The following is a 57671-nucleotide window of genomic DNA, read 5'->3' as shown; positions in this document are numbered from 1 at the left end:
CGTGCCGGATGTTGAGCGACACGAGCAGGCGCCAGAGCGGCTTCGTCTTCGCCTTCTCGAGCTCTGCGAGGAACGTCTCGGCGTCCTTCGAGGGCCTCACCACCCGGTGATCCTTCTTCACCTTCGCCGCGCGCCGCTCGGCCGGCGTCGCGTCCTCCCAGCCGGGCGGGTACGTGAGCTCGACCTTCTGGAACGGCGTGCGCCGCACGAACTCGCCCGTCTCCGGGTCGACGCGCTCCTCGCCCGTCTCCGCGTCTCGCACGATGACCTCGATCGGGACGAGCTCCTCGAGCGTGAGGTCGAAGAGGCCCGCCTCGGTCTCGAGCGGCGGGGCCGAGGGGACCTCGGGCTGCGTGAGCGCTGCCGCCGTGATCTCGCCGAGCACCTCGACGTCGAGCGCGCCGCGCGAGCCGATGTGCTCGACGCGCCCGCGCACCTGCGCAGGGCACGCCCGCGCGTTCGGGCACCGGAGGTCGATGTCGCCCTCCTTCATGGCGCGAAGCTCGGTGCCGCACTCGGGGCACTCCGTCGGCATGAACCACTCGACCTCGGTGCCGTCGCGCAGCTCGACGACCGCGCCCAGCACCTCCGGGATCACGTCGCCGGCCTTCCGGAGCACGACCATGTCCCCGATCAGCACGCCCTTCGCCTTCACGACCTGCTGGTTGTGCAGCGTCGCCTGGCGCACGGTGGAGCCCGCGACCTTGACGGGTTCCATCACGGCGTACGGCGTGGCCCGGCCGGTGCGCCCCACCCCGACCCTGATGTCGATGAGCCGGGTGTGCACCTCCTCGGGCGGGTACTTGTAGGCGATCGCCCAGCGTGGCGCGCGGCTCGTCTCGCCGAGCTCGGCGTGCAGCTCCAGCTCGTCGATCTTCACGACGATCCCGTCGATCTCGTGCTCGACGTCGTGCCGGTGCTCGCCCTGCTCCTCGATGAAGTCGACGACCTCCTCGACGCGCTCGAGCACCCGCGAGTGCGGCGAGACGGGCAGCCCCCAGGAGCCGAGCAGGCGGTACGCGTCGGACTGGTTCGCGAAGTCCGGGTGCTCCCACGCGCCGATGCCGTGTACGTAGAGCGAGAGCCTCGCGAGCCGGTCGCGCATGAGCGCGAGCTCCGCCTCGGTCTTGTTCTCGGTGCGCTGCCGCAGGCTGCCCGCGGCCGCGTTGCGCGCGTTCGCGAATTCCGGATACCGGACCGGGATCTGGTCCTCCGCCTTGCCGCGGGCGAGCTGCTCGGCGACGAATTCCGCCTGCAGCGCGTGCTGGCGCTCGTTCAGCGCCTCGAAGTTCTCGCCCGTGAGGAAGACCTCGCCCCGCGCCTCGAAGAACTCGGGGATACCCTCACCCGAGAGCACGCGCGGGATCACGGGGATGAGCTCGACGTTCTCCGTGATGTCCTCGCCGACCCGGCCGTCGCCTCGCGTGGTCGCCGTCTCGAGCACGCCGTCTCGGTAGGCGAGGCTGATCGCGAGGCCGTCGATCTTCAGCTCCGTGAGCCACTGGACCCTGCGGCCGGCCGCGCGCTCGGCCTTCTCGGCCCACTCGCGGAACTCCTCGATCGAGAAGACGTTGTCGAGGCTCAGCATCCGCTCCGCGTGCTCGTGCTCGGGGAACCCGGCCGAGACGACCGCGGCGCCGACCTCGCGCGTGGGGCTGTCCTGCCCCGCGAGCTCGGGAAACTCCCGCTCAATCGCCTCGAGCCTGTGGAACATCTCGTCGTACTGCGCGTCCGAGACGAGGCTCGTGCCCTCCGAGTAGTAGGCGAGGCGCAGCCGTTCGATCTCGGCGGCGAGCCGCTCCGCCTCGGCGCGCGCCTCATCGAAATCTGCGGGGATCTCCGAGCTGTTCGTGTTCACACAACCAGTCTATGGAGTGCCACCGACATTGATCCCGGATCGGGATCGACCCGCGTGTGTCAGCCGGTCACGCCCTCCGCGACGGGCACGGCGCGGTCGATCGTGAACTGGCCGAGCACGCGCGTGCCGACATAGAGAACGGCGGTCTGACCGGGCGCAACCCCGAGCAGCGGCTCCGCGATCTCGAGGTCGATGTCGACGACGACCTCGTGCGTCGCGCCCTCGCGGTGGAGCTCGGTGCGCTCCTCCTCGCGGATCTCCACGAGGCTCGCGCGCGCCGGCACGGGGTCGGCGTGGGCCCGGATCTGTACCTCGCAGTCGAAGGGTTCCGCGAGGTCAAAGCCGGGCTCCCCCGCCCAGCTGAAGCGCCCGCCCGCGATCCGGGAGATGGCGAGCCGCTCCTTCGGGCCGACGACGACCTGGTTCGAGACCGGCCGGATCGAGAGCACGTAGCGGGGCTTGCCGTCGGCGGCAGGCCTGCCGAGCTGCAGCCCGCGGCGCTGGCCCACGGTGTAGCCGTGAGCGCCGTCGTGCACGCCCACGACCTCGCCCTCCTCGTCGAGGATCTCCCCCGGCGTGCGGTCGACGTGGCCCGAGAGCCAGCCGCGTGTATCCCCATCGGGGATGAAGCAGATGTCATGGCTGTCCGGCTTCTGCGCGACCTGGATGCCGCGATCCGCGGCCTCCGCCCGGATCAGGTCCTTCGAGGGGGTGTCCCCGAGCGGGAAGTAGCAGTGCGCGAGCTGGTGCTCCGTGAGCACCCCGAGCACGTAGGACTGATCCTTCGCCCACGCGCTCGCGCGGTGCAGCTCCCGGCCGCCCGGCCCGTCCGTGAGCGTCGCGTAGTGGCCCGTGGCCACGGCATCGAAGCCGAGGGCGATCGCCTTGTCGAGCAGCGCCGCGAACTTGATCTTCTCGTTGCAGCGCATGCACGGGTTCGGCGTGCGGCCGGCCGCGTACTCGGCGATGAAGTCGTCGACGACGTCCTCCTTGAACCGCTCGCTCAGGTCCCAGACGTAGAACGGGATCCCGAGCAGATTCGCGGCCCGGCGCGCGTCCATGGCGTCCTCGATCGTGCAGCAGCCGCGGGAGCCTGTGCGGAGCGTCCCCGGCATCCGGCTGAGCGCGAGGTGCACGCCGACGACGTCGTGCCCGGCCTCGACCGCGCGCGCCGCGGCGACCGCCGAGTCGACGCCGCCGCTCATCGCCGCAAGGATTCTCATCCGCCCCATTCTACGCGAGCCCAGCCGCTCGGGCGCGGGCCACCGCGGCCGGGAGCGCGTCGATCAGCGCAGCAATCTCGCGGGGCTCCGTGTCGATGCCGAGCGTGAAGCGGAGCGCCCCCGCGGCTTCCTCCTCGGGCACGCCCATCGCGAGCAGCACGTGCGAGGTTTCGGCGACGCCCGCCTGGCACGCGGAGCCGACGGAGGCCGAGATCCCCGCGGCGTCCAGCAGGAAGAGCAGTGAGTCCCCCTGGCAGCCGGGAAACGTGAAGTGGGCGTTGCCAGGGAGCCGCGACGCCGGATCGGCCGGGCCGCGCAGCACGGCCTCGGGTACGGCGGCGCGCACGCCGTCGACGAGGGCGTCTCGGAGCCCCTGCAATGTCGCAACGAGCAGCGGATCCGGATCCGGACCCGCGCCGGAACCCAGCTGGCGGTCGAGCGCGGCCGCAAACGCGACGGCCCCGGCGACGTCCTGCGTGCCGGACCTGGCCCGCTGCTGCGATCCGCCGTGGATCAGGGAGTCCGCGGTGCTGTGGCGGCCGAGCACGAGGGCGCCCACCCCGACCGGTCCGCCGATCTTGTGGGCCGAGACGCTGAGCGCGGCGGCCCCGCTCCCCGCGAAGTCCACCGGGAGCTGGCCGAGGGCAGACACCGCGTCGACGTGGCTCGGGATCCCGAACGACGCCGCGATCCCGCACAGCTCCGCGGCGGGCTGCACGCTGCCGACCTCGTTGTTCGCCCAGAGGAAGGTCGCGAGCGCGATGCGCTCGGCGCCGATGCGCTCGATCACGGCGCGCAGGGCGTCCGGCCGGATACGTCCCTCGCCGTCGATCGGGATCGCGGCGAGGGTCGCTCTCTGCGCGTCGCGGAGCCACTCCGCCGCCTCGATCGTGGCGTGGTGCTCGCCGTCCGCGACGAGGATCACGTCGCCGGATCCCGCGCGCCTGCGCGCCCAGAACATCCCCTTGATCGCGAGGTTCACCGACTCCGTGCCGCCGCTCGTGAGCGTCACCTCCGCGCGGTCGGCGCCGAGCGCCGCCGCGATCCGGTCTCGCGCCGTCTCGAGCAGCTCGCTCGCGCGCTGCCCGTCGCCGTGCATCGACGCGGGGTTGCCGACCGCGCGGAGCGCCTCGGCGTACGCCGCGATGACCTCCTCCGGCATCGGGGAGGTCGCGGCATGGTCTAGATAGGCTCGCCGCTCGGTCATGCGGCCCCGATCAGTACAGCAGGTTCGCGAGGCGGCCGCGGGCCGCGATCACGCGGGGATCGGCGACGCCCACGACCTCGAAGAGCTCGAGCAGGCGCTCGCGGATCTTCGCGCGGCCGTCCTCGTCGGCCTCGGGGAACAGCTCGAGCAGACGGAGGAACGCGTCCTCGACGTGTCCGCCCGAAACATCGAGATCCGCGACCCTGAGCTGCGCATCCACGTCGGCGGGCGCGTTGCCCGCGGCGCTCCGGATCTCGTCGACCGTGAGGCCGTCGAGTCGCTGGAGCAGTTTGACCTGCACGAGCGCGGCGCGCGCCTCGTGATCCGCCGGGGCCTTCTGCAGCACGGCCTCCCACTCGGCGACCGCCTTCGCGTAGTCCCCGCTCTCGGCGGCCTCGACGGCCGCGAGGTGCGCAGCCGGGATCTGCGGCTCCGCGGGCTCGGCCGGCGCGTCGGACGACTCACCCATGTCGGGGGCGTTCACGCGGCCGGTCACGCCGTGCTGCTCGGCGAGCTGCAGCAGCTGCCCGAACACCTCGCGCACCTGCGCCTCCGGCACGGCCCCCTGGAAGAGCGGCACCGGGCGGCCGCCGACGAGGGCGACGACGGTCGGGATCGACTGCGCCTGGAAGGCCTGCGCGAGACCCGGGTTCGCGTCGACGTCGACCTTCGCGAGCAGCACTTGGCCGCCGAACTCGGCGGTGACCTTCTCGAGCACGGGGCCGAGCGTCTTGCACGGCTGGCACCACTCGGCCCACAGGTCGATGACGACGGGGACGATCGCCGAGAGCTGCGCGGCCTGCTCGAAGGTGTCGTCAGTGACGTCGATCACGAGCGAGGGCACGTCGACCACCTGGCCGGGCGCCGGCGCTCCCCCTGCCGAGGGCTGACCGGGCTGGCCCTGCTGGCCCGCCTGCGCCGCGGCCTGCCTGCTGGCGGCGAGGTGGCTGAGGTCGATGCCTCCGCCGGGGATACGATCCGGGATCTGCTGGTTCATCGAGATTAGTTCCTCACTCCGACGAGCTCGCTCGTGACACCGAGGAGCTGGATCTTCGCGTTCTCACTCTTACTGGGGACGTAGAAAAGCATCTGGTGGGCGACCTCCTGGACGAGCTTGTCCTGCTCCCCCTCGAGTCCGGAGAGCGCCGTGACCGCGTCCTTCGCCTGCGGCTTGTAGCGTCCGCCGGCCGAATCGACGACCTGCTCCTCGATCACGGTCGTGGCGACGAGCGCACCGCCCGCGCCGGTCGACAGCGCGATGGGCGCCGTGTCGCCCTGCTTGGTCGCGACCGAGAACTTCATGGTCTGACCCTTCTCGTCCGACTGCTTCTGCGCGGCGGCCGCGCGGGCCTTGCCGTAGTTCTGGAGCAGCGAGTCGGCCGTGAGGTCGAAGGCCTCGGCCTCCGGGATCTCGGTGCCGTCCTGGAGCAGCTTCGCGTAGGCGGCCCCGACCTCACCGGGCGCCATCGCGAGCGTCGCTGCCTCGTTGGAGAGCACCGCCGTACCCTCCTCCGCGGGAGCCGCGTCGGGCATCGAGATTCCTCCACGCAGCGAGATCACACGGGAGACCAGGTAGTTCTCATGGGGATTCTGCTGCGTGAGCACGAGTGCGAGCGAGGGAGACGACTCCTCAGCCGGGGTGTCGGCGCCCTCGGCTGGCGCGTCGCCCGCCGTCGCGTCGCCCGCCGTCGCATCGCCCGCGGCCTGGTCGCCCGCGGCCTTGTCGCCGCCGGGCTTCGAGGCGACCGTCACGAAGATGGTGCGCGGCCAGGACTCGGTGCTCTGCACGAGCTCGTAGTCGAGTTCCTGGTCGGTGATTCGGGGCGGGACCACGGCGTAGTCCGGCATCGCCTCGCGGATCTTGAAGTTCGCGGTGCGCTGCGCCAGCGCGTCGCCGGAGAAGCGCTCCTCGAGCTTCGTGGCGTCGAGCTCGTCGTCCGAGGTATTCGCAACGGCCGCGACGCGCTTGACGATGTTGCTCAGCTGGCCGTCGGTGACGGGCACGGGGGCAACCGACGACGGCTGCTCGGTGGGCGTCGCCTGAGTTTCGGTCGGGCCGGTCTGCGGCCAGTAGTTCGCCGAGCAGCCGCTCAGGCCGAGGCCGACCGCGAGGCCGATCGCGGGAAGCGCCAGCCTGCGCGCGCGGCGCACCGTGCTCGCCTCGAAGGCAGATCCGGAGCCCGATTCCTGCACCTTCGCGCCGTTCCCTTCCGAGCGACCGGTCTTCCCGCCGCTCCGTCGTCCTCCGAACATATTCCTGATGCCCTGCAGCGGGCCCCTGCGTCCGCGGCGCGGCCCGAGGCCGCGTCGGTCGTGGTCGACGGCGAGCAGGTAGAGCACGCCGCCCACGAGTGCGAGAACCGCTCCCGCAACGAGCAGCGGCCCCGCCCACGGCGTCTGGCGATCCTGCGCCCACACGAGGGAAACCTTCTCGGGCACCGGATCCGCGCCGTTGGAGGCGATCAGGACCGACTGATCCTTCGCGAGCGCGACGGGGAATCGCAGCGTTTCCGCTTCGACGCCGGTCCCCGAGTCATCGATCGAGCGCTCTTCGAGCCACAGGTCGCTTCCGCGCGGATCCTCGCCAAGGACGGCGTCCTTCTCATCGCTCGCCTGTGCGGCGCCGTCCGTCGTGCCCTCGGCTGTGGCGTCACCCTCGTCCGTCACCGACGGGGCCACGAGCGCCGAGAGCAGCCGCTTGCCCGTCGGGTCGACCGTGAGCTGCGAGTGCGAGTACGGCTCGACCCAGGCGTGGACATCGCGGGTCATTCCGGTGGCGACAAAGGCCTGTGCTCCCTGGACGACGACGTTCGCCTGCCCGGGCACCTTCGCGAACTCCGCACCATCGACAACGGCGTATCCCGTCTCCGTCTGGGTGTCCACGGGAAAGCTGATCTCAGCCGGCCCGGCGAGAAAGGTGCGCTGTCCGAGTCCCAGTAGCAGCAGGACGCCGGAGAGCACGAGCGTTGCGATCGCAAGGAAAAATCGCACAGGAGCTCCTCTACATATGCAGTGGTCCGTGCCGCCCCGAGAGCCTCTAGGGCGCGCGGACACGAAACCTCAGCGTTCTACGCTACCCGACCTTCCCTGAATTGCGCTCGGAACTCCCGCTCCCAGGCACACTCGGGGAACGGACCATAGCGAATTGAACTATCATGTTCCAAGATATGCCCGCGCGGGTTTCGCCGGCGCGGAACCCGCAGCCTCGTCGAATGTCCGGAGGGCCATTGTCCGAATCAGCCCAGCAGTTCTCCCCCGCCTTCCGCGGCTACAACCGCGAGGAAGTCGACGAAAGAATCGGCTCGCTCACCGGCCACATCGCTACGCTGCAGTCGCACCTCGAGTCGATCGAGGCGGCCCACAAGCAGTCGGTGCAGGCCGGCCAGGAGCAGCAGCAGCTGATCGCGGAACTGCAGGAGCAGGTCGCCGAGCTGGGGGCGACCGGTTACTCCGGCCTCGGCCTGCGGGTCGAAAAGAGCCTCAAGGTGGCCGAGGATCACGCGCAGCGGCTCATGGCGCAGGCCGACCTCGACGCCGACAAGATCCGGCGCGCCAGTGAGAACGAGTGCGCCCGGGTGCTCTCGCAGGCGCAGCGCACGGCAGACGAGCTCCTCGCCTCCGCCAACGAGCAGGCCGAGATCATCATCTCGGGCGCGCGCAATGACATCGCCGAGCAGTCGGCCGCAGCGAACGCCGAGCGCGAGCGGCTGCTCGATGAGGCTCGCCGCACGGCAGAGCTCGAGCGCAGCTCAGCCGAGCGTGAGGCGATCGCTGCGCGGGAAACCGCGCACCGCGAGGCAGAGGCTGCGCTCGCCGAGGCCAAGGCAGAGGCCGAGCGCCTCTCGAGCGCCGCGCGCGCAGAGGCCGCCGAACTGCAGGCCAAGTCCGAGATCCACGCCGAGTCGCTCGCCCGACAGCAGGCGGAAAGCGAGCGCGAGGCGGAGCTCGAGCGCGCGCGGCTCGTGCGCGAGGGCGAGCGCGCCCGCGCGGAATTCGCGGCGAAGCGGCAGCGCGAGGAGGCTGAACTCGAAGAGCGCTACACGGAGCGCGAGCGCACGCTCGCCGCAGAGATCGACGCACAGCGCCGCGAGCTCACCGCCGAGATCGAGACGCTCCGCGGGCGCATTGCGCAGGAGCGCAGCGAACACGACGCCGCCATCGCGAGCGAGCGCGAGGCGCATGACAAGCGCATCGCCGCGGAGGCGAAGGCGCACGCGGAGCGACTCGCGCAGGAACGGGCCGAGCACGACGCCGAGCTCGCCCGGGCGCGCGAAAGCAGCGCCGCGGAGCTCCTCACCCTCGCCGAGCAGGGGGCACGTGAGCGCGAGCGGGCCGACGCGACCGCGCTCGAGGATCGCACGCTCGCGCGCGAGCGCTTCGATGCCGAGCTCGCTGCCGAACGCGAGGCCCAGACCGCCGAACTCACCTCGGCCCGAGAGGCACACGACGAGCGCATCGCCGAGGAACTGGCATCGCACACGCACCGGATCGCAATGGAGCGCGAGGAGCACGAGGGTGCCCTGCGGGCCGAGCTCGCTGCCCACAAGGGCAAGCTGCACGACGAGGCCGAGGCACAGACGGCACGCCTTGCTGCCGAGCTTGCCGAGCACAGCGATCGGATCGCCGCAGAGCGGGAGACGCACGACGCGACGCTCGCGCTTGAGCGGGAAGAGCACGACAAGCGGCTCGCCAATGAGCTCGCGGCGCACGAATCACGCCTCGCTTCTGAGCGGGAGGTGCACGACGCAGCGCTGCAGGAGGAGCGGGAGGCGCAGGAGCAGGAACTCCTCGACGCTCGTTCCGCGCAGGAGCAGGAACTCGCGAGCGCGCTCGCAAGCCACCAGGCGCGCATCGAATCGGAGCGCTCTGGCCACGAGGCGCGCATCGGTGAGGAACTGGCCGCCCACCAGGATCGTCTCATTGCGGAGTGGGATGACCACCGCGCACGGATCGAGGCGGAGGCCTCCGCACAGGAGACCGAGCTCGCGGAGGCCCGTCGCGCCCAGGAGCACGAGCTCAGCCGGAGCCGCGCTGAGCACGAGGCCCGCATCGCCGACGAGGCGACGATCCACGAGGAGCGGCTCGCAGCGTCGCTCGCCGAGCACGTCCAGCGCATCAAGGACGAGCAGTCCGCCGAGAGCGAGCGGCTCAGGATCCAGCGAGAAGAGGCGGCGGAGTCGCTCGGCATCCAGCGCGAGGAGCTCGAGCTGCGCATGGAGCGCGAGCGCGCGAAGCTGGAGGCCGACACCGCACGGGAGCGCGAGGAACACGATCGCGAGCTCGCCGCGGCGCGCGCCCAGCACGAGGAGGATCTCGCCCGCGAGCGCGCTGAGCACGAGGCAGCGATCGCGCGCGAGGTCGAGGCCAAGCGCGCCGAGGTCACCGAGGAGACCGACCTCCTGCGGGCGGACACCGTGGCGGAGCTTGCCGAGTACCGGGCCGCCGAGGAGGGCAAGATCCACGCGCTCCGCACCGAGACTGAGGACGCTGTGCGCGCCATGCAGGAGCGCATCGAGACCGAGTCGCGTGAGTTCTCAACCTCGACGGCGGAACAGCGAGAGCAGCTCGAGAAGGAGCTCGCGGAGCGCCAGCGCACTGCCGCCGAGACCGCGCAGCAGGAGATCGCAGCGACGAAGGCGGAGCTCGAGGAACTCCGCACGCAGCTCGCGGGCGCGCGCGAGGAGTACGAGCGGATCACCGCTGAGGCGACGCACGACGCCCGCAACGTGCGAGTCGAGGCCGAGCGCCGCGCCGCGGAGATCGTGCTCGAAGCGGAGCGCCGCGCCCACACCACGTTCACCGCCGCCGAGGATCGGGCCACGAAGGTGCTCGCCGCAGCGGAGGACCGCATGACCCAGCTGAAGGTGGAGCGCGGCGCGGTCGCACGCTACTTCGAGAGCCTCGGCGAGGTCATCACCAACGCCCAGAAGATGAGCACCACCGCCGGGCGCCTCGTGGACCAGCCGGTCGCCGCGGCACTCTCGGGCGAGCGCGACGAGGAAGAGGCTGGCCCCGCTCCGGATCCGGATCCGGATCAGGATCAGGCCGAACGCCCGGACGACGCGACGGCGCCAATCGCGCACGTCACGGAAGGTGGGTCGAAGGACTCTTAGGTATTACGCCTGGGGACCTTGGTAACGCTCGAGCGAAAGGAAGTCCTCCGGAAGGGTGGGGTGTTCCGCAACTCACATCCTGTGCCGGAGGTCTTCACACCTGACGCCGACGCCCCTCTCCCCCACCCCGCACAATCGGGCGTCAACAGTTGTCAGTGTTCATCGGCGATGCGGCTGGCTGCCAGGTGGGCCGTTGCGCGTCTCCGCGCGTCCTGCGCTCAGCCAGTGTTCTGCGTTCCAGAGGGCCTGTCTGCCCAAAAACTTGCATGTGAACGCTGATTTCCGGCTGAGCGCTGCGAGTCTCGCCGCAAGACGCCGGGCAGGCGTGACAGCGCCCAGACGAGCGCCCCGGCGAGCAGCAGACAGGTCGCCGCGATGCCCCGGGCCGTCGCGAGCCATGCGGGGTCGCGTCCTCCTCGGAAGGCGAACACGCCCAATGCGATCCAGATCGCCGCAGCGAGCAGGCTGCTCAGGTTCGTGAAGTACCCGAAGTAGTCGAGCGGGCTGCCGTCGCCGGCCGCGATACGCAGGGCGTACGCGTAGCCGAGGACCGCGATGGCCGCGGCGCCCGCGAGCAGCCGCGCCAGGCCGACGCCTCGCGCCTCGGCGCTGCCGCGGGTCACAGTCACGCGGCGGGTCTCAGTCACGCGGCGGGTCTCAGTCACGCCGCGGGTCTCAGTCACGCCGCGGGTCTGAGTCACGCCGCGGGTCTCAGTCACGCCGCGGGCGGCACCGTCGCGAGCCGCTCGTCGGCGACCTCGGTCGGGAGCGGCGTCTCGGCGGTGCCCACGGTCTCGACGATCTCGTCGAGCACCCGTCTGACCTGCTTCTCCCCCACCCACAGGTGCCGGCCGCCCTCGACGGCGACGATGCGCGCACGCGGCACGCTCGCGAAGCGCTCGGCGGCCTCCGCGGGCCGCAGGAAGTCGTCGAGCTCGGGGATCAGCGCGACGAGCGTCGGGCTCGCTGGCTGCCAGGTGGCAACCTCCTCTGGCGTTGCCCGGTGCAGCGGCGGGGAGAGCAGGATCGCGCCCCGGATCGGGTATTCGAGCCCGTACTTCAGGGCAAGCTCGGTGCCGAACGACCAGCCGACGAGCCACGGGTTCGGGAGCCCGCGCTCCGCGACGAAGCGCATGGCGGCCTCGACGTCGAAGCGCTCCTCGATCCCCTCGCCGAACGCGCCGTCGCTCGTGCCGCGTGGCGACTTCGTGCCGCGCGTGTTGAAGCGCAGCACCGCGAGATCCGCGAGCTCCGGGAGCCGGTTCGAGGCCTTCCGCAACACGTGCGAGTCCATGAAGCCGCCGGCGGTCGGCAGCGGGTGAAGGGTCACGAGCGTGGCCTTCGGATCCCGGCCTGCGGGCAGGGCGAGCTCGCCGACGAGCGTCAGCCCGTCCGCCGTCTGCAGCTCGATCTCCTCGCGCCGCGCGCGCAGCACCGTGTTACTCGTGATCTCCGCCATGCCGTTCCTCTCAGTCGCCGCTCCGGACCAGCCTAGCCGCCCGGGCTGCGCCGCTCTGGCAGGATGGAACCCATGACAATCACCGCAGCAGCAGACGGATCCGCCCTCGGCAACCCCGGCCCGGCAGGCTGGGCGTGGGTGGTGGACGAGTCGCAGTGGCGGGCTGGCGGCTGGCCGCGGGCGACGAACAATCAGGGCGAGCTCATGGCCGTGCTGGATCTCCTCCGCGCGACCGCCGACCGCGCCGACGAGGGTCTGCACATCCTGTGCGACAGCCAGTACGTGATCAACTCGGTGACCCAGTGGATGCCGGGCTGGAAGCGCCGCGGCTGGCGCAAGGCCGACGGCAAGCCCGTGCTCAACCGGGAGCTGCTCGAGCAGCTCGACGAGGCCCTCGCGGGGCGCCAGGTGAAGTTCGAGTGGGTGAAGGGTCACGCCGGCCACCCGCTCAACGAGGCCGCCGACGACCGCGCGCGGGCCGCCGCGACCGCCTACCGCGATGCGCGGGATCCGGAGCGCGGGCCGGGTCTTGCCGGCGCCGCTCCCCTGCCGCAGGCAGAGTTCGAGCCCGAGGCGTCGGCCGAGGCGCCGCCCACACTGTTCTGAGCGCGGGCGCGGCGCTCGGCGGGGGTGATCGGCGCCCCGCTGGGCGCGGCGCTCGCTCCGCAATCTGCGCTCGCTCACACGATTCCGCGCCTCAACGTAGGAGCGAGCGCAGAACTCGGAGCGAGCGCGGCGGCAGGGCCTGCTGCGCACGAGCGGCAGCGGCCCAGCCGGGGGCGGGCGGCGGCGCCTAGCCGATCCGCCAGCAGTGCGCGTGGTAGTGCCGGCGATCCCGCACCGCGGCGGCGTCGCCGAAGAAGTTCTCGGCGCTCCACGCGACGATGTGCGCCTGACCGGGCGGAATGTCGGTGCCGCAGGCCGGGCACCGGTACGCCTTCTCCGCGCGGTGCGCGGGGATGTCGCGCACGAACCACTCGGATCCCCGCCGCGTCACCTTCCTGGCGCCGCCATAGGCGAGTCGCGTGACGTCATTCGGTGTCGCGGCTGCGGCGCGACGATGCTTGCGAGGCATGCGTTCTGGCCGCTACCGGCCTACCACCAGTGGTTTGCGGTCCAGAACGAGTACGCGGCCGCCCAGCTGCCGTAGCGGCCGGTCGCGTAGCCGTTCGCCCAGCGCAGGTTGTCGACCGGGTCGTAACCGTTGCCGGGGACCTTGCTGCAGGGCAGCGCCTGGATCAGCCCGCAGGCGCCCGAGCTCGCGTTCGTCGCGTTCGGGTTCCAGCCGCTCTCGCGCGACGCGATGTAGTCGACGTAGGGCCAGTCGCTCTCGGCGATCCCGGCCGCGGCCATCCACTCGGCCGGCGCGCCGCCGCCCGAGTACTTCGGGGGCGCCGTCGGATTCAGCATCGTGGTGCCGCCGGTGTCGCCACCCGTGTCGTCCTTCTTCTCCTCCTCGGCCGGCTTCGGAGCGGGCTTCGGCTTCGGATCGGGAAGCTTCTCGATCGGGATATCCGCGTACACGAGGTCCGCCTCGTCAGACGCGTTGGGCGTGAACTGCTGGTGGATGCGCTCCTGGAAAGCGAACGACTCTGCCTCGGCCGGCGCGCTCGGCATCGCGAACGGCGCGACGACGGCGGTGCCGAAAATGCCCGCTACCGCGACGGCGGCGACGGGTCCTCGAAGACGTGACCAACGGGTGACGGGGGCGCGGTAAGAAGCAGACACAATATAACGATTCTATCTCAGCGATCGAGGTCCTTCAACGACCTCAGGAAAATTCTTTGATGCGGCATGCAGCACACGGCCTGCCCGCTCAGCGCGTCGCGAGGATCAGCTCCACGACGCCGTCGAGCAGGGCGTCGACCTGGTCCTCGTCGTATCCGCGCCACTGCGGGTGGAAGACCACGTCGCGCACGTCGCTCGGCTGGAGCGCGATCTCGCGGCGCTCGAACATCTCGGAGACGCGATCCAGGAACGCGTCGACCTGCGAGCGACGGTAGCCGGTCGCGAAGATCCCGCGCCTGCGGAAGCGCTGGCCCCTGGGTCGCTGCATGCGGCCGCGCACCTCGGAGAGCAGCTGGCGGGTCTCGTCCCACCACGCGTCCTCACCCTCGGAGCGAACGCGGGCGCGGCGCTCTCGCTCGTAGAAGACCTCCTCGAGGCGGTCCATCGCCGCGTCGACGTAGCGTGCGGAGTAGCCGCCGCGCTTCACCGGGAACGCCATCTGGCGCACGCCCTCTGATGTCATGATCGGCCCGTCTTCCGAGGCGCCGTCATAGGTGCTGCGGGCGCGCTCAAGGAACGCGTCGACCTGCTCCTGGCTGTAGCCGAGCTGAGATCCTGTTGCGAGCGGAAATGACGTTTGCACCGGACCATTCTGCCCCGAGCGTCGCCTCCGCCCCTGAGAGTCCGCCGCCATCACACCACTCCCAACGCGAGCGCCACGCCGAACACTCCGACCGCGGAGGGCAGCAGCGAATCGAGCCGGTCGAGGAAGCCACCGTGGCCCGGGATCCACGAGCTCATGTCTTTCACTCCCAGGTTGCGCTTGATCAGTGATTCCGTGAGATCGCCCCCGGTCGCGGTGAAGAGCACCACGATCCCGAGCAGGATCCCGACCCACCAGGGCTGCTGCAGCGCGAGCAGCGACACGCCGACACCCACGCCCATCGCCACGATCGCGGCCCCCGCAAAGCCCTCCCACGTCTTGTTGGGGCTGATCCGGGGCGTCATCTTGTGCTTGCCGAGGGTCACGCCCGCCGCGTACGCCCCGACGTCGACGGAGACGACGATGAGCACGAGGGCGAAGACCCACCACTCGCCGCGCTCGGCCGGGATGAGCAGCACCGTGAAGGAGGCGAGGAAGCCGACGTAGACGAGCGTGAACAGCCCGGAAAACACGTCGCGCACGAGCGTGCGCGGTGGCGTCTCCCACGCCGGCACGAGGCCCTCGACGAGGCGCCAGACCGTGAGCAGCGCGGAGCCGGCGAAGAGCCCGAGGAGCATCCCCTCGGCGCCCCAGAAGTAGGCCCCGGCGACGATCACGAGACCGCCGAGGGCGACGCCCACGCGCGGAACGCGGCGGCCGGCGGTGCGGAACGCGGTCGCGAGCTCGACGAGCGCGACCACGACGATCACCCCGACGAGCGCGACGAACACGTCCTTCACCAGGAACAGGCTCGCCAGGAAGATCCCGCCGAAGACGAGCCCGGAGAGGATGGCGAAGAAGAGGTTTCTCCCCGCCTTCTCCTCGATCCGGGCGTTCGTCGCCTCGAGCTGAGCGCGCCGGTTCTCGAGATGCGCGCGGATCTCGCCGCGCCTCTCTGAGCCGGTCATGCGATTAGACCTCCAGGAGCTCTGCTTCTTTGCGCTTGAGCGCGTCGTCGACCTGGTCGATGAACTGCTTCGTGACGGCCTCGAGCTCCTTCTCGGCGCGCGAGACCTCGTCCTCGCCGATCTCGCTCTTGAGCGCATCGAGGTCGTCCTTGCCGGAGCGGCGGACGTTGCGGATCGCGACCTTCGCGTCCTCCGCACGGCCCTTCACGATCTTCACGAACTCCTTGCGTCGCTCGGCCGTGAGCTCGGGCAGCGTCACGCGGATGACCGTGCCGTCGTTCGTGGGGTTCGCGCCCAGGTTCGGCATGTCGCGGATGGCCTGCTCGATGTCCTTCATCGCGCCCTTGTCGTAGGGCGTGATGAGGAGGCTGCGCGCGTCCTGGTTCTGCACGGAGGCGAGCTGCGACAGCGGGGTCGGCGTGCCGTAGTAGTCGACCTGCACGTTCTGCAGCAGGGCGGGGTTTGCGCGCCCGGTGCGCACGGTGGCGAAGCCGTCCTTCGCGGCATCGACCGCCTTGGTCATGCGGTCCTTGACGTCGGCGAAGACCTCTTCGATCACGGTGTGCTCCTTACTGCTGTTCACGATTCATTCAAGCTTAGCGGGGCGGGGGCCGCTCAGCGGTGCACGAGCGTGCCGAGCTTGCTGCCCTTGATCGCCTCCGTGACGTTCCCGGCGGGCTCCATGCCGAACACGCGCATCGGCATGCCGTTGTCCATGCAGAGGCTGAACGAGGTCGAGTCGACGACCTTGAGGCCGCGCACGAGGGCGTCGTTGTAGGTGATCTCGTCGATCAGGGTGGCGTCGGGATCCTTGTTGGGATCTGCCGTGTAGACGCCGTCGACGCCGTTCTTCGCGACGAGCACCTCGTCGGCGTGGATCTCGAGGGCGCGCTGGGCGGCGACCGTGTCGGTCGAGAAGTACGGGAGGCCTGCGCCGGCGCCGAAGATCACGACGCGGCCCTTCTCCAGGTGCCGGATCGCGCGGAGCGGGATGTAGGTCTCTGCGACCTGCGTCATCGTGATGGCCGACTGGACGCGGCTGGAGACGCCGGCCTGCTCGAGGAAGTCCTGCAGGGCGAGGGCGTTCATGACGGTGCCGAGCATGCCCATGTAGTCGGCGCGTGCGCGATCCATGCCGCGCTGCGAGAGCTCGGCGCCGCGGAAGAAGTTGCCGCCGCCGACGACGACCGCGACCTCGGCGTGCTCCATGGCCGCGGCGATCTCCCGAGCGATCTGGCTCACGACGTCGGGGTTTACGCCGAGGGTGCCACCTCCGAACGCCTCTCCCGAGAGCTTGAGCAGGACGCGGCGCTTGCGGGGGGTCTCGGACATGTGGTGTTCTCCTTCGACGGGTGCTTGGGGAAGTCTCAGACTCGGGATCGGCCCTCGCTCCCCCGTGGCCGCCGTCGGGCGCAGGGGAACGATGTCGGCTCAGGCCATGATAGTGCCGACACAGCACAGGACCCGGGCCGAATCGGCCCGGGTCCTGTGGAAATCGGCTAGGCGCCGACCTTGCTGCGTGCGAAGCCGGTGACGGTGATGCCGGCCGCGTCGGCGACCTTCTTCACGTCGCGCTTCTCGTCGTCGAGCGCGTGGGCCTGCTCGTTGAGCACGACCTGCTTGAAGAACGCGTTCAGGCGTCCCTCGACGATCTTCGGGAGCGCAGCCTCGGGCTTGCCCTCGTTCTTGGAGATCTCGGTGACGATCTCGCGCTCCTTCTCGACGTCAGCCGCGGGGACCTCCTCGCGGGTGACGTAGAGCGGGTCGGCGAACGAGATGTGGCGAGCGATCGAGAGCGCTGCGTCAGCGTCGTCGCCCTCGTAGCCCACGACCACGCCGATCTGCGGGGGCAGATCCTTCGAGGTGCGGTGCAGGTAGACCGAGGTCGAGGGGGCCTCGACGCGGGTCACCTTGCGGAGCACGATGCGCTCGCCGATGATGGCGGCCTCGTCGGTGACGATCTCGCCAACGGTCTTGCCCTCGAGCGGGGCAGCCGAGGCTGCCTCGACGTCGGCGGCGCCCGCGGCCGCGATGGCCTCGAGCACGCGGTCGGCGAGGGCGATGAACTTCTCGTTCTTCGCGACGAAGTCGGTCTCGCAGACGAGCTCGATCATCGTGGCAGCGCCGTCGGTCTGCTTGACCGCGACGAGGCCCTCGCTCGCCTCGCGGTCGCCGCGCTTGGCGACGCCTTTGAGGCCCTTGAGACGCAGGATCTCGATCGCCTTCTCGATGTCGCCTTCCGCCTCGATGAGGGCGTTCTTGCTATCGAGCATGCCGGCGCCGAGACGCTCGCGCAGCTCCTTCACAGCGGCCATGCTTACTGCAGCCATGTGTGACTCCTTAGATAGGTCGTTCGTCGAATTCGATTACTCGGCGGCGGGTGCCTCGGCGGCAACCTCGGCCTCGGCGGGCGCCTCGGCGGCGGCCTCAGCCTCGGCGGGTGCCTCAGCGGCGGGCTCCTCGGCCTTCTCGGCCAGCTCGCCCTTCTCGGCGCCCAGGAGCTCGACCTCCCACTCGGCGAGCGGCTCAGCCGCTGCCTCGCCGGCCTCGGGCTTCTGGTGGCGCTCCATGAGGCCCTCAGCCGCGGCGTCGGCGATCACGCGGGTGAGCAGCGCGACCGAGCGGATCGCGTCGTCGTTGCCCGGGATCGGGTAGGTGACCTCGTCGGGATCGCAGTTGGTGTCGAGGATCGCGATCACGGGGATCCCGAGCTTCTTCGCCTCGTCGATCGCGAGGTGCTCCTTCTTGGTGTCCACAACCCAGATCGCCGAGGGCGTCTTGGTCATGTTGCGGATGCCGCCGAGCGACTTCTGCAGCTTCTCGAGCTCGCGCTTCTTGAGGAGGAGCTCCTTCTTGGTGAAGCCGCTCGTGGTGCCCTCGAAGTCGAGCTGCTCGAGCTCCTTCATGCGCTCCAGGCGGCCGGTGACCGTCTGGAAGTTCGTGAGGAGGCCGCCGAGCCAGCGCTGGTTGACGTAGGGCTGGTTGACGCGGGTCGCCTGCTCGGCGATGGCCTCCTGGGCCTGCTTCTTCGTGCCGACGAAGAGGATGTTGCCGCCGCGTGCGACGGTCTGCTTGACGAACTCGTAGGCAGCGTCGATGTAGCCGAGCGACTGCTGGAGGTCGATGATGTAGATGCCCGAGCGCTCGGTGAAGATGAAGCGCTTCATCTTCGGGTTCCAACGGCGGGTCTGGTGTCCGAAGTGGACGCCGCTGTCGAGCAGCTGGCGCATGGTGACGACGGCCATTGCCGGTCTCCTTCTGATATTGCGCGCCCTCGCGGGCACGCGTTTGCGGTTTGTCATCGGCCGCGGGTGCGGCCAGATCCTGGTGCCCTCGGGTCTCGCCGCCCCAGCCGAGAGGATGGGGACCGGTGGCGTTCTCCGGTGAGTGGGCACGCGAAGTCACCTCTTTCGAGGCGCCGATCCAGTGTAGCACCCGCGGGCGCCTCGTTGGGCACCGCGACTCGCCCAGGATCTTCGTCCACAACCGGGGGTCGCGGGCCGTCTCTCCACAGTCTGCCCCGGATCGCGCCCGGCGTCGGCCGGCGCACGGCCGCGCGCGCCACACTGCTCGCATGAGACCCCGCATCCTCTCCGCGCTTCTGGCCGTCACGCTGGCCCTGCTCGTCGGCCTCGCCTCTGCCTCCGGTGCCGCCGCTGGCGGGACCGCCGCCCGCGCTGCCGCGGACTCCCCCGGCGCGTGGTCCTGGCTGCCGCCGACCGGCTTCCCCATCGAGGTGCTGCGCCCCTTCGTCGCTCCCGCGCACGAGTACGGCCCGGGGCACCGCGGTATCGACCTGCGCGCGCTGCCCCGTGAGCCGGTGCTCGCGCCAGTGGGCGGCACCGTCCACTTCTCCGGCCAGGTCGCGGGGCGGGCCGTCGTGACGATCCGGATCGACGACCGCACCCTGCTCTCGATGCACCCGGTGGCCGGCGCGCACCCGGAGGGCGCGCGGGTCGAGGCGGGCGAGCTCCTCGGCGAGGTGTCGCGGGGCGGCGACTGCGACGGGCGCTGCGTGCACCTCGGCGTCCGGGTGGACGGCAGCTACGTCGACCCGTTTCCTTTCTACGCGGGGCGCGCGAGGCTGCTGCCCTGGTAGCGGGCGGCGCTCGGAGGCGCGGGTCAGGCGCGTGGGTGCGCCTGCCGGTAGCGCTCGGCGAGTCGCTCGGTGGAGACGTGGGTGTAGACCTGGGTGCTCGCGAGGCTCGAGTGGCCGAGCATCTCCTGGACCACGCGCAGGTCGGCGCCGCCGTCGAGGAGGTGCGTTGCGGCGGTGTGCCTGAGCGTGTGCGGGCCGCGCGGTCCGCCGCCCGGCTCTTGCTCGAGCTCGCGGGCGACGAGCCGGTAGACGGCGTTCGTGGTGAGCTTGCCGCCGCGGTTGCCGAGGAAGAGCGGGGGTTCGGATCCGGATCCCGCGCCCGCCGCGCGCTCGGCTCCACGCTCGGCCGCGCGCTCCGCGAGGGCTTGGCGGCCTGCCGCGAGGTAGTCCTCGAGCGCGCGGGCGGCGGGCGCTCCGAGCGGGACGACCCGCTCCTTACCGCCTTTGCCGAGCACGCGCACGATGCGCTCGCGGCGGTCGAGGCCGGAGAGCGGGAGCGTGCAGAGCTCGGAGACGCGGAGGGCTGAGGCGTAGAGGAGTTCGAGGATCGCGCGGTCGCGGAGGTGGGCCGGGTCGCCGTCTGCGGCCCTGCGCTCGGCGCGGTCGAGGATGCGGGTGATTTGCTCGTCGGCGAGCACGCGCGGGAGTTCGCGCGGTGCTTTCGGCGAGCGCAGCCGTGATGCCGGGTTGCCCGGCACGTGGCCGCCGCGTTCGAGCCATGCCCCGAACGATTTGAGGGTGGCGACGTTGCGGGCGAGGGTGGTCGCGGCGAGTCCCCGCTGCTGCCGGTCCCACAGCCAGCCGCGCATGAGCTCGAGGTCGCACGCCGCGAGTTCGGTGGCGCCCGCGGCCTCCGCGTAGTCGGCGAGGTCGGCGAGGTCGCGGCGGTAGGCGCGCACCGTGTGCTCCGAGTACCCGTACTCGTGCTCCACGGCCGCGAGAAAGCGCGTGGTGGCCTGGTCGATCCGCATGCCCCCCATTCTCTCGCCTCCGCCGCCGCGCGTCGGGCCCCACTCCGTACCCGCACCGATCGGGCGCGTCCACTCCGGCCTACCCGCGCTTCAGCAGCCGCCATCTCGCCTCCCCTTCGGCCGCGGGTTCTGCGCGCTCGACGAAGCCCAGCACTTCGAGTTCGGCGAGGGCTCCCCGTCCGTCCGCGGGCGCGACCCCCGCGAGCTTCACTGCCTCCTCCTCGGCCCGCGATCCGGTGAGCGGCAGCGCGTCGAGAACGCGTCGATGCAGCTCTGGCTGTCGGTCCTCACCCTCTCCGAGCACCCCGAACTCGTCTGCGCCGAGGAACTCCCGCAGCTCCGCCGCGTTCGAGACGAGGGTCGCCCCGTACTCCCGGATGAGGCGGTGGCAGCCCGCCGACGCGGCGCTCGTGATCGGCCCGGGCACGGCCCCGAGTTCCCGCCCGAGCGCCGCGCTGTGCCCGGCGGTGTTCAGCGATCCCGATCTGACGCCCGCCTCGGTGACCAGGGTCGCTGCGGCGAGCGCCGCGATCAGCCGGTTGCGTTGCAGGAAGCGCCAACGCGTTGGCGCCGATCCGGGCACCATTTCCGAGCAGACGGCCCCCACCTCGGCGATCCGGGCGAGCAGGGATGTGTGCGAGGCCGGGTAGGGCCGGTCGGCTCCGCCCGCGAGCACGGCGATGGTGGGGCAGCCGACGGCGAGCGCGGTGCGGTGCGCGACCGCGTCGATCCCGTAGGCGGCTCCGGAGACGATTGCTGTCCCTGTTCCGCAGGCGCTGTCGACGAGCTCGGCGGTGACGTTGCTGCCGTAGCCCGTGCAGGCTCGGGCCCCCACGACGGCGAGCGCGTGCCGCCTGAGGTGGCTCGGGTCTCCGCGCACCCACAGCAGCATGGGCGCGTGGTCCCCGAGGTCGTCGAGTGCCTCGGGCCAGTCGTCCAGGCCGGGGGCCACGATCCGGATCCCCGATCGTCTCGCCCGCTCGAGGTCGTTGAGCACGTCGTTTCGGTTGAGGCGTGGCTTCCATCGTTCGACGGCGTGCGCTGTGGCGCGTACGCTCAGCCCTTCGGCGCCCCGCGCCTGAAGCTCGCGGTGCACGTCCGCTGGCGCGGCGTCGTTGAGCAGGAGTTGCAGCGCTTGTTCGACGCCGAGGGATCGCACGAGTGCACCTGCGATCGCGTCGCCTGGCTCGATCAGGCGGGACCAGATCGCTCGGGCGGTGAGTTCGACCAGCTGCTCCGGTGAGTCTCCGAGCGTGGGCCGCGCCTCCTCGTCAACGAGACGCAGCGTGCCCTCGGTCAGCGCGGCGTCGATTCCGCCAGCAACTCGCTGCCCGCTCACGAGAGCCCTCCGCCTCGGTAGGCGAGCGCCGAGGCGATCTCCTTGCGCCCCGGTTTCACCTCATCCGAGAGGTCTGCGATACTCCAGGCCATGCGGAGCACCCGGTCGTAGCCGCGCAGCGTGATGGATCCCCTCTCCAGTGCGCGGTCGAGCACCTGCGTTTCGGTGCGCGCCAGTCGGGCGTCGGAGCTGCGCAGCCAGCTACCCGGCACCTCGGAGTTCACGCGCCAGGGGGTGCCGCGGAGTCGTTTCGCGGCGACGCGCCTGGCCCGCTCAACTCGCGCCCTGAGCGCACGACTGTCCTGTCTTCCCCCGCGCTGATCGTCTCGCAATACTCGGGAGACCCTGGCGAGGCTGAGGCGCAGGTCGATCCGGTCGGCGAGCGGTCCGGAAATGCGTTGCATGTAGCTGTACCGAAGATGCGGGGTGCACCTGCACTTCGCTTCGGTTTCGGGCGCCCCTGCGTTGCCGCACGGGCAGGGGTTCGCGGCGAGCACGAGCTGGACCTTTGCCGGCATGGTTGCGCGCACACGCGCCCGGTGGATCTCCACCCGCCCGGTTTCGAGGGGCTGCCTGAGCGCATCGAGCACGGAGCGGTTGAACTCCGGCGCCTCGTCGATGAACAGCACCCCGTGGCAGGCGCGGGTGATGGCGCCCGGTCGCACCTCGTTGCCGGTTCCGCCACCGACGATCGACGCCGAGGATGCCGTGTGGTGGGGGCTCTCGAACGGCGGGCGCCGCACCAGGGCGGTGAGCGGGTCGCCTCCGAGCGAGGCGATGCTGCTCGCTTCGAGGGCCTCGTCGTCGTCGAGCTCGGGAAGGATCGACGGAAGCCCCGTTGCGAGCAGGGTTTTGCCCGCGCCTGGCGGGCCGACCATCGAGACGTGGTGCTTCCCCGCAGCGGCAACGACGAGCGCCTCGACCGATTCAGGCTGTCCCACGACCTCCGAGAGATCCCGGACCTCCTCGCGCCGCGATCCGGGACCGGGCAGCACGACCGCCCTTCTGAGGTCCAGCGCCCTGCGTTCGCCGCGGTACCAGGCGACCGCGTGCGCGATGCCCTCCACGGCGATGACCTCGATGCCGGGAACGAGGGCGGCCTCGTCGGCGCTGTCCCCCGGCACCATGACCCGGGAGAAGCCGTGGCGGCGTGCCGCGATGACCGCGGAGAGCAAGCCTGCCGGCCGCCTGAGCCCGCCGCTCAGGCTCAGCTCGCCGAGGTGCGCGATCCCGTCGAGCCTGCTCGCGGGGAGCTTTCTGGATGCGGCGAGCGCCGCTAGCGCGATCGCGAGATCGAATCCGGATCCGTGTTTCGGGAGCGACGCGGGGCTGAGGTTCACCGTAATAAAGCGATCGGCTAGTTGGAGCCCGGCCTGTGCCGTCGCGGTGCGCACGCGCTGCTTCGCCTCCGCGAGCGCCGCATCGGGGAGGCCGATGATCGCCATCCCGGGGAGTTGCTGTGAGACGGCGGCCTCGACCGTGACGATCTCGCCCTCGAGCCCGGTGAGCGAAACGGATGCCGCCCGGCAGACGAGGGCGCTCACGAGATGCCCTGCAGGTGGTCGATCCGCGGCGTCTCCCGCGGCCGCATAACGATCCCGATCGCGTCCACCCGGAGCGAAGCGCGGCCGTGATGGTGATCCCGCACCCAGTCGAGCAGGATCCGCCTCAGCCTCGCCGCCTTCCGCGCGGTGATCGCCTCGAGCGGGCTACCGTATCCGGTACCGCTGCGCGTCTTCACCTCGACGGCGACGAGCTCACTGCCATCCCTCACCACGAGGTCGAGTTCGCCGTGACTCGACCTCCAGTTGCGGTCGAGGATCACGTACCCCCTGCCCGCGAGATACCCCGCGGCGATCTCCTCGCCGCGTGCCCCGATCTCCCTGTTGCGCTGCGTGCTCTTGACGGCCCGTTCTTCCATGGCGCACCTCCTGCGCACCATCCTGGGCGCGAGGGAACGGCCGTGGGGTGCGGGCGCCAGAAATGTGGATATCTTGCGCGAGATCCGTGCAAGGCGTGCGCCTGTGAGCGAAGTTCCTCGGGAGCGCGAAGGCTACTCGTCGAGCGCGAGCTCCTGCGGCAGCTTGAACTCGCGCGCCGAGAGCTCCTCGACGTTCACGTCCTTGAAGGTGAGCACGCGCACCGACTTCACGAAGCGGTCGGAGCGGTAGACATCCCACACCCAGACGTCGCTCATCGTGAGCTCGAAGTAGAAGTCGCTGCCGGCATCCTGGCGCTTGAGGTCGACCTCGTTCGCAAGATAGAAGCGCCGCTCGGTCTCCACGACATACCGGAACTGGCTCGCGATATCCCGGTATTCGCGGAACAGCGACAGCTCCGCCTCGCGCTCGTAGTCGTCCAGCTCGTCTTCATCCATCCTCACCATCCTACGCCGTTCCGCTGCGGAACACCCGCCCCGCGAACGGGGCCTCTGAGAGCCTCCTGAAACCCCCTCGCGACAGGCCGGATCCCGGATTGACTTATTCGAACATATGTTCGAATATTGCTCCATGACTTCGACCGCCACCGTCCGCTCGCTACAGCAGCGCATCTCCGAGATGCAGCCGCTGCGGCTGGGCGAGCGGGGCCTGCCCACGCCAGCCGGGCTGCGCGGGCTGCTCCCCGGCGGGGCGCTCAGGCAGGGGGCGAGCTACGCCGTGCACGGCTCGCAACAGCTCGCCCTCGCCTTCCTCGCCGAGGCCTCGGCGTCGGGCGCGTGGTGCGGGATCATCGGCTGCCCCGGCTTCGGCGCCGAGGCGGCGGCCGGGCTCGGGATCGCGCTCGACCGTTGCGTGCTCATCCCGGATCCGGGGGCAGACGCGCTGGGGCTCGCCGGCGCGCTCAGCGAGATCCTCACGGTCGTGCTCCTGTGCACGCGCGAGCAGCCGGGTCTCGGCGATGTGGAGCGGATCTCGGCGCGGCTGCGGGATCACGGCGCCGCGCTCATCGTCGCGGGCGACTGGCCGCGCACCGAAAGCACGCTGCGCGTCACCGCGTCGAGTTGGACGGGGCTGGGCGAGGGCCACGGGCTCCTCGCCGACCGGGTGCTCACGGTCCAGTCGGAGGACCGGAGGGGCACGCGCACCCACACCGTGGAATTCGCGGGCGGCGCGATCGCCGAGCAGGCCGCACCCGCGGTGCGACGATTGGCTCCGCTGTGACCTCCGGGGAGCGCGCGCTCGTCTTCTGGGTGCCCGACTGGCCGATCCATGCCTTCCTTGAGGAGTCGGCGGAGTTCGCAGAGGACCAGGAGAATACCGAGAGGGAGCGCGCCGCCGCACAGGCAGCGCCCGCGTCAGCGTCAGCGTCAGTGCGTGCAGCCGCGCCGCTCGCGCTCGTGGCCGACCACCAGGTGGTCGCCTGCTCAGAGACGGCCCGGGCGGGCGGCGTGCATCCGGGCCTTCGCGAGCGCGAGGCGCAATCGCGCTGCCCCGAGCTTGAGGTGCACCCTCACGACCCCGAGGTCGACGCGCGCCGTTTCGCCCCCGTGCTCGCCGCCATCGAGGGGCTCATCCCGGGGGTCGAGCCGCGTCGGCCCGGGCTCTGCGCGATGCGGGCGAGGGGGCCCGTGCGCTACTACGGCGGCGAGCAGGAGGCGGCAACCGCCCTCTTCGAGCTCGCCGAGGGGCTCGGGATCAGCGGCGCGAGGATCGGCTTCGCTGACGGCCTGTTCGCGGCGGAGCAGGCGGCCCGATCCGCCGCGGGATCCCCCGGCGTCGAGGCTCCGCTCCCCCGCCTCCGGATCGTGCAGCCAGGCGGCTCCCCGGCGTTCCTCAGCCCGCTGCCCATCTCCCGCGCGGCAGCGCCCGCGCTCGCCGAGGTGCTGCACGGCCTCGGGATCCGCACGCTGGGCGCGTTCGCCGCACTCCCCGAGGACGCCGTGCGGCAGCGGTTCGGCGCGGAGGGCGTCGCGGCACACCACGCGGCGAGAGGAACCGTGCCCGTGCGCGGCGCCGAGGTCCGGCCGCGCACCCCGCCGCGCGAGCTCACCGTCGAACTCGAGTTCGAGCCCCCCATTGAAACGGCCGAGCAACTGGCCTTCGCCTGCGCCACTCTCGCCGAGCGCTTCATCGACGGGATCGCCAGGGAGCGGCTCGTCTGCACCGCGCTCCGGCTCGAACTCACCGACGACGTGGGGGCGCGGCACGAGCGCGAGTGGGCGCACCCCCGCCGCTTCACCGCCTCCGACACGCTCGGGCGGATCCGCTGGCAGGCGTCTGGCATCGCCAGGGAAACGGAGCGGGGCGGGGCGGGCATCGCCCGCGTGCGCATCACCCCAACCCACACCGACCGAGCCTCCGCGCACGAGCCAGGGCTCTGGAGCACCGAGCCAGACGAGCGCATCCACCACCACCTGAGCCGCGCACAGAGCAGGCTCGGGCACACCGGCGTCGGCACGGTCTCCCTCGCCGGCGGCAGGCTCCTCGCTGACCGGCAGCGCTTCGTCCCCTGGGGCACCACCCGGCGCGGCAAGCGCGCCCGCGGGGCACGGGACTCGGGCGTCGGCCCCTGGCCGGGCGCACTCCCCGGACCCGCTCCGAGCAGGATCTTCCCCGACCCCCTGCCCGCGGCGCTCGCCGGCCCCCGCGGCGAGGATGTGGGAATCGACGCCGACGACCTGCTCACCGCGCGCCCGGAAAGGCTCAGCGTCGCGGGCAGCGAGCTCGCGGCGGAGGTGAGCGGGTGGTCCAGGCCGTGGCCGATCCGCGAGCGCTGGTGGGCCGGCACCCCGCCACGCTTCCGGCTGCAACTGCAGCTCGCGAACGGCGACGCCTGGCTGCTGCTCCGTGAGCCCGGGCGTTGGCTCGCGGAGGGCAGATACGACTGAGCACGCCCGAGCAACCCGAGCAAGCTGAACCATCGACCCCGCGGAACCCAGAGAGGAGGCACCCATGGGATGGAACAACTCTCCACTACCGTGGCGCGAGTTCGAGCGCAGACTCTCCGGCAGAACACCCGCGGATGAGCCCCTCGAAGGGCTCGCAGAGGCTGGGAGTCCGAAAGCGACGCCGCAGTCGCCAGAGGCCCCGGCGCGCCCACGCCTGCCGCGCGAGCTCGCCGAGGACGTCGTCCCCTACGCGGAGCTCCACGCCCACTCGCACTTCAGCTTCCTCGACGGCGCCTCCTCGCCCGAGGAGCTCGCGCGCGAGGCCTCCCGCCTCGGGCTCGCGGGCCTCGCGCTCACCGACCACGACGGGCTCTACGGCGCCGCGGTGTTCGCCGAGGCGGCCGAGCTCGCGATCCGCGAGAGCGGGCGCGAGCTCCTCACGGTCTACGGTGCCGAGCTCACGCTCGGGCTCGACGCCCCGCAGCTCGGGGCGACCGACCCCGCCGGCACGCACCTCCTCGTCCTCGCGCGCGGCATCTCCGGGTATCACCGGCTCGCAGGCGCGATCACCGAGGGCCAGCTCACCGGGGGCGAGAAAGGCAGACCCGTCTACGAGCTCGAGGAGCTCGCCGCCGCGGCCTGCGGCGAGTGGGCGATCCTCACGGGCTGCCGCAAGGGCGGCGTGCGGCGCGCACTCGAGGGCGCGAGCACGCGGACCGCTGGCGATGCCGCGGCCCGCGCCGAACTCGACCGGCTCACCGCGCTCTTCGGGCGCGACAACGTGCACGTCGAGCTCACGAGCCACGGTCACCCCGGCGACGATCCACGCAACGACCGGCTCGCGGCGCTCGCGCGCGAAGCCAGGCTCCCGACCCTCGTGACCGGGGGCGCGCACTACGCCACCCGTGCGGACGCCCCGCTCGCCGAGGCGATGGCCGCCGTCCGCGCACGGCGCAGCCTCGAAGAGCTCGACCCGCACCTGCCGGCCTCCGGCGCCGCGCACCTGCGCAGCGGGGCCTCCCTGCTCAGGCGCTTCGCGAGCCACTCCGATGCGATCGCGCGCACCGTTCCGCTCGCCCAGGAGCTCGCCTTCCCGCTGAAGGCCGCGAAACCCAAGCTCCCGAAGCTCGCTCCCCCCGGTGGACAGACGCAGATGGAGTGGCTCCGCAGCCTCGTCTGGGCGGGCGCCGAGCGGCGCTACGGCGCTCTCAACGACGCCACCCGCGAGCGCCTCGAACGCGAGCTCGACGTCATCGAGGCGAAGGATTTCCCCGGCTACTTCCTCATCGTGCACGACCTCGTGCAGAAGGCCCGCGAACTCGGGATCCTGTGTCAAGGGCGCGGCTCCGCCGCGAACTCGGCCGTCTGCTACGTGCTCGGGATCACCGCCGTCGACTCCATCTTCTACAACCTCCCCTTCGAACGCTTCCTCTCGAGCATGCGCGACGAGGAGCCAGACATCGACGTCGACTTCGACTCCGAGCGGCGCGAGGAGATCATCCAGTACGTCTACGACACCTACGGCCGCCGCAACGCCGCCCAGGTCGCGAACGTCATCACCTACCGCCCCAAGGCCGCCGTACGCGACGCGGCGAAGGCCCTCGGCTTCGGCGCGGGCCAGCAGCGCGCCTGGACCAAGGGCCTCGAACGGTGGAACTCGCTCCCGGAGGACCCGGAAAGCCCGCTCCCGCGGCAGGTCCACGCGCTCGCCAACCGCTTCCTCACGGCCCCGCGCCACCTCGGGATCCACTCGGGCGGAATGGTGCTCACGGAGCGCCCCGTGGGCGAAGTGTGCCCCATCGAACACGCCCGCATGGACCTGCGCACCGTGCTCCAGTGGGACAAGGACTCGTGCGAGTCGATGGGGCTCGTCAAGTTCGACCTCCTCGGGCTCGGCATGCTGAGCGCACTCCGCAAGTCGATGGACATCGTCGCCGAGCACACGGGTGAGCGGTGGCGGATCGACACGATCCCGCGGGAGGAGCCCGGCGTCTACGACATGCTCTGCCGGGCCGACGCGATCGGCGTGTTCCAGCTCGAAAGCCGCGCCCAACTCAACACCCTTCCCCGGCTGCGCCCCCGCTCCTTCTACGACCTCGTCATCGAAATCGCCCTCATCAGGCCCGGCCCCATCCAGGGCGGCGCCGTCCACCCCTACCTCCGCAGGCGCAACGGGGCCGAAGAAGTCACCTACGCGCACCCCAAGCTCGAGCCCGTGCTGCGGCGCACCCTCGGAGTCCCGCTCTTCCAGGAACAGCTCATGCAGATGGCCATGGCCGTCGGCGGCTGCTCCGCAGAAGACGCAGACCTGCTCCGGCGCGCCATGGGCTCCAAACGCGGCCAGGAACGCATCGAAGCGCTCAAAGAGAAACTCTTCGCCGGCATGGCCGAGAACGGGATCGAAGGCCAGGAAGCCATCCACATGTACGAGCAGATCGAGGCGTTCGCCGGCTTCGGCTTCGCGGAGAGCCACTCGATCAGCTTCGCCCTCCTCGTCTACGTGAGCGCCTGGTTCAAGCTGCACTACCCCGGCGCTTTCCTCGCCGGCCTCCTACGCTCGCAGCCCATGGGCTTCTACTCCCCCCGCACCCTCGTCGAAGACGCGCGCAGGCACGGCGTCGAGGTGCTGCCGCCCGACGTCCAGCACTCCCGAGCGCACTCCGACCTCGAACCGCTCCCCGGCGCGCGCACTCCACAGCGCGGCGGCGCGAGCTGCTCCGCAGACGACCCGCCAAGCGCAGAACCACAGCCCGTCCCCCCGTTCGACCAGCGCTCCCCCGACACCTCCGGGGCTCACCGCAGAGACGGCGCCTTCGCCGTGCGACTCGGCCTCTCCGAGATCCGCGGCATCGAGAGCGCGACCGCCGAACGCATCAAACAGGCGCGCGAACTCGGCGGCCCCTTCCTCGACCTCGCCGACCTCGCGCGCCGCGCCGACCTCGACCGCACGAGACTCGAAGCCCTCGCCTCGGCGGGCGCCTGCGAGGGCCTCGGCCTCGGCAGACGCGAGGCGCTCTGGGCCGCGGCGCCCGCCTCCGACAACCGCGAGCGCTTCCTCCCCGGAATCGCGGTCTCGGTGCAGCCGCCGCTCCTGCCCGTCCTCAGCACGGCGGAGCAGACCGCCCTCGACCTCTGGTCCACGGGCATCGCCACGGGCACCCACCCGCTCGCGCTCCTCCGCGCGGGCCTCGACGCCCGCGGCGTCGTGCGCTCCGACCGGCTCACGAGCCACCGCCCCGGAGCCTCCATCGAGGTCGCGGGGCTCGTCACCCACCGCCAGCGGCCCAGCACCGCGGGTGGCATCACCTTCATCACCCTCGAGGACGAGTCGGGCAGCACCAACATCGTCACCTGGGCCAACGTGTGGGCAGCCAACCGGCTCGTCGCCCGCTCCTCCCCCGCGCTCATCGTCAAGGGAGCGCTCGAGCGCTCCCCCGAGGGCGTCGTCAACGTGATCGCCGAGTCCTTCGAACCCCTCGCCGCCCCAGCCGGCACCGCATCGAGGGATTTCCACTGATGAGCAGGGCCTTCCCCGCCCGCGGCGGCGCTCAAGCCCACCACACGCGGGATCGCGCCCCGCCCGAGCCGCGCAGGCTCGAAACGGGTCCGCTCCGGCTATGCTGACGACGTGGAAACGACAACCGCTCTTCTCACGGATCACTACGAGCTCACGATGGTCGACGCCGCCCTGCAAGCCGGCACCGCCCACCGGCGCAGCGTCTTCGAACTCTTCGCACGCAGGCTCTCCGGCGCGCGCCGCTACGGCGCAGTCGCCGGCACCGGCAGACTCCTCGAAGCCATCCGCGACTTCCGCTTCGGCGAGCCCGAGCTCGAGTTCCTCCGCCGCGAACGCATCGTCAGCGATCAGGCCATCGACTGGCTCGCTGACTTCAACTTCAGCGGCAACATCTGGGGATACCCCGAGGGCGAGGTGTTCTTCCCCGGCTCGCCGCTGATCACGGTCGAGTCCAGCTTCGCCGAGGGCGTGCTGCTCGAAACCATCGCGCTCAGCATCCTAAACGAGGACTCCGCGGTTGCCACCGCCGCCTCCCGGATGGTGCACGCGGCAGGCGGCAAGCCACTCGCCGAGATGGGGTCCCGGCGCACGGGCGAGCGCAGCGCCGTGGCCGCGGCGCGCGCCGCGTTCATCGCGGGCTTCAGCGCCACCTCCAACCTCGAGGCCGGCCGCAGCTACGGGATCCCCACCATGGGCACCGCCGCGCACAGCTTCACGCTGCTGCACGACAGCGAGCGGCAGGCCTTCGAGGCGCAGGTCGCGGCACTCGGCGTCGACACGACGCTGCTCGTCGATACCTACGATATCGACGAGGGTGTCCGCACCGCGATCGAGGTCGCGGGCACCGGTCTCGGTGCCGTCCGCATCGACTCGGGCGACCTCCCGATCGTGGTGGCGCGCGTGCGCCGACTCCTCGACGAGCTCGGAGCTACGAAGACGCGGATCACCGTCACGAACGACCTCGACGAGTACACGGTCGCCGCGCTCGCGGCTTCCCCCGTCGACAGCTTCGGCGTCGGCACCTCCGTGGTCGTCGGATCCGGCACCCCCACCATGGGCATGGTCTACAAGCTCGTCGCGCACGAGGACGGCAACGGCGACTGGGTGTCCGTCGCCAAGAAATCGGCCGACAAGATCTCGGTGGGCGGCCGCAAGAGCGTGCGCCGCGCCTACAACTCCCGCGGCATTGCAACCGCCGAGCGGATCCTGCTCGGCGACGGCCCGGGCGGCGAGGAAGAGGGAGCCGAGAACGACGGCCGCGAGGTGCTCGTGCCGCTCGTGCTCGACGGCGCCGAGCAGCCCGGCCACACCGGCGCCGAGGGCATCGCGGCGGCGCGCGAGCGCCACCAGCTGCGGGTCAAGGAGCTGCCGCCCGTCGCCATGAGCCTCACGCGCGGCGACCCAGCGATCCCGACCGAGTACCGCTAGAGACCTAAGCACCGCTAAACACAGAAAACGGGCCCCGCGCAATTATCTCGTGGGGCCCGTTCTCGAGCACGGCGCCGACGAGTCACCCATCGGCTGCCGGCGCTAGGATCGCGGTTCCCCGAGCCAGCGCAGCATTCGGTAGAAGAGCTGCGTGGCACCGGGCATGAACCCGGATCCGTGATGGAATGCCGCATCCATCGTGCTGACAACGATCTCCGCGACGAACGTCGCGGAGTCGACGTAGAGCAGCGTGTTCGGGTGGTCCGGGAGCGCCCGATACGGCAACCCCCACGGATCAATTGACTGGGGCGGATCCTCGATTTCTTCTAGCCTCACGAGTGGCACAGCAGCAGAGGGATGCGTGAGCACCCCGTGATAGTGCCAGTGCACCGATCGCTCGCTCAACCGGTCCCAGAACGGGTGCGTGCGGTTGACCGAACGCCGTCCTACGTCTTCGCCAACCCGCCAGCCCCAAAAGTTCGTGCCGCGGGGCTCCTCGCCCGTCCCCGGCAGCCACTCGCCCACCGAGTTCTCGCCATCCACGTAGACGCGCCGGCCCTCGCCTGCCAAAAAGTCCAGCACGAGCGGCGCAATCGCAGGGATGACCCCCGGGTGCAGCCTCGCGCTCACGAACAGCGCGTCGAGCCCTTCCAGGTCCTTCGCATCCAGCTCCGGCGCATAACAGTCGACGACGTCGAGTGCGACAACTGCCGGGTCGTTCAGACAGGCAAGCTGGAAGTGGCTCCCCGAATGAATGAAGCCAATCCGTCTCATCGTCCCTCCAGGTAACACATCACTTGTTCCGGCAGCCGTTCGGCTGTCGTACCGCGGTGAGCGAAAACGGCGAGATCGTTTCCGCAGTGGACGATCACCTCACCGCTTCCAAGCGGGTAGCTCACGTCAACCGGAAGCCGGTGTGCTCCGATCCCGGTAATGACGCGGGTCCCCCTGGGGAGTCCGACGAGGTAAGCGTGCGCATAAAACCCCGCGACACCGATCCGTTTCAGCTCCTCAAAGCTGTGAACGCCCGGTACGCCGGTCTTGAAGAGGACATCGCGGCGGTCAATTCCAGACCAGATCGGATGAGGCTCCACCTCCGCGAGCGCGAGCTCGCTCTGCGTGTGAAACTCGAGCTTTCGGGTCCGCGGCAGTTCAGATAAGAAGCCAAGGTGCGGATGACCGTTAATGAGGAGCCGCCCGCCCTCCACGACCCATCGCTCGAGAACCTCACGCTGCTTACACAAGAACCTCTGGTCACAGTGTCCCGAGACGACGACCCCTGTGTACGAACTCAGTTCCATCGAGTCGAGGTCATACACATCACGCAGCTCGGCTCGGCCGGACGGTCCCCCTGCCGCAGCGTTCTCGCGCTGCACGAGGGCAAGCACCTTTGCGTTCAACTCCTCACCTCCGTTTTCTTGTGCCGGATCAGGTCGGGAGCAACGACCGTCCGCCGTCCGCTCCCAAACTCGACCTGGGTGGTCACTACCGGGGTCTGAAACACCCGGCTGAGAGTGTCTGCCGCGAGAAGATCTGCGGTCTTTCCGATCTCAATCTCACGGTCCATAAGGAGGGTGCGCCGAGACACGTGCAACGCGTGTGTCGGGTCGTGCGTAGTGAAAAGCACCCCGATCCCCTCCTCGGAGAGGTCGCGGATGACCGAGAGGACCCTGCGCTGATTCTTCAAGTCGAGGGCCGAGGTCGGCTCGTCGAGCACGATAAGGCCGGGGGCCGACACGAGCGCCCTCGCCATCAGTACGAGCTGGCGTTGTCCGCCGGAGAGTTCCCTGAACGCACGTTCGCTAAGCTTTCCAACACCAACGCGCTCCAGGGCCTCCCCGGCGGCCGCACGGTCGGCCCGCGAGGGGGACGCCCAGGCGCGCACCCGTCTCGCGCGACCCATGACCACTATCTCGTGCGCGGTGAATGGGTGCTCGGCCGCGGCAGCTTGCGGAACGTACCCCACGCCGCGCGGCCTGGTGACCGTACCCTCTCGCGGCGCTCGGACTCCCACGAGGCAGCTCAGGAGCGTGGTCTTTCCCCGCGCGTTCGGACCAATCACCGCGACGATCTCGCCCTCGCGCACGGAGATATCTATGTCTCGGAACAGCCAATCACTGCCACCAAATCGGTGGCCAATGCCGGCCGCCTCGAGGACGACTTCGTTAGGCAAGTGTCCGCCCTCCACGGGTTCTCTTGATCAGGACGGCGACAAAGACCGGAGCGCCGATCACCGCGGTGAGAATGCCGATCGGAACCTCCACCTGCACCACGGTGCGCGCAACCGTGTCCATGAGCAGCACGTACGCTGCACCGAGGAGCGCTGCACCGGGCAGCAACACTCGATGATCAGGCCCGACGAGCAGCCTGACCATGTGCGGGATCACGAGCCCGACCCACCCGATCACTCCAGCGACCGCTACCGATGAGGCGGTGAGGAGCGAGACCGCGACGATGAGCGCACCACGCATAAGGCCCGGGCGCATCCCCAAGGCACTCGCCTCCTCGTCGCCCAGGGACAGAATGTTGACTCGCCATCGCAGGGCAAAGACAAACAGCAGCCCGAGCGCGACCGGTACAGTCAGGAGTGCCAGCTTCTCCCAGCTCGCCGAGGCAAAGGAGCCCATGAGCCAGAACGTGATCGATGGCAGGGTCGTGTACGGATCCGCGAGATATGTCACGAGCGACACGAGCGCATCGAAGAACGCTGAAACGACGATTCCTCCCAGCACGATCGTGAGCACGGGCGAGCCCGTGCGGATTCTGCCGAGCAGCATCACGAGCAACGCGGCGACCAACCCTGCCGCGAACGAACCGCTCATGAGTGCGACTCCGCCGCCACCGATCATGATGACGAGGACTCCTCCGAATGACGCCGCCGAAGAGACACCGATCACATCTGGAGAGACCAGGGGGTTCCGGAAAAGCGCCTGCAGCACTGCTCCGGAAACCGCGAGGGCTGCACCGGCAAGGGCCGCCATGAGCGCCCGCGGCGCTCGGATCATCGCCACGGCAGTGCGCTCCTTCTCCGTCCAGGAACCTTCAAACCCCGGGATCCCGAGTTCGTTGAGCACGATCGAGATCACGTTGAGCGGGGACACCCCCAGCCGGCCAGCTCCAACGGCCAGAACCAGCGCGCACATGAGCAAGAGCCCGAAGAGCGTCAGCTGTACCGCCGCGCGGCCGCGCCGCGCGCCGCGCCCCTCTCCCTCCGCAGAGGACAGCGGGATGTCCGGCGCGCTAGCCGCGTGGGCGAGACCCTCGGAACCGCGCCGATCACGCGCACGCGGCCCCGAAAACGTGGTGTCCTGCCCGCGAACCTCAGCCCTTGACGACGGCATCGTAGTTCGCGCTCTGGCCGTTCAAGTCGATGCGAAGTACCTGCTCAATGTCCTCGTCCGTCATCAAGTAGTTGTAGAGGAACTCGATCTGCTCTCGCATCTTGGCAGGCATGTCCGACTTAAACTGCCCGGGGTAGGTCACGGACGCAACCCAGTTCCAGAAGAGGGGCGACTCCGCGCACGGGACCTGCCAGCGATAGACGCCCTGCGGGGCCCGGTAGACACGCTTCTCCTTCACCGCGCTGACTTCCGCAAAGCGCGGGTCTGCGTACACGTCCTCCGGCGTCGCGGGATCGAACGCGGACAAGAAGATGATTTCGGGATCCCACTCAACGATTTGCTCGGGACTCGCCACCCCGTCAGCAACCTCGGCGTGCTCGGCGACGTTGGTCGCACCCACGAGATCGAACACGTACTGCGCGTAGTCCTTGGCGGTCGACACGCCGAGCCCGGTCTCCTTGTACGACAGGCTGAGCGCACGCGGCGACGGGGCATTGAGCGACTTGATCTGCTTGGAGATCTCATCGGCCTCGGCGTGCATGAGGTCAAGAATGTCCTCAGCCCGGTTTTCCTTGCCGATCGCCTCCCCAAATAGCGTGACCCACTTCTCGAGGTCGTCCTGAGTCCCGTACTTCAGCCCCGTGACCGGGATTCCGACGCTCTCAATCGGAGCGAGGATCTCGTCTCCCATGTGCGCCCACTGGATCACCAGATCGGGGTCCGCCGCGAGAATCTCCTCCATGTTCGGAACGAAGTCGCGCCCCGAGATTACCGGAGTAGTGACGGAGTCGGGGAAGATCTTCGAAATAATACCCTGCTTGTTGGAGTCGAGAAGCGACTGGTTGATCCCCACAATGCGGTCCCAGGATCCGTCGACGGCCGCAATGATCACCGGGGCCGGAATCACTGCTGAGGCGATGCGCTCGGCCGGGGCGTCAAGCTTCACCTCGATATCTCGCTGATCCTTTAGCAGGACGGAGGACTGTGCAGACGACAGCTCGCCAACCTCTCGCTCAGCAGGCACAACACCCGAGCAGCCGACGAGGGCCGCTCCGATCAGAACGCCGACGAGGCTGCCTTGAGCAAGCCGTCGGGTTCGGGTGGACGGTCGACTGGATCGGAACATGCTAAAACTGCCCTCCGCTAGGTTGACAAAAAATGCACATCTGATGTTAATTAGGTGACCCTAATGTGAATTACGCAAGACTAAGAATGGCGATTACGCGCGCTCGATGTCAACAGCTCGGGGAACAATGAACGGACGTGCAGCGATGCACTGACACTCTCGGCATTACACAAAACTGAAACTGGTCAAGAAATAAAAATGCCCCGGCACAATGTGCACGGAGCATCTCGGTCGCGGAGAAAGCGAGCGGCTACTTCTTCATCCGCTCGTATACGCGCTTGCAGTCGGGGCAGACCGGAAACTTCTCCGGGTCGCGCGAGGGCGTCCACTTCTTGCCGCAGAGGGCGCGCACGGGCTTGCCCGTGACGGCCGACTCGAGGATCTTGTCCTTCGGAACGTAGTGCGAGAAGCGCTCGTGGTCGCCATCCTCGATCTGCGCGTCCTCTTCGAGGAGCTTCTCGAGCTCGCGGTCGAGCACGTCGGTTCCACCTGCAGTGCCGCCGCCTGCGGTGTCGGAGTCGCGTCGCGTGAAGATACCCATGCTCAGATTGTAAACCCGCCGGCCCGGCTCAGTCGAAGACCTGCGTGACCGCGATCAGCTCGGGGCCGCTGCGATCGAAAATCTTGCCGCCGATCAGGATCCCGACCCCCAGGACCGCGAGGCCGTAGAGCACGCCGAAGGCGAGCGCCCAGAGGTTCTCGCCGAGCGTGATGTCGAGGATCCCGGCAACCGAGAACCAGACGGGCGGCACGGAGAGCGCGATCGCGACGACCATCGAGAGGGTCTGCGCGAGGCCCGAGCCGGAGCCCGACCACTGCGGCTGCACGAACGGGCTGTCCCCCGGCCTCGTCGTCGGGTAGGGCATCGCCACGGAGAACACGCTCGTCACTCCCGTCGTCACGAGGAGCACCGCAAGGTTCATCCCGATCACGGCGGGAAGCACGCGCCAGTCGCCCAGGATCGTGACCGTCACGCTCGAGCCGATGAGCGCGAGCGGGATCCCGACGAGGAGCACGGGGGCGAGCCGGCCGGCGCGATCCGCGGCGCCCTTCGTGCCGCTCGCGACGTGCGACCAGATCGCGGTCGAATCCATGGCGACGTCATTGTGCTGCGACCAGGCGAGCAGCAGCAGGATCACGGGCAGCGGCACGAGCGCGAGCGCCCACAGGTCCGCACCCGCGACCCAGAAGGCCACGAGCATGACGATCGGCGCGATCGGGATCGCGAAGAGCGCGACGCGGTAGCGCGGATCCCGCGCCCAGTAGGTGAGCTCGCGCGCGGCGATCACCTGCGACGGGCGGGCCGCGAAGCGCTCGAACCAGCCGAGGCCGGTGCGCGCGACGCCGCTCTCGACCGGGCGGTCGATGCGCTGCGAGGCGGCCATCGCGACCGGGAACCACAGCGCGAGCATCAGGAGGAATCCGCCCGCCACGATGCCGAGACGCGCCAGCGCACCGGACATGTCCCCGGCGGCCGCGAGCGTGGGGGCCGCGAAGGCCGCGCCAAACGGGGTCCACGAGAGCACGCCGGAGGCGTCCTTCGCCGCCGCGAAGCCGTCGGGTCCGAATGCCGTCGCCGCGGCGAACACGACGACGGGGAGGAACGCGATGAGCAGCACGAAGCCGACCGTGCGGACGGCTCCGGCGTAGCGCTCCCCCGCGATCAGGCGCGACAGCTCGGAGACCACCCGCGTCGAGATCAGCGCGAAGAGCGCCACGAGAATGAGCGCGACGGGCGTCACCCACGCGGGCGATCGCCACTCGGGCCGGCTGACCGCGAGGGCGGCGAGCCAGACGAGCAGCAGGAAGAATGGCCAGCTCAGGATCCCGGACAGGAAGAGCGCGAGCGCCTTCGAGCCGGCCCCCGCCGGGAGCAGCCCCAGCTGCCTGATCTCGAGCATGCGCCGGTTCTCGAAGAACGGCACGATGAAGACGCCCGCGATCACCAGGCTGCCGATGATGACATCGAGCACGGCGCGCTGGGCCGGATCCTGCACGAGCATGGCGGGAGCGAGAGCGAGCGCCGTCGCGGCGACCGCAAGCAACACAAAGAGCAGGACCGTGCGGAAGCCCTTGCCGAACGAACCCCGGAAGCTGCCGCCGAGCAGCGCTACTCGGAGTCGGAAGAGCCGTGCAACCACTCGAGCCCCTTCCTGGTGTCGCTCATGCCGGTGAGCTGGACGAAGCGCTCCTCGAGGCTGAGCCCGTCGCGCACCTCGTCGACCGTGCCCTGCGCGATAACGCTGCCGTCGACGATGATCGAGACGTGGTCGCAGACCCGCTGGATGAGGTCGAGGCTGTGGCTCGACATCACCACGCTGCCGCCGCCGTTCACGTACTTCTCGAGGATCTCGGTGACGTTCGATGCCGAGACCGGATCAATGGCCTCGAAGGGCTCGTCGAGCACGAGCACCTCGGGCGCATGGATCATGGCGCATGCGAGCGCGATCTTCTTCTGCATGCCGGCCGAATAGTCGGAGACGAGGCGACCGAGGGCCGACTCGAGGCCGAAGGCCTCGGCGAGCTCCGCAGAGCGCTGCGCAACCGCGCTCTCTTCGACCCCGGCGAGGACGCCCGAGTAGTAGAGCAGCTGCGCGCCAGTGAGGCGGTCGAACAACCGCAGACGGTCGGGAAGGGTTCCGATCAGGCGCTTTGCCGCGGGCCCGTCCGTCCACACGTCGACGCCGCCGACGGTGACCCGGCCCGAGGTCGGGCGAAGGAGGCCGCTGATCATGGAGAGGGTCGTCGTCTTACCCGCACCGTTCGGGCCGACGACGCCCGTGAACGAACCGGCGTGAACGTCAATCGAGACCTCGTTCGCCGCCACGACCGAGCCGTACGTCTTCGTCAGCATCTCAGTGCTGAGCACCACGGGGTTCTGGGCCGCGATCCGGCCGCGCTCGCGGGCGCGAACCACCGAGGGCACCGGGACCTGGATCCTGCCCGTGCGCGGCGCCGAGTGTTCGGGCAGGCCGTGCCCGCCGTCGGCCTCGGGCCGATCGTGCTGCTCAGGCTCCGGTTTGGTCTCGACGGCGGGAGCCTCGACGGCTGGAGCCTCGACCGCGGGAGCCTCGACCTGGGGAGCCTCGGCGACGGCCTCCCCCTCAGAAACCTCAGAAACCTCAGAAACCTCTGCAAGCTCAGAAACCTCTGTCGCGACGGCGTCCTCCGGCACATCCTCGGCAGCGTCATCCGACGACGTCGGGAGGTGGTGCTGAGTGAATCGCGAGGCGGGGACCTGCACTCCGGAGGCCCGGCTCGGGCGCACCCGCGGCGCGCCAGATGAGAACGACGACACGTTGCGGGTCACCGGCTCACTCGAGCCCGAGCGGTCCTCTGGATCGGGCACGGACGCGGTGGGCGAGGTTTTTGGCGGCACACGAACTAATTTATCAAACTCCTGATCGACGAGTACACGTACTACTCAGCTTCGCGAAACAGGCAGAATGGTCGTGTGACGAATTCGACGCCGCCGCGCCAGAAACGCGGGAATGCCTGGTCTTCGCTGTGGTTGCTGACCAGGCGCGACCTCAAGGTGCGATACTCGACGTCACTTCTCGGCTACCTCTGGTCCATCCTCGATCCACTGCTGATGAGCCTCATCTACTGGTTCATCTTCACCCAGGTGTTCTCCCGCTCCGTCGGCGAGGAGCCCTATATCGTCTTCCTGCTGACCGCCCTCCTGCCGTGGGTCTGGTTCAACGGTTCGGTGTCCGACTCGACCCGCGCGTTCCTCCGCGACGTGAAGCTCGTGCGCAGCGTCGCGCTCCCCCACTGGATCTGGGTGGGCCGGATCGTGTGCTCGAAGGGGATCGAGTTTCTGCTGAGCCTGCCGGTCCTCATCGCGTTCGCGCTGTTCACCGGCGCGAGCGTGAGCTGGCAGCTCGTGCTGTTCCCGCTCGGCGTCCTCATGCTCGCGGCGCTCACGCTCGGGATCGGCCTGCTCGTCGCCCCGCTCGTGGTGTTCTTCCGGGATCTCGAGCGCGCGGCGAAGCTGATCCTGCGCGTGCTCTTCTACGCGTCCCCCGTGATCTACGGCGCCGCGGACCTCCCGGAGTTCGCGCGCCCGCTCGCCTGGCTCAACCCGCTCTCGGGCATTTTCGCCCTGTTCCGCGCAGGGTTCTTCCCGGATCAGCTCAACTGGGCGCTCGTGGGGGCCTCCGCTGGGATGACCCTCGCGTTCCTCGTCGCTGGTGTTCTCGTCTTCCGCCGCACCATCGGCGGCGTGCTGAAGGAGCTCTGACATGGCAGACGATATGCGGCCAGGCCCGATCATGCAGGCCACCGGCCTCGGCGTGCGCTTCCGCCGCAACCGCGGCTCCCGCAGAAGCTTCAAGGATCTGTTCTCCGGCCGCTCGCGGCGCGGCCGTCCGGGCGAGTTCTGGGCGCTGCGCGACGTCTCCTTCGAGGTCCGCCCGGGCGAGGCCATCGGCGTGGTTGGCCGCAACGGCCAGGGCAAGTCGACGCTGCTGAAGCTCGTCGCCGGGGTGCTCTTCCCCGACGAGGGACGCATCAAGGTCGGCGTCGGCGTGGCCCCGCTCATCGAGATCACGGGCGGCTTCGTCGGCGACCTCACGGTGCGCGACAACGTGCAGCTCACCGCGGGCCTCCACGGCCTCGGCAAGCGCGAGATCGCCGAGCGCTTCGACTCGATCATCGACTTCGCCGGCGCGCACGACGTCATCGACACCCCGTTCAAGCATCTGTCGAGCGGCATGAAGGTGCGGGTCGCGTTCTCCGTCATCTCGCAGCTCGACGAGCCCGTGCTCCTCGTCGACGAGGTGCTCGCCGTGGGCGACCGGGCGTTCCGCGCCAAGTGCTACGAGCGCATCGGCCAGCTCCTCGGAGAGGGGAAGACACTCTTCCTCGTCTCGCACAACGAGCGCGACCTCCGCCGCTTCTGCACGCGGGGGCTCTACCTCGACGGCGGCAAGCTCGTGCTCGACGCCCCGATTGCGGACGTGCTCGAGCGCTACAACGCCGACCACCCAGCCTGAGCGGGGGGATCCGGATCCGGATCCGGATCAGGATCCGGGACCGCTCGATCCGTAACCTCCGACGGCCGCGCTCAGTTCGCGCGCTGCGCGTCGGCCTTCGCGAGCAGGGCGTCGATCGCAGCGTGGAAGCGCTGGGTCGGCGCTCCCGGCGTCGTGTCGCCGAAGTAGTGCCGCGACCAGGTGCCGAGACGTTCGCGCGCCGCGACGTCGCCGATCACACGGTCGAGCACACCGATCGGGTCGGCCGCGTCCTCCGCGTCAAGCCACTCGCACACGCTCAGGTAGCCGCCCTCGTCGACGGCGGCCTCGGGCGCCACGGGCCGCGTGACCATGATCGGCTTGCCGGTCGCGAGCCGGTCGTAGACCATCGCCGAGATGTCGCAGATCGCGATGTCGGGAAGGCTCAGCTGCCACCCCAGTGTCGGGGACTGGTCGTAGACGTGCCCGGCCGCCGGATCCTTCGCGTTCGCCTCAGCGATCGCGGCGATGATCCGCTCGTTCGCGGCACCGAACTCGGGGTCGACCACGCCGCTGCGGGGGTGCGGGCGGTAGACGACGCGGTGGCGGCCCGACGCGAGCAGCGCGGTGACGAGGCCCTCGCCGTGCGTCGCGACGCTCCCGTAGCACGCGGCCGGGCGGTCACCCTCCCAGGTCGGGGCGTAGAAGACGACCGTGCGGTCGTCGGGCGTGTAGGGCGGCTCGCCGCTCAGGTGATCCGTCTGGGGGCGGCCGATCGGCAGGGTGCGCTCCTCGACGTCGTAGTCCCAGAGCGCCTTCGAAAGCCTGGCACGGGCCGCGTCACCCGCGACGAAGGCGTAGTCGTACGCCTTGTGCTGGTTGCTCGTCATGTACATCTTGTCGCTCTCACCGTGATTCACGAAGACGTGCCAGCGCTCGCCGTACCGCATCATCTGGAAGTTCCGCGTGTTCTGGTTCACGTAGAGGATGACCTCGAGGGGCTGCTCCTCGATGAGCCGCTCGATGTCCGTCACCTTCTGCACGAAGGCGACATCGAGGCCGCTCTCGCGCATGAGCTGCCCGGCACCCGCGGCGTTCCGCGCGAGCACCAGCACGGGGTGCGTCTTCGACAGCTCGCGCAGCGGCGCGTACCACTGCCGCATCTGGTAAATGTTCACGTCGCTGTCCGCGAAATATACGCCGACCCGGTACTTTCCTTCTTCGAGCGGGCCGCGCTCCGCGAGCATGGTCCGCAGGTCGAAGTAGGCCTTCCGCCCCTTGAGCACCCGTCGCCCCAGACGTACCGCGCGCTTCATGTCCTTCGCCAACTGCATTGCATCAGGATACCGGCGGAGCCTATGCGCTCAGTGCGCGTGTGGGAGGATCGTGGGATGAAACTCCCCCCGCTTCCCGAGCAGCCGGCCGTCAGTTACGTGATGCCGGTGCTCAATGAGCAGGGATTTCTCGAGGATGCGGTGCACGCGGTCCTCGCCCAGGACTACCCGGGGGAAAAGGAGCTCGTGCTCGCGCTCGGCCCGTCGACGGACCGCACCGACGAGATCGCGGCCGGGCTCGCGGCCGCCGACCCCAGGGTCAGGCTCGTCTCGAACCCGGAGCGCGACATCCCCGTCGGGCTCAACCTCGCGATCGCGGCGAGCCGCCACCCCGTCGTGATCCGGGTCGACGCGCACTCGGAACTCACGCCCGACTACACGACGCTCGGGATCGCGGCCCTGCGCCGCGAGGGCGCCGCGAACGTGGGCGGGATCATGCGGGCGGCTGGGCGCGGCCCGGTGCAGCAGGCCATCGCGCGCGGCTACAACAGCCCGTACGGGCTCGGCGGCGGCGCCTACCACGGCGACGGCGTGCCGGGGCCAGCCGAATCGGCGTACCTCGGTATCTTCCGGCGCGAGGCCCTCGACGCCGTGGGCGGCTACGACCCGGGGATCCTGCGCGGCGAGGACTGGGAGCTGAACCTCCGGATCCGGCGCGCAGGCTTCACCGTGTGGTTCGAGCCCCGCCTCGGCGTCACCTACTGGCCGCGCGCGAGCTTCGGTGATCTCGCCAGGCAGTTCTTCGCGACGGGCACCTGGCGCGCCGTGCTCGTGCGCCGCTACGGCCGCGCGAACCCGTGGCGCTTCTTCGTGCCCGGCACGCTCGTCGTGGCCCTCGCGCTGAGCCTCGTCGGCCTGCTCCTCCTCGTCACCGGGGCGCTGCCGTGGAAGTCCTGGTGGCTGCTCCTCATCTCCCCCGCCGTCGGCTACCTGCTCGGCATCGCCTTCGCGACGCTCCGGATCCCGAAGCAGCGCGGGCTCCGCGACCGCGGGCTCACCGCGGCGACGCTCGTCACCATGCACCTGAGCTGGGGAACCGGCTTCCTGCGCGGGATCCTGTTCGGCGGCGGCCGGGTCGTGGATCGCTCCCGGATCGGCTAATCCCGGATCGGCTCAGCTGGTGCCGCCTCAGCCGAGGTCGCCCAGCCGAGGTCGCCCCGCGCAACGAGCGCGTCGACCACGCGCTCGGCGGCGCGCCCGTCGTCGTGCGGGTTGAACGTCGCCCGCCAGGACTCCGCGGCATCGCGGTGCTCGACCAACCAGGCCGCGGCCTCGCCGTGCTCGGCGAGCTCACGCGCCGAACCCACCACCTGCGAGCGCTCGGTCAGCAACGGGCCGGGCGCCGCGCGCTCGAAGTCGAAGGTGAAGCCGCGCTCCCGGTCCCGATAGGCGGGGAGATCCGGGACGAAGAACGCCAGCGGCACGCGGGCGACCGAGGCGTCGAACATGACCGATGAGTAGTCGGTGACGAGCAGGTCGGCCGCGAGGATCACGTCGTTCACGTCGGGGTGGCGAGAGGCATCGATCACGCGCCCGGCTCCGCCGCGGTAGCTGCCGAATGCGTGGGTGCGGGTGTGGCCGCGCACGACGATGCACCAGTCCTCGCCGAGCTCCTCGCTGAGGCGGGCGACGTCGAGCTCGTCGACGAGCGTGATGCCGCCGTCGCGCCAGGTCGGCGCGTAGGCGAGCACGCGCGCGCCGAGCGGCACTCCGAGCGCCTGGCGGGCGGCGAGCACCTGCACGGGGTTCCTGGTCCCGCCCGCAAGCGACTGGGCGAGGCGGTCGTCGCGCGGATAGCCGAGCTCGAGGATCTCACCGGAGAAGGCGTAGCTCTCGCGGAACTGGGCCGTCGAGTGCGGATTCTGCGAGAGCATGAGGCTCCAGCGCCGGCTCTCGCGCCGGATCGCGAGGCGCGTGCGCAGGCCGACGTTCGGGCGGCCGAGCGCGAGGTGCTTCAGCATCGTGCCGTGCCAGGTCTGGAGCACGACCTGGCCCTTACGCCGCCGGAAGCCGCGCCTAAGCCAGTCGTTCACGATGAGCAGGCGGGCGCGCGAGCGGGCGGCGAACCAGTCGCGGCCGCCCTCGAGCACGGCGATCGCTCCCTCGGGCACCTCCTGAAGCTCGCTCGTGACGCTCCAGAACCTGGGCGCCTCGGGGAAGCGCGCGGCGATCTCCCGGTCGAGCGCGAGCGGGTTGCAGCTGATCTGGCGGCCGTAGAAGCTCTCGAAGAACACTGCGTTGTCGGGCACGAGCTCGCTCGCGGGGAGCGAGAGGCGCCTGATTTCGGCGAGCACGCGACGCGCGGCGCCGCCCTCGGGGTGCGCGTGGAAGCGCCCGGCGAGAGTGCGCGCGTCGGCGATGGCCGCGCGCCGCGGCGCGCCCGGCCGCAGCACAGCGGCGAGCTGCTCCATCGCGCTCGCCCAGTCGGTGTCGATTCGTCCGCCGGCCGTCACCGCGAGCGGCTCGTAGAGCCCACGCGTCGCGGAGTAGTGGCCGAGATCCGGCGCGAACCACACGATCGGGCGCCCGAGCAGCGAGAAGTCCACCGCGATCGAGGAGTAGTCCGTGATCACCGCGTCGAAGCCCGCGAGGAGCGGCGTAATATCCCGCACGATGTCTGCGCCGAGGAAGTGGGTGTTCGGCCCCGCGAGCGAGTCGTAGGCGCCGGCCCCGAGCGGGTGCGAGCGGATCACGAGGTGGGCGCCTGCGGCCTCGAGGGCCGCCCGGATCTCCTGCGCCTCCGCCGCGTCGGGGATCGCGGGGTCGGGCTCGCCGTCGCGCCAGGTCGGCGCGTAGAGCGCGATCGGGGCGCCCTCGGGAATCGTGGCTCCCGCCTCGCCGAGCAGGTCCACGAGCTCGGCGCGCACCCGGGCCGCGGCTTCGGGGTCCGCGGCGTGCTGCGCGAGCAGGTCGTCGCGCGGGTCGCCCAGCACGCGGACCTTGCCCGGCGCGACCCGGAATGCCGAGCGCAGGCGGTCGGCCGAGGTCGGCGATCCGGCGACGAAGAGATCGACCTCGCGGCTACCGGCGAGGTACATGCGCTTGAGGAGCGCGCGGACGGGCGCGGGGCCCTGCACCTGGGTGGTCACTGCAGAGTCGAGGTGCAGGCGCTTGAGGGGCGCGCCGTGCCAGAGCTGGATCACCCTGGCCCCGACCACGCCGAAGCGGTTCGCGTCTCCGAGCCCGTGCGTCACGACGACGGTGCCTGCGCGGAGCGTGGTCCAGAATCCGCGCCAGCCGGTGCGCTCGATGGCTTCGAAGCCCTCTGCCGCGGCTGCGGCGGCCTCCGTCTCGCCCGACACGAGCCAGACGATGCGGGCCTCCGGGTCCTCCGCACGGAGCTCGCGCGCGAGGGGCAGCGCCCCCTCGGCGACGCCCGCGCCGCTGCCGAACACCCAGAGCGCCCGGTTCCGCGGCACGAACCACGAGAAGACGATCGATAGCAGGTATTTGGGAAGCGCCAGGAGCTTCGCCAGATTGCCGCTTGCGAACCCGAATCCTGAGCTACTCATCGGCACTACTGTAGGCCATCCAACGGTGAAGGCCACGGGAGGAGGTCCCTCCCGCGGCCTTCGTTCGGAGCTGCAACTACCGCGTCGCGTGCGGGTCGGCTACCACTTCAACTGGCCGAGGGTGACCTCGGTCTCCCCCGGCTTCCCGTCGCGGGTGTACTCGACCTTCACCGTGGAGCCTCCCTCGTGCATTCGGATGAGCGCTGAGACGGAGGTTCCGTCGACCGCGGGCACCCCGTCAATCGCGGTGATCACGTCGCCGACGCGGAGGCCGGCCTTGTCGCCCGCCCCGCCCTTCGTGACGTCGACGAGCAGGCCGCCAGCGTGGTTCGCGTCGGCGTCCGTGTCCTGCGAGGAGTCCGCGACCGACGCACCGAGGAGGCCGTGCGAGGGCTGGTCGCCCGCGATGATGGCGTCGGCCACACGCGCGGCGAGGTTCGCGGGGATCGCGAAGCCCAGTCCGTCGCTTCCCGCGGTGCCGTTCGCACCGGCCGTCGACGCGATCGCGACGTTGACCCCGATGAGCTCGCCCTTCCCGTTGAGGAGAGCGCCTCCCGAGTTGCCGGGGTTGATCGAGGCGTCCGTCTGGATCACCGGGAGGGTGACGGTCCCGCCGCCCTGCGTCTGCTGCGGGGTCGAGCCGTCGGGCGGCCCGAAGCGGAAGTCCCAGGGGCTCGAGCCGCTGCCGCCGTCGCCCTCGCCGTCCCGCTGCGTTCCCTCCTTCGGGATGAGCGTGCTCGACACGGAGATGCCGCGGTTGAGGGCACTCACGACTCCGCTCGTCACGGTGTTCGACAGGTTCAGCGGGGCGCCGATCGCGACCGTCAAATCGCCGACGTCGACCTTGTCTGAGTTGGCCATCTTGACCGCTGGCAGATCCGTCGCGTCGACCTTCACCACCGCGATGTCGGCGTAGGGGTCGATGCCCTTCACGGATCCGTCAAGGATCCGCCCGTCACTCAGCTTCACTCGCACCGTCTGGCCCTCCGTCGCCGCCCCGTCGAGCGTGACGACGTGCGCGTTCGTGATGATGTACCCGTCCGAGCGGTAGATGACGCCGGATCCTGAGCCGCTCGCGTTCGACGACGCGACCTCGAGGGTGACGACGCTCGGGAGCGCGACCGCTGCGACGCCCGAGATCGCGGTCGCGTTCTCGGCGTTGTTCAGCGTAATCGTGCTGTTGGTGCCGCTGCCCGAGGCGGTCGAGTGCTGGCCGGCGTTTGAGGCGACGACCGCGGCGACTCCGCCGCCGACGACGCCGCCGACGAGCGCCCCGATCGCGAGGCCCGCGAGCAGCGCCCCGGTGCGGCTCTTGGGGTGGGCGCTTGCCGCATCCTGTGCGCGGCCGTCCTCGTGCGCGCGGTGCGGGTCGTGAGCGGTCTGGCCCTGCGTGGGCGCATGGGGGTATCCCGCTGCGCCGTGCTGATCCGGGAGCTGCGGGGCCTGCGGGGCCTGCGGAGCCTGCGGCTGCGAGGGTGCGTGGGACTCGTGCGGCGCGTACGCCGGCCGCTGCTGGCCGAACGCTGCGCCGGGTAGCTCCGTGGTCGGCTGTTCGCTCTGCTCGTTGAGGAACGCGGAGTTCGATGCCGCCGCCGGCTGGTGCCCTGGCTGGTGCCCCGCCTGGTGCCCGAGTGCCGGCCCCGCGACCGCACCGCCCGCATCGGCATCGGTGCTCTCTGGGTTGTGTCGCTGATCGCCTCCGCGCGGGCCGCTGCCCTGCGGAGTGCTTCCCTGCGCGCCAATTCCCAGCTCGTCGAAGCCCGATGGATCGTTGTCGGGGGTGGTGTTCATGGGGGCTCCCTTCTCGTGTGTCCAGCTTGTCGGCAGAGTCTATGAATTTGATTTGCGCCAACTGCAGAAGGTCTGCACGCCGCAGGAAACGCGCAGGCCACGCGACACATTCGGGCTCCCGAGCGGCGGGTCACGGCTGCCGGTCGCCCGGGCTCGCGCCCCTGGTCGCCGTGGGCCCACGCATGCGACCCAGGAGCAGGGCGAGCCCCGCACACGCCGGCAGAAGCGCCATCCGGACAAGCCCGGCGGCCCCGGCCGCGCCTTCGGCCCCGTCGCTTCCGGTGCGAGGGAGCCTCCGCCCAGGTGCTTCGCGAGGAGCCGTCACCGCTGCCTCAGGCACCCGAGACGCCGATGGAACCCGCTCGGCCGCTGCGCCCGCGCCGGGCTCGCCGCCGAGACCGCTCGCCACGACGACAGTGCTCTCTGCCGGGTCACCGCACCGCCCCCGGCTGACCTCGAAGCGCTGGCCTTCGGAGCGCACCCAGAGCGTTGCGACCCAGTGCACCCGCCCCACCCACTCCGGCCTCGCAATCACCGGCGGGGAAGGAATTTCCCCCGGGGCGTGCACGGCAACCGCAACGGTCTCCGCGAGGAGGTTCTCGGGCGCGCACAGGAACTCCGGCGCAGGTCCTCCCGCACCGTTGAGCCGCCGCTCCCGGAACAGCTCGAACCCCAGCTCCCAAGCCACGCCCTCCCGCGCGGGCGGCAAGCCCGCAACGCGAGCGCGGTCGCGCATCGCGTCCCCCACCGCCGCCTCGGCGTCGGCGCTCGTCGAGAGCGAGGGCAACTCGACCGCGGTCGTCTCCGCCGGATCCCCGCAGTCGCCCCGCTGCAACTCGATCCGCCCGCTCGGACCCAAAAAGCTGAGCGTCGCGACCCAGCGCAGCCCCGGCGCGTACTCAAGGTCGACGACGAACCCGGGCGACTTCAGTGGCCCAACCGCGCGCACCGGGATCTCCCCGGTCTCGAAGACGCGCTCGGCGGGTGAGCAGCGCGGAGACGGTGGCGCAGGGCTCGGGCCGTCCGTCAGCACATCCGCAACGACGAATGCCTCGAAGCGAACCGAGTACCCCGCCTCCGGCGACACAGCGCCGGTGAGGAACGCCGTGTCGCTCGCCGTCTCTCCCATCCTGATCGTCGGCGGGGCCGCGGTGTCGAGCCTCGCGCGCGGCACTACGGTCGTCGCCGAGGGTGCACCGCAGATCCCGCGGTGGACCAGGGTTTCGCTCGCCTCGATCTCCTCGACCCAGTGGATGATGCCCGGAGACCCCACACGGACGGCAGGCGAGACGATGGGGCCGGCCCCAGACAGGTCGATGCCCTCGCTCACGAAGACCGGCTGGGCCGTACAGCGCTCCTCGGGCGTCATCTCAGACAGTTCCTCGGCCGTCCAGGTGAGCACCTCGCCCGCTTGACCCACGTCCGAGTCGGCCCGGAGCACCTTCCAGCGCGCACCGTACTTCGGTTCCCCCGCCACGGGAAGCAGATAGGCGGTGAAGATCGCCTGCGCCTCGGGCTGCGGGAGGAGGGACCTGCCGAGCGCAGGGCCGAGCACCATCTCGTCGCGCATGGTTCCTCCGAGCTGCGCCTCGGGCTGCGCCCGTGACACCGCAATCGGGGGCGTGACCGCACGGCCGCCTCCCGCAGCCTCATCGACCCCAGCCGCCGGGACCGCACCCCAGAGCAGCGCTCCGGCAGCCACAGCGACCACCCCAGCGAGGAACGCCGTAACCCGGCTCCTGGCCGGGGCGCGCGACGGGCCGGGTGAGATGCGCGCGCCCCGCCGCGCTCCGCCGCCACGACACTCGCACCTGCGCACTCGTGTGTTCACTTCGCTCGCCTCCGATCCTCGCACCCGGTGGGACCGAGGGATTCGGGATCCGGGCGCTGCTGGCACGATCCTCGCGCCTCCCGACGGGCCCCGAATGAGTTCTCCACACGCCCGGGCGACCTCGATTCGCATTGCGCAGAAGCCCGTGCTAAAGTTAATTCTTGTGCCGCGGGGTGGAGCAGTTCGGTAGCTCGCCGGGCTCATAACCCGGAGGTCGTAGGTTCAAATCCTGCCCCCGCAACCAGTGCGAAAGAGGCCCTCAGCCGAGGGCCTCTTTCTTTTTCCCTGCTTCGCCGTGCGCCGCCCACCCGCGACGCGCCGAACCCGCCGCTCCCGCAGAACGAGAAGCCTGGGAGTTTCTGTCGGCCTGTGAGCGAAGATCCGCGGTTCCGCCAGTCCCCCGCCCCCCTCGCATCCCGAGCGAGATGCGCCCTGACCCGCGGACTCGCGGAGTCCTCCAGCCGCTCGGAACATGAAATCGGAACATGAGAGAGGCCCCGCAGCGCTCTCTCGAGCGCGCGGGGCCTCTCTCGTGGTGTTGCTGCGCGGGCTAGCCTGCGGCCAGCGCCTCCTCGATCGCCTTGCGGAGGCGGTCGTCGGCCTCGCCGTAGGCGGTCCAGTCGCCGCTCTTCATCGCGGCGTCGCGATCCTTCATGGCCTGATCGGCGGCCTTGAGCGAGTCGTTCAAGATCGCGCTTCCGCCGCCCTTCGAACCGCCAGACGAACCGCCCGTGCTCGCGCCGTCGCCCCCGCCCTCCGGAGGCGTTCCCGAGCCCTGGTCACCCGTGGTCACGGCGCCGCCGTCGCCGGCGCTCGCGCCCGAGTTGCCGCCGAACAGGGCGTCGAGCGAGGCGTCGAGCGTGTCCTCGAACGCGATCTTGTCGCCGAAGGCGACGAGCACCTTCTGCAGGATCGGGAAACTCGTGCCCGAGGACGCCTTCACGTAGACGGGCTGCACGTAGAGCAGGCCACCACCGACCGGCAGCGTCAGCAGGTTCCCGCTGATCACCTTGCTCTCGCCCTGACGCAGAATGTTGAGCAGCCTCGACACCTCGGAGTCGGTCGTGAAGCTGTTCTGCACCTGGCCGGGGCCCGGGATCGGGTCGCCCTTCGGGAGCGAGAGCAGCTTGAGCGTGCCGTAGTCCTCCGACACCTTGCCGTCCGTCGTGCCCGCGTTTGAGTTCGCGGCGAGGTAGCCCGTCAGAATGTCACGGGACGCCTCCCCCTCGTCGGCCGGAATGTAGGTCGAGTAAATCGAGTAGTTCGGATCAGCCTTCGCTCCGGCGGCGAGCGTGAGGTAATACGGCGGCTGCGCGAGCTTCTGCGCACCGGCAGCCGAGCTCTTCACCGGGTCGTTCGGCGTGCGCCACTTGTCCTCGGACGAGTAGAACGAGTCGGAGTCGGTCACGTGGTACTCACCGAGCATGGCGCGCTGCACCTTGAACAGATCGGTCGGGTAGCGCACGTGGCTCAGCAGGTCGCCGCTCATCTCCGAGGTGCTCTTGAGCGTGCCCGGGAAGATCTTGCCCCACGACGCGATCAGCGGGTCCTCGGTGTCCCACGCGTAGAGCGTCACCGAACCGTCGTACGCGTCGACGGTCGCCTTCACCGAGTTGCGGATGTAGTTGATCGGCTTGCCGAGCGGGTCGGTGCGCGTGCTGTCGGCATCGACCTTGAGCTCGTTCATGTCCGAGAGCTCCGAGTACGGGTAGTTCGCCGAGGTCGTGTACCCGTCGATGATCCACACGATCTTGCCGTCGACCACGGAGGCGTAGGGCGACTCGTCGATCGTAAGATACGGCGCGACCTTCTTCACACGGTCGACCGGGTTTCGGTCGTAGATGATCTGCGAGCCGTCCACGACGGCGCCGGAGAGCAGCACCTCCATGTCCTGGAACTTCAGTGCGTAGATGAGCTTCGTGAAGAGGTTCGACAGCTTCGGACCACCGTCACCCGAGAACGTCGTCATGTTCTGCTTCGCCGCCGCGTCGGTCTGCGCCGCCGCGTCGTTTGACTCCGCCGTGTCGCCCTCTGCCGAGGCCTCGGCGTTGCTCTCGGCGTCCGCCGGGAAGTCGAGCTCGATCGCCTTGTCGCGCTCCCCACCGACGATCGAGTACTTGGGCGAGTTCATGCCGAAGTACACGCGGGGCTCGAACTTGCCGAGCTTACCGCTCGTCGGGATCCCGTTCTCAAGGAACACCGGTTCGCCGCCGGCCGAGCGCTGGTTGCCATACGCCGCAACGAGGCCGTAGCCGTGCGTGTAGACGAGAGTCTTGTTGTACCAGCTCTTCTGGCCGGAGACGTCGATGTCGCGGATCGCGGAGACCGTGTCCTCCACCTTGCCGTCGATCTCGTAGCGATCGACGTTGAGTGAGTTCGGGAACTTGTAGTACTGGCGGATCTGCTCGAGCTGGGCGAAGGTCGGTGATACGACCTCTGGGTCGATGATCCTGATGTTCGCGGTCGTCGCGGCGTCGTCACGAAGCGCGCCCTGCTCGGCGTCGGTCACAGCGTCGTAGCGCTCGACCTGCACGTCATTGATCCCGTATGCCGCACGCGTGGCGTCGATATTGCGCTTGATGTACTCGGCCTCGAGGCTCTTCTCGTCGGGCTTCACCTGGAACTGCTGCACGGCCCACGGGTATCCCACCCCGATGACGATGCTCGACACGAGGAAGAGCGCCGTGCCGATCACGGGCAGGCGCCACTTGCCGGTGAACGCCGTCACGAGGAACAGGATCGCGACGAGGATCGCGATCCCCGCGAGGATCTGCTTGCCAGGGATCACGGCGTGTACGTCCTGGAACATTGCGCCGGTGCGGAGCCCCGCGTCGCCGGTCAGCGCACGGTACTGATCCAGCCACAGGCTGACGCCCTGGAGCAGCAGGTACAGGGTGGCGAGCACCGCGGCCTGGATGCGCGTCGACTTCGACACGCGAACGTCACGGCCAGAGAAGGAGATCCCACCGTAGAGGTAGCTCGTGGCAACTCCAGCGATCAGGGAGATCAGCGTCACCGCTGAGGCGAAGCCGACAATGCCCTGCAGCACGGGAAGGTCGAACAGGAAGAACGACACGTCGAAGCCGAACTGAGGGTCCGTTGTGCCCGTATCCTCACCGTTGATCCAGAGCAGCGCAGCCTGCCACTGCGTGGCCGCGCTAAAGCCGGCGAAAATGCCGATCGCAGCGGGGAGGCCCCACTTCACGAGCCTGCGGAGCGGCTCGAAGAGCTCCTGATACCGGTCGAGCTGCGCCGTGAGCCGCGCATACACGGGGCGCTTGCGATACGCAATCTCGATGGCAAGGAAGAGCGGGATCGCCATGCCGAAGAAGCCGATCAGGAACATTCCGCCAGCCGCGATCCACTGCGTCGTCAGCACGGGGAGGAAACCGAGCTGCCTGAACCACAGCACCTCGGTCATGACCGCTGACACTCCGAGGAAGGCAAGGATGAGGATCACCACCAGCACGATCGTGATCGCGAGCGGCGAGAGTCGGCGCTGACGAGCGGCCTGAGCAGATGTGTTCTGGTCGGTCACGTCGGTGTACTTTCCTGTCCGTTGTGCGCCCGAGACCGGGCGAGAGACTTACCCCAGACACCCTATCGCCCGCCCCTGACAGAACCGGGTGCCTGGCGGGCGAGGCTCGCCGCTCCCCCTAGCCCGTGGTCGCGCAGCGCTCGAGCCCGGGGGCTGCGCCGCCGGCCGCCACCGTCTCGATCGCCGAGATCGCCTCCTCGAGCGTCGCCACGGGCGCGACCACGAGCCCGTCAGGGATCTGATCCGGAACATCGACGCAGTTCCCGATCGGCATGAGGAACAGATCAGTGTCGGCGCGCGACGCGGCCCACATCTTTTGCGTCAGTCCCCCGATCGGTCCCACCTGCCCTGCGTCATTCATCGTGCCGGTGCCGCTCACCGTGAGCCCGTTCAGCATCGAGCCGGGGGTGAGCTTGTCGACGACGGCGAGCGCGAAGGTCATTCCCGCGCTCGGCCCGCCGATCTTCGACAGGCTGATGTCGACCTCGGCAGGGAGGTCGTAGGCCATCGCGATCGACGCCCCGATGACCGGCCCCGCGTTCCGCTCCCCCTCTTGGGGCGTGATCTCGACCGTGAGCTCGGCCCCGTCACGCACGACGCCGAGCGCGAGGGGCGCGCCCGCCCCCGACGCGATGATGCGTTCTCGGAGCGTCACGAAGTCCGTCGCCTCGACACCGTTCACGCTGATGACCCGGTCCCCCGGTTCGAGGACGCCGTCGGCGGGCCCGTCCTCCGTGACGTCTGCGACCGTGAGCTCGACGCCGACGTCCTGGCCGAGCTCCCGGAACGCTGCGGCGGCCGACTGCAGCTGAGAGGCGTCCATGAGTACGGTGTTCTGCGTGTCGCGGTCGTCCGTCGTCATCCCCTCGGGGAAGAACTCGCTGCGCGGCGCGATGCGCTGCGACGGGTCGAAGAGCGCGGGGAGGAGAGAGAGCCAGCTCGCGGGCCGATCCGGGGTTCCCATGATCGAAACCGTGAGCAGGTTGAGCTTCCCCTCGGTCGGGTACGTCTTCTCATCCTTGATCGAGACGACGCTGTGCTGCTCGTCCTCGATCGTGATCTTTCCCAGCGTGTCCACGACGGGACCTGGGCGTTCGACCGAGTACGGCGAGGGGATGACCGCGGCGAGCAGCACCGCGAGCGCCGCGAGGGCGGCCACGAGCAGCAGCCTCGACCGCCGGCGCTCCCGCTCCAGTTCGCTGATCATGCTGACCGATACACTCCCCTGCATCCCGGCTCGCTCCCCCTGTTCGCAGTGGGCGCAATGGAAAAACGCCTAGCGACCGCAAATGTAGCAGCCCGCGGCAGCGTGTTTGCCGTAGCGTTGATGGCAACGCAGTGAAGAGGGAGCGGCGATGAACGCGAACGGCCACGACGGCGACGAGGATCGGAACCGGAACGAGGATTTTGAGGAACTGCAGCGACTCCTGCGCGACATGCTCTCGGGCGGCCAGCCCCCCGAGGGCGGGATCGATCCCGAACAGTTCGCGAAGGCTGCGGGGATCCCGATCGACCCGAAAGCCATGCAGGGCCTCTTCAGCACGCTCCAGGGAGCGATGCGCAATCCGAGCGACGGCATCGACTGGTCGGTCACGCGCAAGACCGCGATCGAGGTCGCGAACGGGGAGCACCGCCCCGAGGATCCCGCCCCTGCGATGCGCGCCTTCCCGGTTGCCGCGCTGTGGCTCGACGAGGCGACCGAGCTCGGCCCGACCCCGGACGCCCCGCGCACGCTGACGCGGATCGAGTGGATCCAGCAGAGCGTCGACACCTGGGTCGGCCTCGCCGAGCCCGTTGCCGAGTCGATCTCGCGCGCGCTCATGGAGGCGCTGCAGACCCAGATGCCCGAGGAGCTCAGCAGCGCGCTGCAGGGCGCTGCCCCCATGCTCAAGAGCGTGGGCGGCGCGCTCTTCGCGGTGCAGCTCGGCACGATTATCGGCAAGCTCTCGGGCGAGGTCGTCTCCGCGGGAGACGTCGGGATCCCGCTCCTCTCCGGCCCGGGCCGCGAGGGCGGCGCGCTGCTGCCCGGCGGCGTCGCGGCCTTCGCCGAGGGCCTCGACCAGGACGCCGAGGCGGTGACCCTCTTCCTCGCGCTCCGCGAGCTCGCGCACGCGCGCCTGTTCAGGCACACGAAGTGGCTGCGGCTGCACCTCATGAGCGCGATCGGCGACTACGCGCGCGGGATCCGGATCGACACCGACCGCATCTCGGACCTGGCGATCGACATCGACCCGTCCGACCCGAGCAAGATCCAGGAGCTCATCTCGAACGGCGCCCTGATCCCGCCGAAGACTGAGGCGCAGGAGGCCGCGCACGAGCGACTCGAGACCATGCTCGCCCTCGTGGAGGGGTGGGTGGATGTCGTCACCGCCGATGCCGCGCAGCGGATCCCCGGCGCCGACGCGATCGCCGAGATGGTGCGCCGCCGGCGCGCCACTGGCGGGCCGGCCGAGCACGCCTTCGCTGCGCTCGCGGGACTCGAGCTGCGCCCGCGCCGGCTGCGCGACGCCGCGGCGCTGTGGCGACTCGTGGGCGAGCGAAGCGACACCGCGACCCGCGACGGCCTGTGGGCGCACCCGGACCTCCTCCCGAGCGCGGAGGAGCTCGACCACCCCGCCAGGCTGCTCGAGCGGCTCGGGCTCGCAGGGGCCTCACCCGACGCGGAGGTCGACGAGTTCGATGCCGCGCTCGCGCAGCTCCTCGACGGCGGGCTCCCGCCGCACGAGGGCGGCGAGGACGGACGCGACGGTGCGGGCGGGATCGACGGTGCAGGTGGGATCGACGGCGAGGATGGCCCCACTGAGGATCCGGGCGGGCGGCCCTCGAACTAGCGCCTGAGCTGGGGCCTCGGACCCGTTTCATCTTCCAGGGCAAGCTCGCTCACCACGCTGCGTTGCCGGGGTTCCTCCGGGCACCGAGACTTTTTCTGTGGATAACCGGCAGCGGGCCCCGCGACGGGTCAGAATCTTCGCATGAAGAGCCGCCGCATCGTCCTCGACCCGAGCCTCCCCGTCTGTTGGGAAGACGAGGACACCCTCCGTATCGGCTTCGATTCGGCGCTCGCGCGCGTCCGCTCGCCGTCCGCCGGGCATGAGCGGATGCTGGCCGCGCTCCGCTCCGGGATTCAGGAGGAGCTGCTCGAGTTCGAGGCGGAGCGCGCCGGGATCGACATCGACTCGGCGCGGGCGCTCCTCGAGCTGCTCGCTCCCGTCATGCGTGAGGCCCGTGCTGGCGTGGGCGGCGGGCGCGGCCCTGCGCCGCCTCGCCCGCCCGTCGTCGCGCACCTGGATGACGGGGGCGAGACCGTCCCGGGCCTCGCCGAAGCACTCGAGGCGTTGTCGCCCTGCGTGTTCGAGGCGGATCGCCCCGAGCGCAGGGGCGAACCCTGGCGGAACGGCGCACGGGCCCCGGATCTCGTGCTGCACGTCGAGCGTTACTTCGAGCGGCTCGAGCGCGCCCAGCGCTGGCTCATGGCCGGCGTCCCGCACCTGCTCATCCGATTCTCCGACCGTTCGGTGAGCGTCGGGCCGCTCGTGTCGGACGTGCGGGGCCCCTGCCTCACCTGCGCGACGCTCGCCCAGCTCGAGGCCGACCCCGCGTACCCGCTGCTCGCAGCGCAGCTCGCCGGCACGCGCGCGGGGACCGAGACGGTCGAGGTCGCGCGCGTCGCCGCAGTGACGGCCGACCAGTTCATCCTGCGGTGGCGCGCGGGCGAGGGAGAGTACCGCAGGCAGCGCGCCGTTCTGCCGGTGCGCGACGGCGTGGTGAGCGGCCCCGCGACCCTCGAGCGGGTCGAGCCGAACACTGAGTGCGCCTGCGTGGCGCTCGGCGATCCCTCAGCGGCCGTGCGAAGCGCCTCGGGGGGCGAGATCAGACCGCGATCCCGGCCTCGGCCACGAAGCGGGAAGGAAGCCGCTGTGTCCGCGCTCCCCCGGCCGAGCCCGACAGCCTGAGCACGTCGCGGGCGCGGGTGAACGCCACATAGCAGAGCCGGCGCTCCTCTTCGATCGCTTCCTCGTCCTCGGCGTGGATGATCGGGAGAATCCCCTCGCTCAGCCCCACGACGTGCACCATGTCCCACTCGAGGCCCTTGGCCGCGTGGATCGCGCACAGCGTGACCGCGTCGAGGGTTGGCTCGTGCTGGGTGCGTTGCCTCGCGACGAGTTCCTCCGCGAACTCCCTGATCCCGGCCCCCTCCGGCATCTCATCAACGAGGGCGAGCACCGCGCCGAGCGCCTCCCAGCGCTCGAGCTGGGCCGCACCCTCGGGCGCCTTCGCCGACCAGCCGAGCGCGCGCAGCACGTCGCTCACGATCTGGAAGAGCGGACGGTCGTCGGCCACCTTCGCCTCGCCGCGAATGAGCATGACGGCTTGGCGCACGTCGGCGCGCTCGAAGAAGCGCTGCGCGCCGTGGACGCGCGAGCTGATGGCGTGCGCCTGCAGAGCGCTCTCGAATCGCTCGGACTGCGCGTTCGTGCGGTAGAGCACCGCGATCTCCGACGCCGGGACACCGGAGCGCACTGCGGCGGCGATGGATCCCGCGACCGCTTCGGCCTCGTCGTGCTCGTTGGCAAACCACTCGAACGAGGGGGCGGCTAGCTCGGCGGCTGGCTCGGCGGCGTCGCGGCGCGCGGCGCTCAGGGTGAGGGCGCCCGGGCGGTCGCGCATCAGACGGTTCGCGAGGCGAACGACGGGCTCGACGGAGCGATAGTTTCGCTCGAGCCTGATCTGCCTGGCGTGCGGGTACCGAGCACCGAAGCGAAGCAGGTACGAGCTCGAGGCGCCCGCGAACGAGTAGATGGTCTGGCTCGCGTCGCCGACGACGCAGACGTCGTCCCGGTCGCCGAGCCACACGCTGAGCA

47 protein-coding genes and 1 tRNA gene (2 of these 48 cut by a window edge) are annotated in these 57671 nt (G+C 70.2%); 13 read left to right on the top strand and 35 right to left on the bottom strand.

The window, feature by feature from the left end; genetic code table 11:
- The 5 genes in view from ligA to ACOPJ3_RS07785 are tightly spaced (at most 59 nt apart) and all read right to left on the bottom strand, a layout consistent with a single transcriptional unit that may run on beyond the window.
- On the bottom strand, window positions 1-1858 hold the 5' portion of the coding sequence (ligA, locus tag ACOPJ3_RS07805; protein ID WP_427868632.1) for an NAD-dependent DNA ligase LigA. 530 nt of this gene lie to the left of the window's left edge; 1858 of the gene's 2388 nt are visible here — the first part of the coding sequence; it begins with the start codon at window positions 1856-1858; the stop codon falls past the left edge of the window.
- Window positions 1859-1917: 59 nt separating this feature from the next.
- Window positions 1918-3081, bottom strand: coding sequence for a tRNA 2-thiouridine(34) synthase MnmA (gene mnmA, locus ACOPJ3_RS07800; protein WP_427868631.1), 1164 nt, complete (start codon window positions 3079-3081; stop codon window positions 1918-1920).
- A 10-nt stretch (window positions 3082-3091) separates the two neighbouring features.
- On the bottom strand, window positions 3092-4288 hold the full coding sequence (locus ACOPJ3_RS07795; RefSeq protein ID WP_427868630.1) for a cysteine desulfurase family protein: 1197 nt from the start codon (window positions 4286-4288) through the stop codon (window positions 3092-3094).
- 10 nt (window positions 4289-4298) lie between these two features.
- Window positions 4299-5285 (bottom strand): tetratricopeptide repeat protein, encoded by a 987-nt coding sequence (locus tag ACOPJ3_RS07790; RefSeq protein ID WP_427868629.1) that lies wholly within the window; start codon window positions 5283-5285, stop codon window positions 4299-4301.
- Window positions 5286-5290: 5 nt separating this feature from the next.
- Entirely contained in the window at window positions 5291-7279 is a 1989-nt protein-coding gene (locus tag ACOPJ3_RS07785; RefSeq protein WP_427868628.1) for a glycosyltransferase, read from the bottom strand.
- Between the two features lie 236 nt (window positions 7280-7515).
- Between ACOPJ3_RS07785 and ACOPJ3_RS07780 the strand changes: the two genes are divergently transcribed.
- The gene (locus tag ACOPJ3_RS07780; RefSeq protein WP_427868627.1) at window positions 7516-10401 is read left to right on the top strand and encodes a hypothetical protein; all 2886 of its coding nucleotides are present in this window, start codon (window positions 7516-7518) and stop codon (window positions 10399-10401) included.
- A 218-nt stretch (window positions 10402-10619) separates the two neighbouring features.
- Here the strand turns inward: ACOPJ3_RS07780 and ACOPJ3_RS07775 are convergent, their stop codons facing one another.
- Window positions 10620-11084, bottom strand: coding sequence for a hypothetical protein (locus ACOPJ3_RS07775; protein ID WP_427868626.1), 465 nt, complete (start codon window positions 11082-11084; stop codon window positions 10620-10622).
- Window positions 11085-11116: 32 nt separating this feature from the next.
- The gene (locus tag ACOPJ3_RS07770) at window positions 11117-11860 is read right to left on the bottom strand and encodes an alpha/beta hydrolase (RefSeq protein ID WP_427868625.1); all 744 of its coding nucleotides are present in this window, start codon (window positions 11858-11860) and stop codon (window positions 11117-11119) included.
- 72 nt (window positions 11861-11932) lie between these two features.
- Here ACOPJ3_RS07770 and ACOPJ3_RS07765 point away from each other — a divergent pair, with 72 nt between their 5' ends.
- The gene (locus ACOPJ3_RS07765; RefSeq protein ID WP_427868624.1) at window positions 11933-12466 is read left to right on the top strand and encodes a ribonuclease H family protein; all 534 of its coding nucleotides are present in this window, start codon (window positions 11933-11935) and stop codon (window positions 12464-12466) included.
- Between the two features lie 187 nt (window positions 12467-12653).
- Here the strand turns inward: ACOPJ3_RS07765 and ACOPJ3_RS07760 are convergent, their stop codons facing one another.
- The 8 genes from ACOPJ3_RS07760 to rpsB all read right to left on the bottom strand — a co-directional run bounded on the left by ACOPJ3_RS07760 (window position 12654) and on the right by rpsB (window position 18444).
- Window positions 12654-12935: an ATP/GTP-binding protein gene (locus tag ACOPJ3_RS07760; RefSeq protein ID WP_427868623.1), complete on the bottom strand. Its 282-nt coding sequence runs from the start codon at window positions 12933-12935 to the stop codon at window positions 12654-12656.
- A 20-nt stretch (window positions 12936-12955) separates the two neighbouring features.
- Window positions 12956-13588 (bottom strand): transglycosylase SLT domain-containing protein, encoded by a 633-nt coding sequence (locus tag ACOPJ3_RS07755; RefSeq protein WP_427868622.1) that lies wholly within the window; start codon window positions 13586-13588, stop codon window positions 12956-12958.
- An 88-nt stretch (window positions 13589-13676) separates the two neighbouring features.
- Complete coding sequence (locus ACOPJ3_RS07750; RefSeq protein WP_427868621.1) at window positions 13677-14231, bottom strand: DivIVA domain-containing protein; 555 nt, start codon at window positions 14229-14231, stop codon at window positions 13677-13679.
- Window positions 14232-14281: 50 nt separating this feature from the next.
- On the bottom strand, window positions 14282-15199 hold the full coding sequence (locus ACOPJ3_RS07745; protein ID WP_427868620.1) for a phosphatidate cytidylyltransferase: 918 nt from the start codon (window positions 15197-15199) through the stop codon (window positions 14282-14284).
- A gap of 4 nt (window positions 15200-15203) precedes the next feature.
- The gene (frr, locus tag ACOPJ3_RS07740; protein ID WP_427871186.1) at window positions 15204-15758 is read right to left on the bottom strand and encodes a ribosome recycling factor; all 555 of its coding nucleotides are present in this window, start codon (window positions 15756-15758) and stop codon (window positions 15204-15206) included.
- Between the two features lie 56 nt (window positions 15759-15814).
- Window positions 15815-16531: a UMP kinase gene (gene pyrH / locus ACOPJ3_RS07735; RefSeq protein ID WP_427868619.1), complete on the bottom strand. Its 717-nt coding sequence runs from the start codon at window positions 16529-16531 to the stop codon at window positions 15815-15817.
- Window positions 16532-16698: 167 nt separating this feature from the next.
- Entirely contained in the window at window positions 16699-17529 is an 831-nt protein-coding gene (tsf, locus tag ACOPJ3_RS07730) for a translation elongation factor Ts (RefSeq protein WP_427868618.1), read from the bottom strand.
- A 36-nt stretch (window positions 17530-17565) separates the two neighbouring features.
- The gene (gene rpsB / locus ACOPJ3_RS07725) at window positions 17566-18444 is read right to left on the bottom strand and encodes a 30S ribosomal protein S2 (protein ID WP_427868617.1); all 879 of its coding nucleotides are present in this window, start codon (window positions 18442-18444) and stop codon (window positions 17566-17568) included.
- Between the two features lie 329 nt (window positions 18445-18773).
- Here rpsB and ACOPJ3_RS07720 point away from each other — a divergent pair, with 329 nt between their 5' ends.
- Window positions 18774-19298: a peptidoglycan DD-metalloendopeptidase family protein gene (locus ACOPJ3_RS07720; protein ID WP_427868616.1), complete on the top strand. Its 525-nt coding sequence runs from the start codon at window positions 18774-18776 to the stop codon at window positions 19296-19298.
- 23 nt (window positions 19299-19321) lie between these two features.
- Here the strand turns inward: ACOPJ3_RS07720 and ACOPJ3_RS07715 are convergent, their stop codons facing one another.
- From ACOPJ3_RS07715 to ACOPJ3_RS07695, 5 genes are all read right to left on the bottom strand, one after another.
- Entirely contained in the window at window positions 19322-20269 is a 948-nt protein-coding gene (locus tag ACOPJ3_RS07715; RefSeq protein WP_427868615.1) for a tyrosine recombinase XerC, read from the bottom strand.
- A 79-nt stretch (window positions 20270-20348) separates the two neighbouring features.
- On the bottom strand, window positions 20349-21608 hold the full coding sequence (dprA, locus tag ACOPJ3_RS07710; RefSeq protein WP_427868614.1) for a DNA-processing protein DprA: 1260 nt from the start codon (window positions 21606-21608) through the stop codon (window positions 20349-20351).
- Window positions 21605-23152, bottom strand: coding sequence for a YifB family Mg chelatase-like AAA ATPase (locus tag ACOPJ3_RS07705; RefSeq protein ID WP_427868613.1), 1548 nt, complete (start codon window positions 23150-23152; stop codon window positions 21605-21607). The genes dprA and ACOPJ3_RS07705 overlap by 4 nt, the downstream gene beginning before the upstream one ends.
- Window positions 23149-23529, bottom strand: a complete 381-nt coding sequence (locus ACOPJ3_RS07700) for a YraN family protein (RefSeq protein WP_427868612.1) — start codon at window positions 23527-23529, stop codon at window positions 23149-23151. The genes ACOPJ3_RS07705 and ACOPJ3_RS07700 overlap by 4 nt, the downstream gene beginning before the upstream one ends.
- A 132-nt stretch (window positions 23530-23661) precedes the next feature.
- Window positions 23662-23985, bottom strand: a complete 324-nt coding sequence (locus ACOPJ3_RS07695) for a DUF2469 domain-containing protein (RefSeq protein WP_427868611.1) — start codon at window positions 23983-23985, stop codon at window positions 23662-23664.
- A gap of 133 nt (window positions 23986-24118) precedes the next feature.
- On the opposite strand from ACOPJ3_RS07695, the gene ACOPJ3_RS07690 reads away from it, so the two are divergent.
- The 4 genes from ACOPJ3_RS07690 (at window position 24119) to ACOPJ3_RS07675 (ending at window position 31381) form a co-directional block, all read left to right on the top strand.
- Window positions 24119-24769 carry a hypothetical protein gene (locus ACOPJ3_RS07690; protein WP_427868610.1) on the top strand — a complete coding sequence of 217 codons (651 nt, stop codon included), beginning with the start codon at window positions 24119-24121 and terminating at the stop codon, window positions 24767-24769.
- Window positions 24766-26436, top strand: coding sequence for a DNA polymerase Y family protein (locus ACOPJ3_RS07685; RefSeq protein ID WP_427868609.1), 1671 nt, complete (start codon window positions 24766-24768; stop codon window positions 26434-26436). The genes ACOPJ3_RS07690 and ACOPJ3_RS07685 overlap by 4 nt, the downstream gene beginning before the upstream one ends.
- A 64-nt stretch (window positions 26437-26500) precedes the next feature.
- On the top strand, window positions 26501-29953 hold the full coding sequence (locus ACOPJ3_RS07680; RefSeq protein ID WP_427868608.1) for an error-prone DNA polymerase: 3453 nt from the start codon (window positions 26501-26503) through the stop codon (window positions 29951-29953).
- A gap of 111 nt (window positions 29954-30064) precedes the next feature.
- Complete coding sequence (locus ACOPJ3_RS07675; protein WP_427868607.1) at window positions 30065-31381, top strand: nicotinate phosphoribosyltransferase; 1317 nt, start codon at window positions 30065-30067, stop codon at window positions 31379-31381.
- Between the two features lie 102 nt (window positions 31382-31483).
- On the opposite strand, the gene ACOPJ3_RS07670 is transcribed toward ACOPJ3_RS07675, so the two are convergent.
- The 8 genes from ACOPJ3_RS07670 to ACOPJ3_RS07635 form a co-directional block, all read right to left on the bottom strand.
- Complete coding sequence (locus ACOPJ3_RS07670; protein WP_427868606.1) at window positions 31484-32155, bottom strand: hypothetical protein; 672 nt, start codon at window positions 32153-32155, stop codon at window positions 31484-31486.
- Complete coding sequence (locus tag ACOPJ3_RS07665; RefSeq protein ID WP_427868605.1) at window positions 32152-32781, bottom strand: hypothetical protein; 630 nt, start codon at window positions 32779-32781, stop codon at window positions 32152-32154. The genes ACOPJ3_RS07670 and ACOPJ3_RS07665 overlap by 4 nt, the downstream gene beginning before the upstream one ends.
- On the bottom strand, window positions 32778-33554 hold the full coding sequence (locus ACOPJ3_RS07660) for an ABC transporter ATP-binding protein (RefSeq protein WP_427868604.1): 777 nt from the start codon (window positions 33552-33554) through the stop codon (window positions 32778-32780). The genes ACOPJ3_RS07665 and ACOPJ3_RS07660 overlap by 4 nt, the downstream gene beginning before the upstream one ends.
- Complete coding sequence (locus tag ACOPJ3_RS07655; RefSeq protein ID WP_427871185.1) at window positions 33547-34548, bottom strand: FecCD family ABC transporter permease; 1002 nt, start codon at window positions 34546-34548, stop codon at window positions 33547-33549. Before ACOPJ3_RS07655 ends, ACOPJ3_RS07660 begins: the two co-directional genes overlap by 8 nt.
- A gap of 154 nt (window positions 34549-34702) precedes the next feature.
- Complete coding sequence (locus ACOPJ3_RS07650) at window positions 34703-35848, bottom strand: ABC transporter substrate-binding protein (protein ID WP_427868603.1); 1146 nt, start codon at window positions 35846-35848, stop codon at window positions 34703-34705.
- A gap of 250 nt (window positions 35849-36098) precedes the next feature.
- Window positions 36099-36389: a DUF3039 domain-containing protein gene (locus tag ACOPJ3_RS07645; RefSeq protein WP_427868602.1), complete on the bottom strand. Its 291-nt coding sequence runs from the start codon at window positions 36387-36389 to the stop codon at window positions 36099-36101.
- Between the two features lie 28 nt (window positions 36390-36417).
- The gene (locus ACOPJ3_RS07640; RefSeq protein WP_427868601.1) at window positions 36418-37989 is read right to left on the bottom strand and encodes a hypothetical protein; all 1572 of its coding nucleotides are present in this window, start codon (window positions 37987-37989) and stop codon (window positions 36418-36420) included.
- Entirely contained in the window at window positions 37959-39158 is a 1200-nt protein-coding gene (locus ACOPJ3_RS07635; protein WP_427868600.1) for an ATP-binding cassette domain-containing protein, read from the bottom strand. The genes ACOPJ3_RS07640 and ACOPJ3_RS07635 overlap by 31 nt, the downstream gene beginning before the upstream one ends.
- Before the next feature lie 144 nt (window positions 39159-39302).
- Between ACOPJ3_RS07635 and ACOPJ3_RS07630 the strand changes: the two genes are divergently transcribed.
- Window positions 39303-40091 carry an ABC transporter permease gene (locus ACOPJ3_RS07630; protein WP_427868599.1) on the top strand — a complete coding sequence of 263 codons (789 nt, stop codon included), beginning with the start codon at window positions 39303-39305 and terminating at the stop codon, window positions 40089-40091.
- 1 nt (window position 40092) lies between these two features.
- A complete protein-coding gene (locus tag ACOPJ3_RS07625; RefSeq protein WP_427868598.1) occupies window positions 40093-40845 on the top strand; it encodes an ABC transporter ATP-binding protein in 753 nt (250 codons plus the stop codon).
- Window positions 40846-40916: 71 nt separating this feature from the next.
- On the opposite strand, the gene ACOPJ3_RS07620 is transcribed toward ACOPJ3_RS07625, so the two are convergent.
- A complete protein-coding gene (locus tag ACOPJ3_RS07620) occupies window positions 40917-42137 on the bottom strand; it encodes a CDP-glycerol glycerophosphotransferase family protein (protein WP_427868597.1) in 1221 nt (406 codons plus the stop codon).
- Window positions 42138-42194: 57 nt separating this feature from the next.
- Between ACOPJ3_RS07620 and ACOPJ3_RS07615 the strand changes: the two genes are divergently transcribed.
- Window positions 42195-43238 carry a glycosyltransferase family 2 protein gene (locus tag ACOPJ3_RS07615; RefSeq protein WP_427868596.1) on the top strand — a complete coding sequence of 348 codons (1044 nt, stop codon included), beginning with the start codon at window positions 42195-42197 and terminating at the stop codon, window positions 43236-43238.
- Here the strand turns inward: ACOPJ3_RS07615 and ACOPJ3_RS07610 are convergent.
- The 3 genes from ACOPJ3_RS07610 to ACOPJ3_RS07600 form a co-directional block, all read right to left on the bottom strand.
- Window positions 43235-45649, bottom strand: coding sequence for a CDP-glycerol glycerophosphotransferase family protein (locus ACOPJ3_RS07610; protein WP_427868595.1), 2415 nt, complete (start codon window positions 45647-45649; stop codon window positions 43235-43237). The two genes, ACOPJ3_RS07615 and ACOPJ3_RS07610, sit on opposite strands and share 4 nt — an antisense overlap.
- Before the next feature lie 99 nt (window positions 45650-45748).
- On the bottom strand, window positions 45749-47440 hold the full coding sequence (locus ACOPJ3_RS07605; protein WP_427868594.1) for a S1C family serine protease: 1692 nt from the start codon (window positions 47438-47440) through the stop codon (window positions 45749-45751).
- A gap of 130 nt (window positions 47441-47570) precedes the next feature.
- Window positions 47571-49142: a hypothetical protein gene (locus ACOPJ3_RS07600; protein ID WP_427868593.1), complete on the bottom strand. Its 1572-nt coding sequence runs from the start codon at window positions 49140-49142 to the stop codon at window positions 47571-47573.
- A 296-nt stretch (window positions 49143-49438) separates the two neighbouring features.
- Here ACOPJ3_RS07600 and ACOPJ3_RS07595 point away from each other — a divergent pair.
- Window positions 49439-49515, top strand: a tRNA-Met gene (locus ACOPJ3_RS07595).
- 306 nt (window positions 49516-49821) lie between these two features.
- Here ACOPJ3_RS07595 and ACOPJ3_RS07590 read toward each other — a convergent pair.
- Together ACOPJ3_RS07590 and ACOPJ3_RS07585 are read right to left on the bottom strand one after the other, a co-directional pair.
- Window positions 49822-52809 carry a UPF0182 family protein gene (locus ACOPJ3_RS07590; RefSeq protein WP_427868592.1) on the bottom strand — a complete coding sequence of 996 codons (2988 nt, stop codon included), beginning with the start codon at window positions 52807-52809 and terminating at the stop codon, window positions 49822-49824.
- Between the two features lie 118 nt (window positions 52810-52927).
- Window positions 52928-54016 carry a YlbL family protein gene (locus ACOPJ3_RS07585; protein WP_427868591.1) on the bottom strand — a complete coding sequence of 363 codons (1089 nt, stop codon included), beginning with the start codon at window positions 54014-54016 and terminating at the stop codon, window positions 52928-52930.
- A gap of 148 nt (window positions 54017-54164) precedes the next feature.
- Here ACOPJ3_RS07585 and ACOPJ3_RS07580 point away from each other — a divergent pair, with 148 nt between their 5' ends.
- Window positions 54165-55640 (top strand): zinc-dependent metalloprotease, encoded by a 1476-nt coding sequence (locus ACOPJ3_RS07580; RefSeq protein ID WP_427868590.1) that lies wholly within the window; start codon window positions 54165-54167, stop codon window positions 55638-55640.
- Window positions 55641-55781: 141 nt separating this feature from the next.
- Window positions 55782-56762, top strand: a complete 981-nt coding sequence (locus ACOPJ3_RS07575) for a hypothetical protein (protein WP_427868589.1) — start codon at window positions 55782-55784, stop codon at window positions 56760-56762.
- Here the strand turns inward: ACOPJ3_RS07575 and ACOPJ3_RS07570 are convergent.
- On the bottom strand, window positions 56680-57671 hold the 3' portion of the coding sequence (locus tag ACOPJ3_RS07570; protein ID WP_427868588.1) for an ATP-dependent helicase. Its footprint extends 706 nt past the window's final position; the window shows 992 of its 1698 coding nt (coding positions 707-1698); the start codon falls outside the window, past its right edge — the gene reads right to left on this strand; the stop codon is at window positions 56680-56682. The genes ACOPJ3_RS07575 and ACOPJ3_RS07570 overlap by 83 nt on opposite strands.

Origin of the sequence: Leucobacter luti, assembly GCF_050310065.1 — a bacterium.
In the GTDB taxonomy this organism is placed as follows: Bacteria; Actinomycetota; Actinomycetes; order Actinomycetales; family Microbacteriaceae; genus Leucobacter; species Leucobacter luti_B.
Note: the sequence above shows the minus strand (reverse complement) of the source record. Positions and strands in the feature narration are given on the sequence as shown.

What these genes read in the sequence shown, in the direction of transcription:
- mnmA (WP_427868631.1), bottom strand. Translation starts at nt 3,081, where the DNA reads ATGAGAATCCTTGCGGCGATGAGCGGCGGCGTCGACTCGGCGGTCGCC.
- ACOPJ3_RS07795 (WP_427868630.1), bottom strand. Translation starts at nt 4,288, where the DNA reads ATGACCGAGCGGCGAGCCTATCTAGACCATGCCGCGACCTCCCCGATG.
- ACOPJ3_RS07790 (WP_427868629.1), bottom strand. Translation starts at nt 5,285, where the DNA reads ATGAACCAGCAGATCCCGGATCGTATCCCCGGCGGAGGCATCGACCTC.
- ACOPJ3_RS07770 (WP_427868625.1), bottom strand. Translation starts at nt 11,860, where the DNA reads ATGGCGGAGATCACGAGTAACACGGTGCTGCGCGCGCGGCGCGAGGAG.
- ACOPJ3_RS07765 (WP_427868624.1), top strand. Translation starts at nt 11,933, where the DNA reads ATGACAATCACCGCAGCAGCAGACGGATCCGCCCTCGGCAACCCCGGC.
- ACOPJ3_RS07760 (WP_427868623.1), bottom strand. Translation starts at nt 12,935, where the DNA reads ATGCCTCGCAAGCATCGTCGCGCCGCAGCCGCGACACCGAATGACGTC.
- ACOPJ3_RS07745 (WP_427868620.1), bottom strand. Translation starts at nt 15,199, where the DNA reads ATGACCGGCTCAGAGAGGCGCGGCGAGATCCGCGCGCATCTCGAGAAC.
- pyrH (WP_427868619.1), bottom strand. Translation starts at nt 16,531, where the DNA reads ATGTCCGAGACCCCCCGCAAGCGCCGCGTCCTGCTCAAGCTCTCGGGA.
- tsf (WP_427868618.1), bottom strand. Translation starts at nt 17,529, where the DNA reads ATGGCTGCAGTAAGCATGGCCGCTGTGAAGGAGCTGCGCGAGCGTCTC.
- rpsB (WP_427868617.1), bottom strand. Translation starts at nt 18,444, where the DNA reads ATGGCCGTCGTCACCATGCGCCAGCTGCTCGACAGCGGCGTCCACTTC.
- ACOPJ3_RS07720 (WP_427868616.1), top strand. Translation starts at nt 18,774, where the DNA reads ATGAGACCCCGCATCCTCTCCGCGCTTCTGGCCGTCACGCTGGCCCTG.
- ACOPJ3_RS07715 (WP_427868615.1), bottom strand. Translation starts at nt 20,269, where the DNA reads ATGCGGATCGACCAGGCCACCACGCGCTTTCTCGCGGCCGTGGAGCAC.
- ACOPJ3_RS07700 (WP_427868612.1), bottom strand. Translation starts at nt 23,529, where the DNA reads ATGGAAGAACGGGCCGTCAAGAGCACGCAGCGCAACAGGGAGATCGGG.
- ACOPJ3_RS07695 (WP_427868611.1), bottom strand. Translation starts at nt 23,985, where the DNA reads ATGGATGAAGACGAGCTGGACGACTACGAGCGCGAGGCGGAGCTGTCG.
- ACOPJ3_RS07690 (WP_427868610.1), top strand. Translation starts at nt 24,119, where the DNA reads ATGACTTCGACCGCCACCGTCCGCTCGCTACAGCAGCGCATCTCCGAG.
- ACOPJ3_RS07680 (WP_427868608.1), top strand. Translation starts at nt 26,501, where the DNA reads ATGGGATGGAACAACTCTCCACTACCGTGGCGCGAGTTCGAGCGCAGA.
- ACOPJ3_RS07670 (WP_427868606.1), bottom strand. Translation starts at nt 32,155, where the DNA reads ATGAGACGGATTGGCTTCATTCATTCGGGGAGCCACTTCCAGCTTGCC.
- ACOPJ3_RS07650 (WP_427868603.1), bottom strand. Translation starts at nt 35,848, where the DNA reads ATGTTCCGATCCAGTCGACCGTCCACCCGAACCCGACGGCTTGCTCAA.
- ACOPJ3_RS07645 (WP_427868602.1), bottom strand. Translation starts at nt 36,389, where the DNA reads ATGGGTATCTTCACGCGACGCGACTCCGACACCGCAGGCGGCGGCACT.
- ACOPJ3_RS07625 (WP_427868598.1), top strand. Translation starts at nt 40,093, where the DNA reads ATGGCAGACGATATGCGGCCAGGCCCGATCATGCAGGCCACCGGCCTC.
- ACOPJ3_RS07620 (WP_427868597.1), bottom strand. Translation starts at nt 42,137, where the DNA reads ATGCAGTTGGCGAAGGACATGAAGCGCGCGGTACGTCTGGGGCGACGG.
- ACOPJ3_RS07615 (WP_427868596.1), top strand. Translation starts at nt 42,195, where the DNA reads ATGAAACTCCCCCCGCTTCCCGAGCAGCCGGCCGTCAGTTACGTGATG.
- ACOPJ3_RS07610 (WP_427868595.1), bottom strand. Translation starts at nt 45,649, where the DNA reads ATGAGTAGCTCAGGATTCGGGTTCGCAAGCGGCAATCTGGCGAAGCTC.
- ACOPJ3_RS07605 (WP_427868594.1), bottom strand. Translation starts at nt 47,440, where the DNA reads ATGAACACCACCCCCGACAACGATCCATCGGGCTTCGACGAGCTGGGA.
- ACOPJ3_RS07585 (WP_427868591.1), bottom strand. Translation starts at nt 54,016, where the DNA reads ATGATCAGCGAACTGGAGCGGGAGCGCCGGCGGTCGAGGCTGCTGCTC.
- ACOPJ3_RS07580 (WP_427868590.1), top strand. Translation starts at nt 54,165, where the DNA reads ATGAACGCGAACGGCCACGACGGCGACGAGGATCGGAACCGGAACGAG.
- ACOPJ3_RS07575 (WP_427868589.1), top strand. Translation starts at nt 55,782, where the DNA reads ATGAAGAGCCGCCGCATCGTCCTCGACCCGAGCCTCCCCGTCTGTTGG.